Origin of the sequence: Tardibacter chloracetimidivorans (assembly GCF_001890385.1) — a bacterium.
Taxonomy (GTDB): Bacteria; Pseudomonadota; Alphaproteobacteria; order Sphingomonadales; family Sphingomonadaceae; genus Tardibacter; species Tardibacter chloracetimidivorans.
This window is the reverse complement of sequence record NZ_CP018221.1, coordinates 1,882,855-1,937,848: the sequence shown is the minus strand read 5'-3', so window position 1 is coordinate 1,937,848 and position 54,994 is coordinate 1,882,855. Positions and strand designations below refer to the sequence as shown.

Genomic DNA, 54,994 nt, shown 5'->3' with positions numbered 1-54,994 from the left:
GCTTCGGTGCGCCCGGCCGAGCGCAAATAGTCTAGCTCAGACCTCGTGCGCATACCCGCCGCTCGCTGCTGGCGTGGCGTAAATCCGGGAAGCATATCGCCAATCAAGTCATCAGCCATCATGCCGATGCCCGCGCGTATCTGCCGGAAACTCTCTACCGTGGATGTTGCCAGCCCACGGATATAGCTCCCGATGCCGGGCTCGGGCTGGCGCTGCGCGCGTATCGAGCCGAACTTACGTTCGAGCTCTGCCATATTGGCAACGTCGTCCTGCGCTATTGCTGCCTTACTGGCGCTGCCCATCAACCGGGTAGTTATGGGGCGCGTCCGCGCCATCTCATCCCAATCGGTGTTCGTCTCGCGCACCCGTTGCTCGAAGCCTTGCGGGTCGCGACGCGCGCTTTCGATGGGGATACCGAGAGATTGCGCCTTGCGCTGGAGGTCGGCGTCAGAGTCGGGGTTGATGCCGACAACTGCCATCGAGGCCGCCCGCGCATCCTGCGCCGGAGAACCGAACAGGAGATCGGCGGCTTGGTCAGCGGAACGGGCCAATTATTCCCCCATCGCGTAATACATGGAAAGGATGCTGTCGTCGGTGATCGGCACGCCGCGCGATTTGAGGGTGCCCTCGATCTGCGCGCGGGTGTCGTCGCTGATCTCGTCGACGCCGAGGCTCAACCGTGGGCGGGCCGGTTGGGCCGTGCCCCACAGCGAATTGCGCATCGGCACCGCACGGGTGAACTGCCGGTCGATGAATTGCTCGACTTCAACATCGTTCATCTGTTTGCCGGTGCGCTGCTGTTCCTCGGCAATTGCGTTGTTCACAAAGCGGCGAACCGCGCCCACGCGGGCCATCGCGGCTGTGTCATCGGTCTTCGGTAAAGGATCGATGCCAAGCGACGACAGCCGGGTGTCGACGGTGCGCTTGATCGCCGCGTTGTTGAGCGAGCCGGGTGCGTTTTTCGTGCCACCGCCGCGCAATTCGGCGCGCTGGTTGGCGAAATGCTTGAAGTCGCTCTGCGACAGCTTCGGGCGCAGCGAGAGGAACTGGCTATCGGAAAGCGAAGAAAGCAGCTCCGGTGACGAGGCAAGCGTTGCGTATGCCACTTCGTCAGTCTGGTCCCCGCTGGTTCGGATCGTGTTTGCGAAGCTGATCGCGCTATCGTATTTGTCGGCTGGGATAGCGGCGCGGACGCGCGCGGGCAGGGCCGCGATGTCGCCGCCGTTCTGGATAAGTGCCGTGTAAACACCTGTCATCGCCTTATCTTCGCGGTCGCGGTCGGAGGCTTCCTTCATCTGCCACCGCGCGGCGAGCTCCGAGCGGGCTGCTTTGATGAGATCGGTCGACGCATCTGCGGGAAGGCGGGCACGGGTTTGCGCCCAAGCGTCCTCCAGCGTCGCGGGCTTCGTTGTGGCGCTGCCAGGCGCGAGCGGATCGACCGCGCGGCCGTCCTTTTCCAGCTTGTAATGGAGGTGCGGCCCGGTCGAGCGGCCCGTATTGCCGGAGAGGGCGAAGACCTGCCCGGCCGCCACCTTGTCGCCGACCTTCACTTTCTGGTCGGACAGGTGTGCGAACCCGCCGACGGAGCCATCGGGGAAGCGGATGCGCACAGCTTTGCCGTTGCTGGCGTCCTCCCAAACCTTCACGACTTCGCCGCCCGCCGGTGCGCGCACCGGCGTGCCGACCGGCACCGCTATGTCGACGCCGTTGTGCACTTCGTTACCGCGCTTCTCACCGAAGCGCGAAGTCACGCGCCCACCGATAACCGGCATACCGTGGCCTTCCACGGCCTGCGCATCGCCCATCGCCGCGTCGACCGCGCCCATGACGACGCGGCCCTGCGTCTCCCGGCGGATGACCCCTTCGACCTTCACCCGGTCAGCTTCTTGCAAGTCGCTGCCATAGCGGTCGAACAGTGCCGACGCGGTGGTGATGTCCTCGCTATCGATGGCCGACGAAATCGCGCCGACAAGCGCGCGGGACTTGGCGACATTGGAGAGTGCGGTGATCTCGTTGCCCGAGAGCCCTTGCATCCGCCCGAGCTGATGGATGCTCGGTGCGAGCCGGTTGTTCAGCTCATCGTCGATCACATCGAAGTTGCGAGCATTACGCGCTATGGTCTCAACTGAGAGATCGGCGGTGCCCTTGACGACTGACTGCTGATAGCCCCGATATTCTGCCGCCTCATATTGCGTGGTCTGCGCAGCAAAGCTGGACCGCAGCCGCATCGCCTGCTGTTCGAACATCTGGCGCTGAGCGTCGTTTGAAAGGCCGCTGCCTATCTGATCGAAGCGTTCGCGCAGCTTGCCGTCGTATTCGTCGGCGAGCGGCTTTCCGCTGTCCCGGAACATGACATCGCGGCCCTTGGCCTGCGTATAGCCCTGCTGCGGATCGTAAGTCAGATCTAGAATTGCCTGGCGCGCTTCGTTTTCCGCTTCGAGCACACGGAGCTGGTTGGCCTCCCGCGCGGCGTCGATGGCGATATCGGCCATTGCACCACCGAGCTGTTCAGTTGCCTGTCCGAACTGCTGGAGCTGGCGCGCTGGCGCGTCCATTCCTGCGGTCGAGGGAGGATCGAACCGCGCGCCCGTAGGGCCGGACGGCGCGACCTGAAAATTATCTTGGGTGGGAACGCGCGCCATCAGCCGAATACCCGGTCGTCAGCGCCCGAGAAATTGTATCCGAGACGCTTGCTGCCGGGCTTTCGGTCGAATGCGCCTTCCTTATCGAGCGCGTACCACTCTTTTCCGATCTTGCCCGCCGAGCCAAGCAGTGAAGTTGCGCCGGAGAGAAAGGGGCTGATGCCGGAGCGCGCGCCGCGCGCCATGATGGCATCGCTGCGGTAGCCGCTAGCCCGGCTCCGGTAGCCAGCCGCCTCGCGCGCGGCGTTCTGGCGGATGGTGTTGGCGTCGACTTCGCCGAGATAATCGGTTGAGACCAGCCGGTCGAGCGGTGAGCCTTCGCTCATGTCGACACCGTTTGCGCCCATTGTGGCGCGCTGGCTTGATTTGAGCTGTGCGGTCTGGAGGCGCGAACGCTGTTCCTCGAACTCGCCGCGCTGGAGAACGGCGCGTGCGTCGTCCATCGCCATGCCAGCGTTGATATCAGCAAAGCGGGCTTGGAGGCCAAGTGCTGTGCGCTGGCTCGATGCACCGAAGATCGCGCCTGCTGCCGAGCTTACCGCACCCGCACCCTGCGTAACCAGCGATGCGGCACCGGCGTTGCACATGGCGTTTACACTCTCCGCATTTCAAATTTCCTGAACGGGAGACCTGCTGCGCCGTAGGGTTCGGGGTCGAAGAGGGTGAACCCGAGCCGCGACAGAAAGCGGATACTCGCCGTGTTCCGCACATCCACGTAGTTCTGGAGAACAGGATAGAAGCGCAGAGCATCCACAACATACTGACGGGCTGTGCGGGTAAGCGGGCGCGCATGGCGCGCGAGCTGCGGCGTGGCGAGAAGCCAGGGTGTGCCGACATCGCCAAGCAATGAGAGGGGGGCGACACCGTACAAGGCCATCAATTCGCCATCGCGGTCAACCGCCGTGGCGTAAGTCGAAAGTGCGAGCGAGCGCGCAATCGTGATGACGGGTGCTGCGCCCGCCGCCGCCACAATTTCGGCCTCATCGCTCGGCCGAAGATTCGCGGCAAGCGCGGCGGCGTCCTCCTTGCGCACCGGGCGAAAGACGAGATCAGCCACCGGCGGAGAGCCCCAAGGTCATCGATACCAGCGTGAAAGGCAGAGGATCGCTATGGCGCAGGCACACCTTGCCGTCGTTGCTCCACGTTGGTGTTATCGCGAGCCGGATTTCATCGGTGATAAAGTTCGGCGGGGCACCGTAAACCTCGGTGGTGCGTGGCTTGTGCTCGGTGAGCTTATCGAAGCTCGGTCCCGCGAATATGCCGCGCGACGCGAAGACGCGGAGCCAGACCTCGCTCACGTTCTTCGGGCGGCCCTGACCATATCCTTGCGCTTCGAAGGCGAGTGGCAGGGTCTCTATGTCGGCTTCGATCTCAAGCCCTACGTGGACAAGGCTCGCCGGAATATCCAGTGAGATCGCGCCCCCGACGACAGTGCGTTTCGGATGCACGGCCCCGTCCGTCAGGATGGCGACCGTCTTGCCCTCAAGCCAATCAAGGCCGCTGATCTCATCAACCGGCGCGCCCGAATAGGTCGCACCGAAATCGACGAAGAACCCAGTGGCGTCGTCCGTCGACTGGCGCGGAGCCATCCGCTCCACGAACCTTTCTGTCCCGAGCGAAGTCGTGCGGGCAACAACAGCATAGAGAACGTCGGCATCCCCTTCGGGCACAGCACATATACTCTCGAAAGCGCCGTCCGTGGTGTCATGCCGGTGCCAGGCCCCCACTTCCTGTTCGGGCACATAGGTGAGGCCGAGCAGCTTGCCGGTAGTAGAGACCGCCCACACCGTCGGGACGGGTGCCTTTGCATAAGCGAGTTCGAGGACTGCCGCGCCGTCGAACAGGTGGGGAGCGCGCAAACTTGTGTCGCCGGTGATATAGCCGCCCGCTTGCCAGTTGAACGCCAGTTCCCTGATGTGTCCACCGCGCGCGGCAGAGAACAAGAGGTTGTTGTTCACGATGACGGGCTGCGCCGCACCCGCCCCGATAAAGCTCTGCGCGCGCACCGACACGTCAGGGGTAAGCACCTCGCCGCTTGCCGGGGTCACCCGCCACTCCGCGCTTTCAGACAACAGGATGAGGTCGGCCATAGGAACTATGTGCCGGATCGCGCTGCGTTCACGCGCAGCGATGCGGAACCTTATGCTGTCGTCGTCGCGGGTCGGGATCGAATACGAGAGATTGCTCTCCGTGCCCGAACGTGTCGCCCAAAAATTGGCAGGTTGCATGTCGGAGTTTGCAAAACAGCGACGCTGCTCAAAATATCCCACAGTCGAAGGGTAGTTGTTGGCCGAGCCAAAGAACGTCTCTGAGATAGGCGGAGTACGTGACAGATCGGCCGCTATATTGTCGTCCGTGAACGAAAGGTTCTCAGTCTGGCCGATGAACCCATAGAGGCCATTCGAAAGCTTATAGACATTGTACCGCTTTGCGCCCGTAACGGCCGCCCATGAAATCGTATTATAGGCACCGGTATCGAACAGATTGTTAGAACACCGGGCCGCGCCCACCAGCGCCACGGTGCCGCCGCCAGAATACGTGCTGAAACTGGAGGTATTCAAAGGCGTCCCCGTGCTCACATCTTTGAGCGTCATCGACACAATGCCGGGCGTGGGGAACTCTCCACCACCGGGGGGCGTGAAACTGTAAGAGTTTATCAGGTAGTAATTGCCGTTGACCTCGCTCATCCCCCCGACGCCGGACACATAAACCTTGTCACCCACGGTAAAGCCGGGATCGGTAAAGGACGTGGCGCTGAACACGCCGGGGTTCGCCTTCGTGATGCCGGTCAACGTCACCGAGCCGGAGAGGCTGTTGGCCGCTGGCGCGCTCTCATCCTGCCCGGAAACTGCGGTGACCGTGTAAGATTGCAGGGTCGGCGTGCCGGGGGTTGTGGTGGCCGGGGTCGCGGTCGCCGCTACGCCGGTCGGAGGAGCAAGCGGAGAGGCAAAGGAGATCGTCGAATACGTCCAGTTCGTTGTGCCGAGGCGCTTCAATTCGGCCGGTGGGTGGTTCGGATGCACCAGCGTGACGACATCGTTCGACTGGACAAACTTAACGCCAGCGAGGTCACTCTCTGCATATGGGTTGGCGACCTCATAGGGAACACCGCCGGAGAGGATGGTGCCGCCCTGCGTATGGAACCGGAAGTAGCCCGCGCCGAGCTCGATCACGAGGCTTTGGTCCGTGGCGAAAACGAACGGGATGACCCGTGTCTTGACGGCCGGGTTCTTCACCTTGCGCACCATCATGAGCCCGCCCCGGTTGGTAGCTGGCCCGTGTGGCTTCACGATGAAGTTGCGGCAGGTTCGGAGCCCCGTCTGGTTCTTCACGTCGTCTATGCGGCCGAAGAACTCAGGCGTGACCTCTCCACCGGCGAAGGAGCGTGCATAGGTGCGCAGGTCCGTCATCAGCGCCCCACTACCCAAGGAGCTTTGGGGTCGAGCCGCGCGACGGCCTTGTTCGCATCGCTTTCAGTCGCGTCGGCCAGCCGTGCGAGGAAGGTCTGCCAGCAGGTCTTCGCGGCGTTGACACCGCTCTCTCCCTTCACCAGCGGGCCAGCGACCATTGATGCGAGCAGCCACGAAAGCGTCTCGACGAACAGCGGCGAGAACCGGCCGGGGTCGGAGATGCGCAGCACATGACGTAGGATTGCATCGGGTACATCGGTCAGCAGGATCGACGCCCCGTTGGTGTCTATCTCGATTTCGAACTCGGCCGACGGTTCGGTGAACCGGCCGCCAGGCTCGTAAACCTTGAGGGGGCGCAGGCACTTGTTGGGAAGCGCGTAAGCAAAGCCGTAGCCGTCGACGGTTACCGACAACGGTGCCAGCGGCGCGGTAGTGGTCGCGAAAGACCACGTGTGCAATTCAAGGAGACTGTCGCGGGCGATAGGATAGAAACGGGCGCAATGCCCGGCCTGCGGCGACCCTTCGGGCGGATCGATGCTCGCCACCGAGGCATCATCGCCGAGGTGCGCGAGCGCGAGGTTGGCAATATCAATCTCGGATGCCACGAGGCCGCTCCCTAAAAGGAAGGGGGCACGCGGCCCCCTTACCAATCATCTCCGAAGTCCGCCGGGGGTCAGGCCAGCGGTTCGGTCTTCGCTTTCGGTTCGGGCTTGGCCTTGGTCTCCTCGATGGCTTCGAGGTTCGAACCGGGCTGGCCGTTGAAGTCGACGATTGCGCCTTCCTCGACAATCGTGTTGCCGATGAAGGATTTCTTGAGAACGCGGTATTTCGCCACAGTTCAGGCTCCTTAGCTGCCGACGGTGTAGCCCGACGGGTAGAATTTCTTGCCGTCCTGCACGCCGTGGACGACGCCAGCGGAGAACTTGCCTGCGGTGAGCGGGCCGGTCGCGACGACGTAGTTGACGCCGAGATACCGCTCGCCCTTCGAGGCGAGCTGCGGGTTGATCCGCACGGCGATCTGCTTGCCGATGACCAGATCGGCTTTGCCGATAGGTCCGCTGGTGCCGACCACGATGGGCGAACCGAGCGCGCTGTCGTCGTCCACGACGACTTGGAAGTCGACCGTGGCGGCACCGGCGGCGGTGGCCGCCTCGGTGACCGTGAACAGCACGTAGAGGTTTTCACCTTCGCCAATGTCGCGCTTCTGCGACAGGTCGACCTTATCGGTGCCGACGGCCGTGGCGGTCACGGCCTGCGCAGTCGAGAAGGTCAGGAGTGCGTCAAAGATAGCCATTTGGGTTTCCTTTCCCTCCCGCGCCTTAGGAGACGAGGGCTTCGGTGTTGAGGATGCCGTCGGTCTTGCGGAGCGGCACGCCGTCGAACTCGGTCCACGTGGTCGAGTTGCCGAACTGGTTCAGACCCTTGACCGGGGCGAGGACGCTCGACGCCTTGGTCATCGCCTGGATGCGCAGCATCGAATGCACGGTGCGGTTCATGTAGAACGCAGCGCGGCCCATGTTCAGGTTCGGGATGCGGTCCAGCGCCTTCGCCATCAGCTTGATGACATCGGCCGCAGAGCTTTCGCCGACGAGGTTGGACACGTCGATGTTCGCGATGCGGACGACGTAGCGCCAGTCCTTCACGACCAGCCCGTTATCCCACTGGTAGAGGGTGCGGAGGGCCTGATAGAAGCCGCCGTTGCCGTCAGACACGCTCTCTTCGCCGAGGTCGCGATGCGAAAGACCGGCCTGCGACCCCTTCGGGAAGGGGCAGAAGACGGTGTTTTCGCCCCACACCACGAGATAGATCGAGGTGTTGTCCGAACCCGCGCCCTGTCCGTTGATGATGTTGTCGGCATTGCCAGCGGACAGCGAGCTGTAACGCGGCGCAAGGCCGAGGTACTGCTTCGGATCGGTGCCGGGGTTGCCGTAAAACAGCGTCGACGCCTGCGTCTGGTTCATCGCTTCGATGAACGCGACATCTTCCGACAGCCGGAAGGCGGCGGTGTTGCCGTTGAGCTGCGCCAACTTGCTGTCGATGTGCGAGCGGGCTTCAAGCATACCGCAGGCTTCATCGACCTGTGCCGTGGTCGACTTGCTCGGGGGCACGCCTTGGTTCAGTGCGCGCCAATAGACCGTCGGCAAGCCGGTGCGGATCGTGGTGCGGTGTCCCGTGGGCAGGTTGCCCTCGATGAACACGGCATCTTCAAGGATTTCGTTGGTCTGCGAGAGCAGCTCGCCGACCGCCGCAATGCTGCCATTCGGATCGAACCGCTTGGCGTGATCGGCGAGGGTGAGCTGTCCGGCGGAAAGAACGGCCATTGTCGTTACTCCTTAGCTGGCTGTTGCCGGGTAGAGGCGGGACGCAAGATCACGCGCCCCATGGGCCGCTCCGCCACCGGCGACGAAGCGATCTTCGGAAACTGTTGCGCCCGCTTTCACGAGCAAGCGGATGATCTCGGGGTGGTTGCCGAGGCCGGTCTCGTCGAGGAAGCTCGCGAGCTCCTTCGAGCCATAGGCTTCAAGTCCGCGTTTCGCGGTTGCCAGGCTGGTTTCGAGTTTGTCGCCGCCGAACTCCTTGTCGGTCTGGCTGGACTTGAGCCAGTCACCACGGATTTCGACGATGGCATCAGCCTGCGCTTGCGACCATTTTTCCTGTAGCTTGATGGCCGTATCGACGTACTTCTGCGCCTCGGCCTGCGGGAGATTGTGCTCCTTGGCGAAGGCTTTGAACTCGTCGAGCACTTCGGCGTCGAGCGTCACACCATCGGGCGCGGTAAAATCCTCATAGGCTTCGGGGGCACCAGCAGGTGCCTTTTCACCTTCACCCTCGCCGGGGGCTTTCTCGCCCTCACCGGCACCGGGTTCTTTTTCACCTTCGCCCGAGCCGGGCGCGCTTTCACCTTCGCCCGAGCCGGGGGCTTTCGGTTCGCCTGCGGTCTCAGCGCCCGTCAGGAGCGTGCTGTCCTCACCGGGCGCGGGAGCGCCTTCGGCCACGGTGTCAGCGGAGTTCACGGCGTCAGCCATTTTGATCCTTGCCAGTCAGCACATCGACCAGCCTTTCGGGCGCGTGCTCGGTGACGAGAGCCAGAAGCCTCAAACCGATGTTGCGCTCGCCTTCGCGGAAGGCGGTGCCGAGCGCCTCGCCATTGAACGAGGACCGGAACACGCCTGCCTGCTCAAGCAGCCGTCGCACCATGCGGCGGCCCCGAAGGTCGGCCATGAGCCATTTGACATCTCCGGCTTCGGTGGAGGCGAGGAGCTCGGCTCGGGCGGCGCGGGCCGCATCGTCCTGTTCCTGCCCCTGAATGTCGAAGGGGTCGAAATCACTCATTGCCGGGGACGATAAGCCACGACCGACAGGGGTATGCGGGCGGGGTCAGGCCGCGAGCATTTCCGGGGTGACAATGTTGGTCGCCACCTTGCCGAACAGCGTGTGGTAGGTGATCGACTGCGCCTGCCGTTCGCTTATCCAGCCACCGCGCGCCGCGTAGGCGTCGCGTGCCGCTAGCGTAGCGTGCTGCACCACGGTCATGCCCGCGTGCTCCTTCTCCTCAACATGGTGGCGGTGCCCGCAATGCGCGTATCGCTTGGTGGTCGTGCCCCACATTCTCGGAAACTGCGCAGCGAATAGCCCCGGAAGCGCAGCGTTTTTGCTGAGATGCCCGTGGTGGAACGCGAGCATCGTCTCGCCGTGCTGGTAGGCGTAGTAGGGCAGCTCGCTATCGTCGACAGTCAGACGCGGTTCATTCTCGTAGAGGGCCGCGAACATCTTTCGTAGCCACACCGAAGAGGCGAGATCGTGGTTGCCCTCGGCCATGATGAGATGGACGCGTTCATGTTGTGCAAGGGCCGCATCGACGACCCGGCGGAGCACGCGGATAGCTGTTTCGACCATCTTGCCGAAGCGGCCGTCAGCATCGAGCAGATGGCCGCTCGTCGGCGTGACCGCCGACAGTCCATCGAAATGCAGGAAATCACCGAGCTGGTTGACGATGGCCGTTTGCGCGCGCGGCGCACCGGCCATCATGGCTGTGAAACTATCCGCCAACAGCCGTTCAGCTATCCGCAAATCCCAATCAGCGCCGCCCTCGCGGTGCCAGGCCAACATGCCGACGTGGCAGTCTGTTAGCGTGTAAACGTTCAGCAAATCGGCATTGCCGGAGGCCGGTGCGGAGACAGGGGCAAGGCGCGGCAGCTCCTCGACAAGCGCGCCGAAGGCCGCGTCGAAGGCATCGTTATCCGGGTGCTGACGTTCCCACACGCGTTCAACGTCACCATGGGCATTGCGCTGGATAGTAACCTTGCCCATCCGGTAGCCAGGGGCGACGCCACTGTCGAAGTGGCCGGGGGCGTGACCGCGTGCTGCTGCAACCCTGAGTCGGTTTTGCAGCGCGCTTCGTGAAATGCCCAAGGCTGTAGCCGCCGCGCTGACAGTGCCGTGTTCCGCAACAGCGGCCAGCGCCTCCGCGCATTGCGCGTCGCTCAGAGCTTTTTGCGCCATGTTATTCGCCGTAAAGGGCCGTGGCTGCGTCGCTGCTTTTGGGCGGGGCAACCAGTTCCATGTGCGTGATCTGGAGCTGGAGGTAGATTTCCTTCCGCTCGGCCCCGGCGTGGTCGATTTCGGTCGAGACGCGGCGCACGACAGCGGCGGCGTTGATGCCGACCGGCGTGCCCACCTCAGGGGCGGACGTGATGCCAAGAGCCTTGGCCTGTTCGTCGTTGAGACTGATGCAGAGACCGTAGATGTCGGGCTCGCAGCAGGGACGGTTGTGGTCCGGCTGGACTTTGGTGAGATCGACGAGGGCCATTAGTAGGACTCCGCTGAGGGCGAGTTATAGCCCGAGAACATGTTCATGATGTCGGTGAGCGCGTTCGAGCCCCCGGCTTGGGTGGGGGCGTTGCCGAGTTTGTTCGCGGCTCCGGCCATCTGCTCCATCTGCGCCGCCTGTTCGGCACGCTGCTGCGCCTCGGCGCGTTGCTGGCGGATGAGTGCGACCTCCTTGTCAGCGACGATCAGATCGGGGTCGACCCCGAGGCTATCGCTATAGGCATCGACCCACTTGTCGCCGTTGAACTTGTCGAGCACGTCGGGCTTGAACTGCGCGACCACGCCGAGGTTCGAGACGAACCTGTCGACCGCTGCGGTGCCCACGGCACGCTGCGCCTGTGCCAGCATCGAGACGAACTCGACGCGGATCGGCTGCTTGTCCATCTCGGGCGGCGGCGGCGGCAAAGCTCCCGCTTCGAGCAGATCGGAGAAGGTAAGCGCGATCTGTGGTTCGAGCATCTCGTTGTGAAGCCGCTCCAGCACCGGGCCGAGCATGAGGAGCTTTTCCTCGTGGCGTTCGGCGATTTCGGTAGCAGTGCGGCCCGTCGTGTCGAGCTGCGAAATCATCATGAAGAGGTCGGCGAAGAAGGCCGAGTTAATGCGCCCACGCACGTCCTGAATATCTTGCAGCAGATAGTTCAGGTCGAGCCGGGCATCGAACAGCGAGCGAGCACCGCCAGGCACGCCGCCCGTGGTGTCGTAATAGCTGACGCCGCCCGGCATCATATTGACCTCTTGGCCCTTCGCCGAGGTCGGCAGGGCAATGGGCGGTTTGGTCTGGTAGTCGATGGCCTGCGCCTTGCGGAGCTGCTCGTGCTGGAGCTGCTTCACGTCGCCAAGGGCTTCCATCGCCGGTGATGCGCCATAGGTGTCGTTGGCGGTGACGTGCCAGCGCGGAGCTAGCACGCGGAACTCGCGCATTCCGCTTTCGCGCAAATACTTGTTCGGCGTGGAGCCCGCCTCGAAATAGCAGGAGCGGTACGCCATATTGAGCGCATCGCGGCGCGATGGATCGCGGTCTGATCGCGGCTCGATGGCGTGGTAGATCGTAATCCACTGGTCGAGCGACCCGCGCTGATAGAGGCCCTGCGTGCCGAGCGTGCAGTTCTCCAGTCCGAACTCTGCAACGAGCGGGGCGACCTGCATCTGAAACTCTCGGTAGAAGGTGTTTACACGGCCATCCCAATCGGTCGCGAGCGCGTATTGCCCGGCCGTCATCGGGTGGTGGTGCTGCACCGTCGCAAAGCTCGGCATGACGAGCGACGCGCCCGTGCCGAACAGGCCGAGCTCCTCGTACATCATCTGAAAAGCGCGGTAGGTGTTCGAGCGAGAGAACACTTCAAGGATCAGCTTGCCGACATCATCGAGCCAGGCACGCGCGGAGTGGTGCTTGGCCAGGTCGGGGTCAGCCGTCGTCATGCGCAGCCAAGGCCGCGCGGGACTGGTCGCGCCCGACAACATGCCCGCGCCGAGGATGCGATGCGCGCGGGTCGCGGTGCTGTCGTAGATATTGTTGTGGCGACGCTCGCCACGGTTGCGGTCAGTGACGAGAAAGCGCCCCATGCGCGGCTGGATATAGGTGGAAAGCTCCTGCCAATGCGAAAGCCATGAGGAACGCTCGGTCTTGAGCTGCTCCCATCGCGATAGCTGGAGATGCCGGGGGGTGGCGGCCATGGATTACTGGCCCAACAGCGTTGAGCGGCCGAGGAGCGAACTGTCCACGCTGGCACCCTGCGCACCGGTGAGCATGGTGGAGCCAATGCCGCTTGAGGCAGCACCGGAGCTGGACGCGAAAAGAGAACCGATATTCGGGCTTTTCTGGTTTGCGGCGTTTACTGCCCGGTCGTTCGCTGCCTTCGTTGCAGCGGCCTCGGCCTCGGCCCGCCGTGCGGCCTTCTTCTGCGCCTTCTGTGCCTGTGCTCCCTGATAGATCGCAGCACCAGTGCCGACGGTGGCGGCAGCGGCACCTACGACAAGGGCGGTAACGGGGTCACACAAGGCATGGTCTCCTAGCTCTAGGCGTAGGGATCGTAGTCTTTCGGTTTCGAGCTATGCGGGCGGAGCTCCTTGGGCAGCTTCGGCGTGCGGACAAGAGCAAGGATGTACGCCGATGCGCGATCCGGAGATCGGCCAATGCGTGCAATGATCTGCTCGCGGCTCTCCACCACAATCTTCGGCCCTTGCAGCGACCATTTTGGCGCGGTCAGCTCCGCCAGCAGTTCGGGTTCGTTGGGCAGCGCCGCGCCGGTGTTGTTGGCCGGGTCCAGCCACTCGCGGAACTTCCACCACAACTCGGATCGCATGTTGGGGAAAGAGAGGCGGCCGGACTTGTCGGTGCCGCGCGCGGTCTCGCTGACGTTCACGCCGATGACCTGCTGGTGCGCGCTGATGAGAAAGTCATATGGAGAGGCCCCGACGCCGATCACGTCGATGTGGATGGGTGCCTGATCGCGCATGGAAGCAATGACGAGCCCCGCCACCGCCGGGCCGTCGGGAGTCTGCGTGCCGGGATGGAGCAGCGTCTTGTCGAACCAGTTGCCGTGCAGCCGGGCGATGGTCGTGTTGTCCTTGCCGCCCCGCGCCACGTCAACGCCAAGGCTGTCCATCGGCGGCTTGACGGCGTGCTCTTTCCAGCGCGCCATCGCGGCCTCCACCCATGCGGTCGGGATGACCTGCCACGGGTCGTCTTCCATGCCAGCGGCGAAATCACCGTTGAGCATCTGGCTGCGCAACGGTTCGGGGAGTGCTTGGAGCGTCGACATATAGCCAGTCCCGAATAGGTGTGGGTTGTCGGTGATCCGCGACGGGATGAAGGTTCGCGATTTGGGTGTGATGATCTCGGTCGGCGCATAGTCGGCCGGGTCGAAATCGTAGCAGGGCTCGCCATCAACGAGCACGAACGGCTCGGGGCCGTCGACCCAAACGTCTTTCGACCCGCCCTGCGCGTCGGGCACCATCGCCGCGTAGCGCAGCTCGCCCGGCAGGGCCGGGTTCGGGAACTTCTTGTCGAGCCAAGGAGCAAAGAAACTGATGATCCAACGCCCCTCGGCCGAGGTCGGCGGGTTGAACGTGAGGAGAGCCTGGCACTTCTGCGTCGGGTCGACCGAGCGCAGCCAGCCGAGCAGGAAGCGGACCTGTATCTCAAGGAAATTGGCCGCTTCGTCGAAGATGAGCAGATCGTGCGGGCGGCCCTGAAACTTCTTCTCGTCGCCGAGGATCGGGACCGCGCCGAACTCGATCTGGAGCGGCTTGCCGTCGAAGCGGCGCGTGCGCCAGATATTGTCCTTGCCGTTGTAGCCGTCGCGGTTTCCGAACAGCTCGGTGAAGCGGTCGAGGATACCGGTCAGCTCGGTGCCGACGCGGCGCAGCGCCATGATCTTCTGGTGGTGCGTTATCGACTTGCCGCAGGCGAGATCGGTCTTGCCGCCGCCGGCCGCGCCCCCAAAGCCGATGATGTCGGCCTTGCTCTCATAGGCCATCGTCTGCGGCCCCTTGAGCGGATACCACGGACGTTCGAAGCGTGAGACGAGAGCGACGAGCTCGCGCCGCTGCGCTGGTGTCATCGCAGCCCACTGCTCGGGCGTGACCTGACGCATCACACGAACCGCGCGATAATTCGGGCCGAGAGTATCTGGAGCGCGCCAAGGATCGCGGGAGCCGAAGGGAGCGCAGACCATGTGGTCGTGGCGGCCCCGTCGCGCGTCACTGCGGCGATGGCGACGCTGGATAGTTCGCCTTTACGGGCGCGCTCCAACATCGTTTCAAGAACGACAACCGTATCGGCTGTGACCGGCTCGGCTGTGATGACGCGGAGCTCGGCCATCAGCAGAGGTCCGAGATATCGTCCTTGGGCGGCGCGATGTTGGAGAGGATCGCGTTTACACGATCAAGCGCCGCAGCGTCGTCAACCTCTATCGGCCCACCGTTGGGGCCGCTGTGCTCGGCCGCGACGCGATCCTTGTAAACATCGGGCTTTGCGCCTTTCAGCAGGAAGATGAGCAGCGTGTCGCTGTAACGCTGGATCGTGCCTGTCGCTTCACCCTGATAGAAGACCGGCTCTTCGGTGCCGTCATGCGCCCGGCGCACGGCTTCGTCTTCGAGAACATCCGCGCCGAGCTTTTTGGCTTCTTCCCACCGGCGGGCAAAGTCGGGGTCTTCGGCACGCCACGTGTAAACAGTGTTGCGGCTCTCGATGCCCGCAGCCTTGCACGCCTTGGCGACGCTGCACGTCGACGCGAGCGCGGCCAAAAAGGCGATCTCTTTTTCAGGTGTCCTTTTGACGGTCATGCACGCAAATTACTGCGTGCAGAGGGGGCCTATGCGGGCGGGCGAGCTATTTCGTCAGCGGCATCGCGCGGATCGCTGCCGCTATCCAACGAGCGGCCTCCTGATGACCTAGTAGGCGTGCTTCTGTCCCCGGCCGTAAAGATGACTTCCACTGCGCTGCGATATTAGCCGCGACTTCTCGAACCTCCTCCGCGCTCATCGCGCCCGGCTCCGCAGCGGCTTCGAGCACCACGTCAACCACATCGAGATAGCTCTCCCACATCGGCCTGCCCTCGAACATGATATTCTCGGGGTGCCCATCCTTGCGGCACAGCGCACGCGCGGCGCGTTCACGCGGAGACTTCGGGGTCGCCATTGTCGTTATCCTCCTCGGTGCTCACACATACCGGACCTATGAGCGCCCGGCCGTTCATCTTGATGCGGACGCGCCGCCAGCCCACCGGGTAGGCGGCGCGCCTGCGGAACGAGACTATATCCGACACCGCGCCCTTGCTGATACCGAACATTCGGGCGACCGCCCGCTGCGGAGTTCCCTGCTCGCATAGCTGCCTGATCTGCTCGACCGCATCGTCGGTGAGCTTGGCGCGGGGGTGCTCCTCGCCGACCGGGATACCGTGCTCGCTGACACCTATGAGCCGGGTGCCTTTGAGGTCGATGATATCATCGCTCATCGCGCTGCCTCCAACTGTGTCATGCGCGGATGTTCAGGTCGGCCTCACCGACCGCCTGCGCTTCCGCTATCCAACGACTTTCCGCGATGCGCATCGCCCCCGGATCGTCGATGCGCTCCAGCAGCCAAAGGCGGGGTTGATGCCCCGCGCCAAGCAGCGCGAACATCCAACGCTTGCGGGCCTGCGTGCCGCTGCCGACCTTGGCATTATCGCGGCATTTCAGGTGCGTTACGAAACGACGGCCGATGTCCGTTGCGCTGCCGATGTACCGCACTCTGCCGTCAGGGTCGGAGAGAGCGTAAACGCCACCAAAGACGTGCGCCTCGCGCCAACCGGCAGCAGGGCGGGTGCCCGTTGCGCCGTCGGAGAAACGCCGGAGGGTGCAGGGCAGCTCGCGCTCCGCCCTCAGTGCCGTGATTACAGATAGGACAGATATGACGGGTTTATCTCCCACTGCCTTATATGTGCGTGTATCTGTGTGCTCCTCCTTATGTGTAATTTTTTGCATGTTCATTTTCCTTATCTATATGCGCGGAATATGGCCTGTCCTATCTGTCCTATCTGTAGTCAAAGCATGAGCATTTGCTCGCGAACACGCTTTTTTATGCGTATTCCGCCCATGCCGCGTGCTTGGGCACCGTGTCCTGCCGCTGGTTTTACCCGTTTCAATTTCGGGAACGCCACGCCAAGCGCGCGGCTGAAACTGTTCGACGCGCCGGGATGGTGGCCGTTCGATGCGCACCATCCCCGCCACACCTCGTAGAGGTCCGCGACCAGTTCGACCGCTTCCGGGTCGATTTCGCAGCACTCTTTCACGAACACTGCCATTGGATTGCCGAGTTCATACATTTCCTCGGCGTCGTCGAGACCGCTGGCGGGCTGGACGAAATAACCGCGCGCCTTGAGCCTGTCCCGCCCATCGAGCGCCCATCTGAATATCGCTGGCAGCTCGGCGAGGAGGCGGGAGGTCAGGCCGAGGTCTTCTCGCCCGAAGAACGAATTGAACATGGACAGGGTTATGAAGCGCCCCGGAAGCGCCCCCGATGCGTCGCCTAGGCGGGGCACCTCGTTGGTCAGCATGACCACGCGGGCCGCGAGCTGCCCTGTCCACGCCGTCTGGTTCTTGCGGTCGACCGTGATGCTGTCCTCGCCCGAAAGCATCAGCAGCTTCTCGACGATGGCCTGTGTGTTCACGCCTCCGCCGACGCGCGCATCGGGTATCAGGGCGACGAGCTTGCCTATAAGCGGCTGGAACCCGAAGTTGGATGTCATCGACGCCAGCGTCGGCGAAGCGACGTTTTCGCGCCCTATAAGCGCATTTATGACCCGGCCTATGGTGCCCTTGCCCGACCGCTTGGGGCCGACGATGAGGAACATCTTCTGCTGGCTGGTGTCAGGGGTGAGCAGGTATCCGAACATCTCCTGCAACACGCCGATGGCCTCGGCATCGTCGGGCCAGAGGGCGTGCAGGAATTTCAGCCACTCAACCGGCTCGCGGTCGCCGTCCCCCCATGCGAAGGGTAGCGTGTTGACACAGAAATAGCCCGGCGTGTGCGGCGTTAGTTTGCGTGTCGGGATGTGCAGCAGCCCGTCGGCAAGGGATACGATTTCCTTTGGGTCTGGCCCGTTCGCACCGGGGAGCCACGACGGCGCTTCTACGCCGCGCGCTTCGGCAACAGCGCGCAGCGCGTCCATTGTGCCGCTGATCTGCGCCTGCGTTGGCATGAACGGTTCTATGGAGGTGCGCCGCTTCTTCCGTTTCTTGCCGCCTTCGTCCTCGTCCTCCGAAACGTGCGTGACCTCTTTCTTGGCAGCGTCGAGGAAGCGCCAGATATCGGCCCTTATCTCTTCTTCCCCACGCTCCACATAGCAGGGGCCGTTGTGTTCGTACCAAAGCCCCCCGCTGCGCGCGAGCGTGTGACGGTCATCCTTGCGGAACATTCCGCGCATGGCGGCGCGCCCGAGGCCCATAAGGTCTTTGGGGTCCAGCACGCGCACCCCGGTCGACTCCTTGCCGTCTTCGCCCACCGGCGGCCCGAGCACCTCGATCTCGCTCTGCCAATAGCCGAGCGCATTGTCGAAGTCGGCATCGGTGCGGCCGTGGCAGGAAGCGTGCAGGCACTTGTAATGGCCCTGCTGATAGCCTTTGCCGCCAGCAGGGAAATAGGCCGTCTCAGTCTCGCCGCTGTCCATGCTGTGCCCGTCCTTCCACGGGCATTGGATAAAGAGCTGGCCGTCGCGCCCTTGGTCGAGCACGAGGCTCTTTTCCGCGAGCCATTTGGCGCGTTCATCTGGCAGGTCGAGGTCTTCGCCGCGCCGCCGGAGCGCGCCGCCCTGAACCTCGCCCGTGCCGAACTGTTCCGCGATCCGCGCCTTGAGGGCCGTGTAAACGTCTTCGCCTATGGTCGGGTAGAGCGCGGGCACGCTGCCCGCACTGCTCCATTCATAAGGCACGCCGCTGCTGTGCGTGCCGACTGCGATGAACTGCTGACCGTTGCCGAGGAACTCGACCATGCCGCCGTCGATGTGGACGACCGACTTGGCGATTTCGCCATCGACGAACACGGCCAGCAGCCGCTTGCCGCTGTTCGCGCGGGACCGGCAGGGCAGAGCCATGCCGAGCTCGGCTGTGATGAAATCTTCGATCTCCTGCGCCCGCTCCGGGTCCGGCACATCGATATCGATGCCGCGCAGGCGGCGGGTCTGGATGCAGATGCCGAGGCGGGCGTCTTTCGACCAGCGCGCGACCTGTGCCGCTGTCGTCCTGACCTCGGTCCATTTAGGGAGGCCCGCGATCTTGCCCGAGCCATTGACGATGCTCGGGGTCTTGCCCGCATCCTTCATCTTCGAATGTTCGGAGATCGGCACCGTCGGGTCGGACACCACGGGCAGCAGGTCTTCGAGCAGACCGGGGCCGCACAGATCGTCAGCGAGAATGGCCCAATCGGCGGGCGATGCGCCGTAACTCATGCGGCCAACCTCTCCGTGTTTATGATGTGGTGGCCCCACTGGTCGGCCATTGCCGCAGCGATACCGGGGAAGAACCGCGAGCGTTCGCGCCAGCGGGTGACAGCGGCCTTTCCCCAACCCGTCGCGCGATGGACGCGGGCTGTGCGTCCCTCAACGATATTGGTGGGGCTGAGCACCGGCAGGTTCCGCAACCAGAGGCAGGTGCGTTTCGTCTCGCCATGCCCGAACTGCCAAGGCTGCACGCTTTGCGAGGGCTCGCGATAGTCCACGATCCGGGCCTTGGCGTGCTTGTGCATGACCGGGTTTTCGACAGCGACGTGCGGAACGGGCGCGTTCCATAGCGCAGAGAAGAGCGCAGCGCCTTCATCCAGCTCGGCCCACATCTCCTCTACCGTGCGGCCGGGCGGTGGAACCGATAGCCAGCGAACGCCGCTGTTGCAGAGTCGGGTGCAGGGCGGATGCGCCACGATAAGCAGATGCCAGCCATGACCGAGCATGTTGCGGACATCACCGCGCATGTGGCGGTTGCTGCCCTTATCGTCGGGCAGCAGATCGCACGACCAGGCATCGAAACCACGCTCCAGAAAGGCATCGCGAACCGTACCGCTGAACTCGCACGCAACGAGGACGCGCGTGTTCTCGGCCCCTTCGATGAGCATTATGCGGCCTCCAGTACGCGCCGTATGTCGCGCGAGAGCATTTTGATGGTTTGGTCGGCATCCTTCGGACTACCGGCGAAGGGCACCTTGGCGACGAGCGCCCCGGCCCTAGTGATGACGACCTTCGGGTGCTTGCCGACGAGCTCCAGCTCCGCCGCGCAACCCCGCGTCGAGGCGATGCCGCGAGCGCGGGCAAGCACATCGCGGTGGAGCTTGCCGCTACTGGTCGCCACCGACCGACACCTCTTCGAAGCCTTCGAGCTGTTCCGCCGCGAGGATCGCGGCGTCGATCTGCGGCCAGCGCCAAGAGGGGATGCCATTCTTTTGCCAGCCCGCAACGGTCGACACGGGCACGCGCAGTGCCCGCGCGGCTGGCCGAATGCCACCGAAGTAGATAACAGGGTCGCGCATAGCGCCTCTCCGAATGAATGAAGTTCGATTATCGAACTGTTATCATTCGAATTAGGAACTTGTCAATTAATGTTCGATTATCGAACATGCCCATATGGAACCGACAGAAATTATCGCGCGCTTAAAGGCGCTTGGCGTACCCGCTAAACGTGTTGCCGAAGCTATCGGACGCTCTCCTCCGGTAGCGTCTAAATTGCTCGGGGCGACCGGTGAAGGGCGAGCCTTGAAGGCGCATGAGATTGCGCCACTCATCAAGCTTATTCGGGAATACGAGGCGGATACCGCCGCGCCAGCAGCACTGAGCGAATATGTGATGGTCGATGTATTGCCGACTTACGCGGGCATGGGCGGCGGAGGTAGTGCCGACGAAGAACACGAGCAGGCGCTCGTGCCGAGGCGCTTGGTCGAGGAACAACTGCGCGGCCGGGCGCAGGATTTCGTTCTGGTGAATGCCCGAGGCGATAGCATGGCTCCCGATTTCGAACACGAGGATCAAGTTCTGGTGGATAAGAGGGACCGCCTCCCGACGCAGCCAGGCCCTTTCGTTCTGTGGGATGGCGACGGTTATGTTATAAAGAACTTGAGCCGCTCGGTCGGTCGGATGGATGTTATTAGAGTGGCGTCGTCGAACTCCAAATACCCGGCCGATGAATTGCCTGCTGATAGCGTTCATATTCTCGGTAGGCCGGTCTGGTATGGGAGGCGTCTTTGAATCTGCGGAGCCGCAGAGGGTGGGGTCGCCTTTGGCTTGTCGCCTCTGTGGTGTGGGTGACCGGAGCCGTAATCGTGCTCGCACCCGGTTTATGGGACAACATTGTCCATTACCGGTGGGAGGCGACTAGTGAACCATGCACGTCGAGTGAACGAGAGCTAGAAAATGCGTTTAAACGATTATGGCCGGATCACGCGCCTTGCGTGCACAAGGAATGGCGCGCCGCGACGCCAGGCGAAGCCCTGCGGCTGGTGGCCGAGCCAGTTGCCATAGTCGCAGCCTTGCCGTTTGCGGTCGCCGCATCCATTGCCGCCGCGCTGGCTGTTCTGCTGCGGGGCGTTCTACCCGTGGCGAAGTGGGTTTACAGAGGCTTTTTGGAGTAGGACGATGATTCCTAAGATGTATCTAATGCTGGTTTTGGCGGCGCAACCCTTCGCTTGGGGCGCTGCTACACCGGCGGCAACAGCGCAGACTACGACACGCTGCTCTTCGATAGGGGCGACGCTGGATTGCACGACCACCCCGCCACCCATCGATTACGATGGCATGACAGATTCTATAATCGCGGGTGCCCGCGCAGAGCGCGCTAACCGTGAACGCGCAGCAGCGGCAGACAAGAGCCAGGCTCAGACCTACGCGGAGGTGTCCACTTTGGTTCGCTATGGCGAATGCAAGGACGCGGAGTTGGCCGCCATACGAGGCGGCGATTTGAGTTTGGCGGACGCGGTTAGAGTGAGTTGCAAGCCTGCGGAACAAGGTGCATCGCAACCCGCAAAATAGCTCTCGAAACAATAGTGTTCGATTTTCGATTGACATACGTTCGATAATCGAATTAAAGGTGTCCCCACAAGGAGGCACCTATGGCAACCCGCAAACCCAAGTCACCTGACAATCAAGTCACCGAAGCCGTAAAAGGTTTCGACAAGAACCTTGCTTGTCGCGGCTATCAATATGAAATTGGCAAGACCTTCGAGCACAAGGGCTCTGTTGTCCGTTGTGCAGAAGGTGGCTTTCACTCCGTCGAGGGCAACCCGCTCGATGCTTTCACTTACTATGGCCCGGCCGATAGCCGCTATGCGCTGGTAAAAGCGAGCGGCTCTATTTCTCGCGGTAGCGCGGGCGAAGACAGCAAGATCGCCTCTGCGGTTCTGCACATCGAAACCGAGCTGCGCATTCCCGAGCTTCTCAGCCGCGCTGTGAAATGGGTTCTCTCTTCAGCTAAAGAGAACGTGACGACCGGCAACCGCTCGCACGCCGCATCGACCGGCGACGGCTCGCACGCCGCATCGACCGGCAACCGCTCGCACGCCGCATCGACCGGCTACGGCTCGCACGCCGCATCGACCGGCTACGGCTCGCACGCCGCATCGACCGGCAACCGCTCGCACGCCGCATCGACCGGCTACGGCTCGCACGCCGCATCGACCGGCTACGGCTCGCACGCCGCATCGACCGGCAACCGCTCGCACGCCGCATCGACCGGCAACCGCTCGCACGCCGCATCGACCGGCAACCGCTCGCACGCCGCATCGACCGGCTACGGCTCGCACGCCGCATCGACCGGCTACGGCTCGCACGCCGCATCGACCGGCTACGGCTCGCACGCCGCATCGACCGGCTACGGCTCGCACGCCGCATCGACCGGCAACCGCTCGCACGCCGCATCGACCGGCTACGGCTCGCACGCCGCATCGACCGGCTACGGCTCGCACGCCGCATCGACCGGCGACGGCTCGCACGCCGCATCGACCGGCAACCGCTCGCACGCCGCATCGACCGGCTACGGCTCGCACGCCGCATCGACCGGCTACGGCTCGCACGCCGCATCGACCGGCTACGGCTCGCACGCCGCATCGACCGGCAACCGCTCGCACGCCGCATCGACCGGCGACGGCTCGCACGCCGCATCGACCGGCTACGGCTCGCACGCCGAGGTCAAGGGGAGCAGCTCCATCGCAGCTTCGCTCGGCATGCACGGCACCGCCAAAGCCGGTGAAAGCGGCGCGATCATGCTCGCATATTACGAAGGCGAGGCTTGGGCTCCTGTACTCAAGCGCGTGGCCGCTTTCATGGTCGGCGAAGAGGGCATCGAGCCTGGCAAGACCTACCGCCTCGGCGCGGACGGCAAGCCGGTGGAGGTGGCATAATGTCCGCCCTCCAGCAGCAAGCCGTCCGGCCCGATCACAATGCGTTGTTCGAGGCTTGGGATGCAGCAGACGCCGCATGGGGTCGCGAGCTTCACCGTCTCTACGGTGAGCGCGGAGATGACGCCCGGTACGGCTCTGCTGGAATGGCGACCTCGCGCCTGAAAGAACTGCGCGACGACTTCATGCGCACCGGCGATGCGTGGCGCGCGGCATATGACGCCCGCTTCGACAGCCAAAGCGAAGACCTTATCGCGGTGGAGTTGCGGGCATGACCGCGCACGTGAACCGCGAGGCGTGGCTCAATGCCTTTGCGCGGGAAGCCCGCCCGGCCTTTGATGAGGCTGGCTATCCGCTCCCCGAGAACGTGCGCATCGCGATTGGCTTCCCGTCGTCGGGCAAGCGGTCGAAGGTGATCGGTGAGTGCTGGACGGATGCCGCCAGCGCCGACGGCCACTTCGAGATTTTCCTCCGTCCTTCCCTCGAAAGCGACGCCCGGATCGCCGACGTGCTCACGCACGAACTGGTGCACGCCGCCGTCGGCATCGAGGCAAGGCACGGGGGGCCTTTCGCCCGGTGCGCTCGCGCACTCGGGTTGGAAGGTAAACTCACCGCGACCACCGCAGGCGAAGCCTGGCGCGAATGGGCGCTGCCGATCTTGGAAAAGCTTGGGCCGCTGCCTCACGCACCGCTGACCTCTGCGAACCTCTCTTCGGCCAAGCCGAAGCAGGGCACGCGGATGCTCAAGCTGACCTGCAACAAGTGCGGCTTCACGTGCCGCACCACCCAAAAACACATCGACGCCGCTGGCGACGGGCTCATTTGCCCGATCCCGATCTGCGACGGCGATCTTGAGAGGGACTGAGCGTGTCGTTCCGTATCCATAAAAGCGAGGACGGCCCGTCTTGGGGCGAAGTCATCTGCGATGCCTGCGGGCGGGGCTCCCCGCCAGCCGCCGAAATCATAGCCGGACATGGACTGAACAACATGGGGTGGCGCTGCTCCGGCGGCACGCACTTCTGCCCCGATTGCACGCCGAAGGAGAACGATCAGTGACGCATATTACCCTCAACCTCGTGGCTGATAGCGCCGCCGATCTGCGGCAGACGATCAGCGAGCTCGCTGGCATCATCGCCAACACGACCAGCGTAGCTGAGGCCATCAACGCGGCGCAGGCCGAGAAGCCCGCCGAACTCAAGAAGGAGCGGGCGAAGGCCGAGCCAAAAAAGCCGGAGCCGAAAGCTGCGCCCACTGCGACGGAAGCGGCTGGTTCTACGGAGACCGAGACCTCGGCCCCTGCGGATGCCAGTACCGACCCTGCGCCATCTGCGGAGCCGCAACCCGATACCTCGTCTGCGGAAACCACTTCGGCTGATACTGCGGCAGTCACTTATGCCGATGTGCAGGCGGCGGTAACGCGGCTCGCCAGCGCGACCGGCAAGGGCCGCGACGCGGTGCTCGCGGTTTTCGAGCAGTTTGGCGTCGATCACGGTTCCAAGCTCTCCGAGGAGCAGTGGCCCGAAGCCATCGCGCTGCTCGACCAGGCACGGGAGGGCTGAGCCATGTACCTGCCAGCCTATCTCATGGCGGTGTACGGCGTTGCCTATGCTGGTCTCTTCGGAGCCTTCATCTGGCGGCACCAGACAGCCAAGCGCCACGTCGCTGATCTCGAAAAGCTGAACGGCACGCTCGACGCCGTGGCGCGTTGCTGGCGGGCACAGGCCCGCAAGCTCTCCACGCAGCGGGACAGTGCGCTCGATGCCGTCGAGGAACTCAAGCACCTCAACAGCAGGCAGCGCGTCGAGCTCGACAGCCTGCGCACGTCCGCCCACCGCCGCGACCCGAAGACGGGCCGCATCCTGCCGAGGGGTGCGTGATGACCGCGAAACAAATAATCGATGCCGCCTGCATCGTCTTTTCGCTCGGGCTCTCCGCTTACGCCCTGAAATGCGCCGGAGAGTGCCAGTACGACAAGGCCGCGTTCTTCATGGCCTTTGCCGCGTGGATGCTCGTATGACCGCGCACGCACGGCTCTCCGCCTCGGGGGCGCACCGCTGGATGGCGTGCCCTGCGAGCCTCACCCTTGAGGCCCGCTACCCGGAAAGCTCATCGGCCTACGCCGATGAGGGGACCGCCGCCCACGAGCTTGCCAGCATGGCGCTCGAAGCCAATCTCGACGCCGACGCCTACATCGGCCGGGTCATACCGGTCGGCGACCGGCAGTTCACCGTCGACGAAGATATGGCCGGGCACGTCCAGACCTATCTCGACGCGGTGCGCGCTTACGGCGACGGGCACACGCTGCTGGTCGAGCAGCGCGTCAGCTACGCCAGTTATCTCGGTGTCGAGATCGGCGAAGACGGCTTCGGCACGTCCGATGCCATCGTCATCACCGCCGACGGCCGCGAGCTGCAAGTCCATGACTTGAAATACGGCCGTGGCGTGCGGGTCGATGCCGAGCACAACGAGCAGCTCCAGCTCTACGCGTTGGGCGCGTTCGATCAATACGGCCTGGCTTATGCCTTCGAGCGGGTACGCATGGTGATCCACCAGCCGCGCCTCGGTGCGATCTCCGAATGGGATTGTACTGTTGAGGAGCTGCTCGCCTTCGCCGACAGCGCGAAGGTGGCGGCAGAGCTCGCGATGCGCCGCGATGCGTACAACCCGCAGACGGGCGAGGGGCTAAGGCTCCAGCCGACCGAGAAGGGTTGCCGCTTCTGCAAGGCCAAGGCCGACTGCCCGGCGCTCGCCAAAGAGGTCGCCAACACCGTCACCGGTAAGCCGGGCATCGACGACATCGAGGATTTGACACAGGCCACCGCCGATCTTGCGATGACCTACAGCGATGCCCTCGGCCGCAAGATGCAGATGGTCGATCTTGTCGAGCAATGGTGCAAAGCCGTCCGCGCCCGCGTCGAGGCCGAGCTGTTCGCTGGCCGCGATGTCGATGGGTTCAAGCTCGTCGAGGGCCGCCGGGGGCACCGTGCCTGGCGCGACAAGGCCGAGGCCGAGGCACTGCTCAAGTCTATGCGCTTGAAGCAGGAGGAGATGTACGACTTCTCCCTCATCTCGCCGACGACTGCCGAGAAGCGGCTCAAGGATAGCCCGCGTCGGTGGGTCAAAGTCCAGCAGCTCATCACCCAACCGGAGGGCAAACCCTCGGTCGCGCCCGCGTCCGACAAGCGCCCTGCGCTCAACCCGGCGGCCGACCTCGAAGACCTTACCGCCGCAACCCCTGTCGCCGCCGGGGTGCACCCGTTCCGCGACCAGTACCAAGGAGCACTCGCATGAAGATCAAGTTGAAAGATGTCCGTCTCGCCTTCCCGCAGTTGTTCGAGGCGAAGTCCGTGAACGGAGGAGCCGAGGCGTTCTCGGCGAGCTTCATCATGGGGCCGAACCACCCCTCCATCGCCGAGGTCAACGCTGCCATTGAGCAGGTCGCCAAGGATAAGTGGGGCGCAAAGTCCGCCGATATCCTCAAGGGCCTGCGGGCGCAGGACCGTGTGTGCCTGCACAACGGCGACACGAAGACGCAATACGAGGGCTTCGAAGGCAACTTCTTCGTCTCGACCAGCTCAAAAATCCGCCCGCTGGTTGCCGACAAGGATGGCTCGGCGCTCTCCCCGTCGGACGGCAAGCCATATTCGGGCTGCTACGTCTACGCGACCATCGAGCTGTGGGCGCAGGACAACAGCTTCGGCAAGCGCGTCAATGCCGAGGTGAAGACGGTCCAGTTCTTCCGCGATGGCGATGCCTTCACCGGCGGAAGCCGCCCGGCCGACCCGGATGACATCGAAGACCTCACCGCAGGGGCCGACGCAGGCGCGTTGGCCTGAACGAGATAGCCGGTCGGGGTTTCCCCTTTCCCTGACCGGCCGGAGCCGTCGCCCTTGGTGCCTCTTGAGGCGGCGGCTCCACTCCCTTCCGGCGAGGGACGGATAGCGAAAGCGGGCTTGAAGCAAGCGCGAGGCCCGTGGCGTCCAGACGCCCTGCATAAGCATCCGCCCCTCACCTGAAAGGAGATCACTGATGGCGAACAGCCGCGCGAGAATAACAATCCCCGGAGAGCCCGCCCACCTCGGTATCGAGCTGTCGACGGTGCCCTTTAGCGGGGAAATGCTGGTCGCAATCCGCCAGGGTGAAGCGGCACGGCCCGATTGCGTCGTTCTCAGCAGCGAGCAAGCCCGCGCGCTGCGCAACGCGCTGACCGAGGTGCTTGGCGCGTGATCCTCTATCTCGACCTCGAAACCTACAGCGAAACGCCGATAAAGCACGGCGTCGCGAAGTATTCAGAGCAATCCGAAATCCTGCTTGTGGCATGGGCTCAGGATGATTTCCCGCCCATCGTGAGCGAGGGCTGGCATCCGATCTTCAATGAGGCTGTCCGCGAAGCCGAGAAGATCGTCATCCATAACTCATTCTTCGACCGCACGATGCTCGCCGCGCACGGCGTAGATATCCCGCTGGAGAAGACGCACGACACGATGGCGCAGGCGTTAGCGCACGGCTTGCCTGGCGGGCTTGGCGCGCTCTGCGAAATCCTCGGCGTGCCAAGCGATGACGCCAAAGACAAGGAGGGCCGCCAGCTCATCAATCTGTTCTGCAAACCCCGGCCGAAGGCCAGCGAGCTGCGCCGCGCGACGAAAGAAACGCACCCGGATGAGTGGGCGAAGTTCGTTTCTTACGCGGGTTCCGACATCACAGCGATGCGCGAAGTGTTTAAACGCTTGCCTGCGTGGAACTATCAGGGTGCCGAGCTCGCGCTATGGCAGCTCGACCAGACGATCAACCGGCGCGGCTTTGCCGTTGATGTCCCGTTTGCTGCCGCAGCGGTCACCGCCGTTGAGCGCGAGCAGAAGCGGCTCGCCGCCCGCGTAAACGAAATGACCGAGGGTGAGGTCGAAGCAGCTACGCAGCGCGACAAGCTCCTCTCGCATCTTCTGGAAATGTACGGGGTCCGCTTGCCCGATATGACGAAGGGCACGCTAGAGCGTCGCCTCGGTGATCCAGAATTGCCCGACCCGGTGCGCGAGCTCATCGCTATCCGGCTTGAGGCATCGACCACCAGCACTGCCAAATACAATGCGCTGCTCGGTGCCGCATCGAGCGACGGCCGTCTGAGGGGCGGGCTCCAGTTCTGCGGCGCGGCACGCACCGGCCGGTGGTCTGGACGTTTGTTTCAGCCGCAGAACCTCCCCCGGCCGAAGCACAGCTCCGAGGAGATCGAAGCGAGCATCGATGCGATTACCGGTGGCTGCGCTGATCTCCTGTTTTCCGATGTCATCGCCCGCGCTTCGTCCGCGATCCGTGGCGCGATCATCGCGCCGGAAGGCAAGAAGCTGGTCGCCGCTGATCTTTCGAACATCGAAGGCCGGATGCTGGCCTGGCTGGCAGGCGAGGAATGGAAGCTCCAAGCGTTCCGCGATTTCGACGCGGGCACCGGCCCCGATCTCTACAAGCTGGCCTATTCGCGCTCTTTCAATATCACGCCGGGCGACGTGACGAAGGACCAGCGCCAGCTCGGCAAGGTGCAGGAGCTTGCGCTCGGCTATCAGGGCGCGGTCGGTGCCTTTGCGTCGATGGCGGCGCTCTACGGGATGGAGCTGCCCGACGAGCAGGTGCTCGCGCTGGTCAAGGCGTGGCGCAGGGCGAACCCGAAAATCGTCAAGTTCTGGTACGGGCTGGAGGAGACCGCTGTGCAAGCGGTGTTGACGCCCGGCACGACCCTTTATTTCGGCCAGCTTAAACTCCGTCGCGATGGCGCGTGGCTGCGCATCGAACTGCCATCCGGCCGGGCGCTTTGCTACCCGTCGCCTAAGCTGGTCGCGGGAACGCGGCCATGCAGCGAGTGCGGCGGTTTGGGTGTTGATAAGAGCACCGAAGGGCTCGAACGGTGCCCCGCCTGCCACGGCAAGGGGCGCGTCTATTCCGGCCGCGATGTGCTCTCCTACATGGGCACCAACCAATACACCCGGAAATGGGAACGCATCATGACCTACGGCGGCAAGCTCGCCGAGAACGTGACGCAGGCCGCCAGCCGGGATGTGATCGCGCACGCGATGCCAATAGCCGAAGCGGCTGGCTTCGAAGTGGTGCTCACCGTTCACGACGAAATCGTCACCGAGACCCCCGACGACCCCAAATGGAGCAAGGAAGGTCTCGCCGAAATCATGGCGACAAACCCGGCATGGGCTCGCGGCCTGCCGCTGGCCGCCGAAGGGCTCGAAGCAAAAAGGTATGGGAAATAACAATGGGTTGGGAATCTCTCGACTATTACCCCGGCAAGCGCGCGAAGAAAGAACCGTTGCCGGACGGCATACGGGTCGGCATCACCGGCAACCGCAAGACCTCGCACGGCGTCATCCAGATGACTATCGGCGCAAACCTTGCGCGCAAGCTCGGCCTGCGCGCGGATCGGGAGAGCGTCGCGCTTCTCGTCGGCGACGGTGCCGAGGCCGGGATGCTCGCAATCGCATGGTCTCCGCACGGCACCGGCCCGTTCGCAGCGAGCGGAAAAGGCCAAGGCGGACGGTTCGTGCTGCGGCTCAACCACGCCAGCGTGGGCGAGATTTTCTCGTTCGACTTCCAACCGTTCGCAGTCACGCGGGTCGAGGTGCTGGAGGGCCGCGACGGCCAGCCGAGACGCATCGTGTTCAAGCCCGACACCGTGATCTGGCGGCGCGACGATCTGGAGCTGGCGGCATGATCGAAGCGGCTGTCGAGCAGCACCTCGTCGACCGCGTGAAAGAGGTCGGCGGAGAAGTACGCAAGCTGTCGTGGCCGGGCCGCCGTGGTGCGCCGGATCGCGCCGTCATGCTCCGCCAATGGGGCGTGATCCTCGTCGAGTTGAAGCGCCCCGGCGGAAAGCCGGAACCGCATCAGGTCCGCGAGCACGACCGGCTCCGTGCCCTCGGCGTACCGGTCGAGGTGCTCACGACCAAGCAGGATGTCGACGATTTCATCGAGAGGCGGACGGCGTGATCTACACTCCCCGGCCCTATCAGAAGTTGATCTCGGCGCACGAGCTGGAGCTGCCCCGCGCTGGCGTTTGGGCCGGAATGGGCATGGGCAAGACGGCTTCGACGCTCTCGTCGCTGGACACGCTCTCGCTCACCGAAAACCGCCCCGCGCTGGTGCTAGCACCGTTGCGCGTCGCGCGGTCGACGTGGCCGGATGAGGTGGCGAAGTGGTCGAACCTGTCGCACATGGAAGTGCGCCCGATCATCGGTTCCGCTGATGAGCGCAAGGCTGCGGTGCGTGACCGCAACGCCGGTGTGTTCACGACCAACTATGAGAACTTGCCGTGGCTGGTCGACCATCTCGGCGACCGCTGGCCGTTCGGCACGGTCGTTTCCGACGAAAGCACCCGCATGAAATCGTTCCGCCTCGGCGGATCGGGTGGGCGGCGGGCGCGAAGCATCGCGAAAATCGCGCATACGAAGATCAGCCGGTGGATCAATCTTACCGGCACTCCGAGCCCGAACGGGTTGCAAGACCTGTGGGGGCAGACGTGGTTCTTAGACGCCGGAGAACGGCTCGGGCGAACCTATACGGCGTTCGAACAGCGGTGGTTCCGCAAGGGCTATAACGGCTTCGGCTTGGAGCTTCTGCCATCGGCGCAGGAGCAGATCGAAGACCGGCTGCGCGACCTGCACATCACGCTCGACCCGAAAGACTGGTTCGATCTCAAAGAGCCGAACGTCGTGCCGGTGCCCGTCGAGCTGCCCGTCAAGGCGCGCGCGCAGTACCGGGCGATGGAACGCGAGATGTTCATGTCGATTGGCGAGCATGAAATCGAAGCGTTCAACGCGGCAAGCCGCACGATCAAGTGTCTCCAGATCGCCAACGGCGCGGCCTATGTCGGTGGCACCGATAGCGAAATTGCCAGCGACGTAGCACCGTGGGTCGAAGTCCATGACGCCAAGCTCCGGGCGCTGGAGAGCGTCATCGAAGAGCTGAACGGCGCGCCGCTGCTGGTCGCCTACCATTTCAAATCCGACTTGGCCCGGCTCCAGAAGGCGTTCGGCTACGGCCGGGTGCTCGACAACGACCCGCAGACCATCCGCGACTGGAACGCTGGCAAAATCCGTCTGCTGTTCGCGCACCCTGAGAGCTGCGGCCACGGCCTCAATCTCCAAGACGGCGGGCACAACATCGCCATCTTCGGCCACTGGTGGGCGCTGGAGGCATATCTCCAAATCCTCGAACGTCTCGGCCCGGTGCGTCAGCTCCAGTCCGGCTACGACCGGGTGGTCAACATCTTCAACATCTACGCCGTCGATACCGTCGACGAGCTCGTCATCGCTCGCCGCGCCGGAAAACGGTCGGTGCAGGAACTCATCATGGAAGCAATGAAGCGGAGGGAAATATGAACACCGTGTATCTTGCCGGGCCTATATCCGGCCTGAATTATCAGGGCGCGACCGACTGGCGCGATTATGCGCGCGAGGTGCTCGCCGCCAACGGCATCAAGGGCCTCTCACCGATGCGCGGCAAGTCGGCGCTCGCCGGTCTGGATAAGCTCGGGCACAAGCCAGAGGATTGCGGTCATCTCGCGCACCTCACGCCGCTCGCGACGCAGCGGGGCGTCATGACCCGCGACCGGTTCGACGCGACGCGCTGCGACGTGCTGCTGGTCAATTTCCTCGGCGCGACGGCGGTGTCGATGGGTACGGTCATGGAGATCGCTTGGGCCGACAACTGCCGCATCCCTATCGTCTGCGCTATGGAGCTAGGCAACGTCCATGAGCACATCATGCTCTGCGAGGCCATCGGCTACCGTGTCGACACGCTGGAGAGCGCGCTCGACATCGTTGTGAGTATCCTCGGATGACGGCCTTCCGCAGCCTGCACGCGGCGAATATTGCGCGGCAGCAGGAATGGGCTGGCGGCAACAATCTGTCGCTCGCCTACGCGGGGAACGAGCTCGCGGGCGAGGTGGGCGAAGCCTGCAACGTCATTAAGAAGCTGGAGCGAGAGCGGCTCGGGCTGCGCGGATCGCGAGATACGCTGGAGCATCTGGCCGAGGAGTTGGCCGATGTCGTCATCTGCGCATACCTCGTGGCGCTGCAAGCAGGCATCGACCTCGATACCGCGATCCCTCTCAAGTTCAACGCCACATCCGAAAAGGTCGGACTGGCAACACGCATGGAGGTTCCCGATGTCAGATAGCAAACCGACGAACCCGAAAGACGCCATCGCGTCGGGCAAGCTGCCCCTGCATCTGGTGCCCGATGCGCTCAAGGCTTATTGCGCCCTCGCGCTCGCCGAAGGCGCGATGAAGTACGGCACGGCGAACTGGCGGGCCGCCGGGGTGCGAACGTCCATTTATATCGCGGCGCTCGGCCGCCACCTCGGCAAGTGGTGGAACGGAGAGGAATGCGATCCGGTGACGAAGGTGCCGCACCTTGCGAACGCCGTGGCGTGCCTGGCTATTATCATTGACGCCAAGCATTCCGGCAAATTGACGGACGACCGGCCGCCAGCACAGCCCGATTTGTCGGCGCTGATCGATGGTTTCGCCGCCAACGTCGAGCACCTCCAGCAGCTATTCGCGGACAAGCACCCGAAGCACTGGTCAATCAACGACAATATCCCCGAGGAGGCGCTGGCCTGAGTGCTGGCGTTTAAACGCAATGAACAACAAGGATCACCCGCAAGTCGTTGAAAACAGGCCGGTGATCCCTCGAAGTATCTATCGAGGGATGACGGGATTATGCTTGGCTCGCGATATGTGCGCGTGAAGAAGTTCGCGGACCTGACTGGCTACACCGAGAAGGCCGTCTATCGAAAGATTGAGGACGGGGTGTGGCTTGATGGCCGGGAATATCGCCGCGCGCCGGATGGCAATATCTGCATTGATTTGGAGGGTTATCAAAAGTGGGTAGAGGGCGGCCGGGAACCGGCGTTGAGCCGCTAAAATCGTGTATCCGGGTAGGCTTCACCTACCAAGGAAAGCGGTGCCGGGAGACACTCGCGCTCCAGCCGACCCCGGCGAACATCAAAGCGACCGAGCGCCTGATGGCGAAGGTCCAGCGCGAGATCGAGCTCGGTGTTTTCGATTACGCGCGCACATTCCCTTCGTCGGGCAGCGCGGTGACGAATGGCTTTTCAACCTATGCCGACGGCTGGCTCGCCGGTTTGACGGTCGAGAAGTCGACCCGGAGCGACTACGAGGGCGCACTGCGCAACGTCTGGAAACCGGCGTTCGGCGAGAGGGACATCACCTCCATCAAGCATTCCGAGATCAAGAAGGCCGTGGCGGACCTCGCCGAGCGCGTGACGGCCAAATCGGTCAACAACCAGCTCATCCCGCTCCGCCAGATTTTTGCGACCGCTGTGGACGACGAGATCATGGAGCGGTCGCCCGTGCTCAATATCAAAAACCTCAAAGTTCAGAAGCCGGTGCCCGATCCGTTTGAGCGTGAGGAGATGGAGGCCATCGTTGCTTTCATCGCTGACCGGTACGACGAGCATATTCTTAACTGGTACGAGTTCGCCTTCGGCACCGGTCTCCGGCCGAGCGAGCAGATCGCCGTTCGGTGGGGCGATGTCGACTGGCGGCGCAAGACGATCCGGGTCGAGCGTGCGCGGGTCCGCGCCGTGCTCAAGGGCACCAAGACATCGAGCATCCGCGACGTTGATCTCACCGACCGCATGATCGCTGTTCTCAAGCGCCAGAAGGCGCACAGCTTCATGAAGGGGATGGATGCCCCGATCTTCCTCAACCCCGTGACCGGCAACGCCTGGCCGGACGTGCAGGACCAGCGAAAGCTCTATTTCCATCCGGCGCTGCGCGCCCTCGGCATCCGCAGTCGCGACGCCTACCAGACCCGACACACCTATGCGACGCTCGCTCTCATGGGCGGCGTGAACCCGGCGTACATCGCACGGCAGATGGGCCACACCAACACGGCGATGCTGTTCAAGCACTATTCGAAATGGATAGATGGGGCCGACGCCGGGCGCGAAGCGGGCAAGCTCAACACGCTATTTGCCCACAATTTCCCCACGGATGAGAAAATATCCAGCAATTTCAATTTGAAATTGGTGACCCCTACGGGACTCGAACCCGTGTTTTCGCCGTGAGAGGGCGACGTCCTGGACCGCTAGACGAAGGGGCCGCTTGCGGGAGGCCGGTGACTTAGGTTCCGGCCTCCGCCAAGTCAAGCAAAGTCAGGCGGCGGCCTTGGCGCGTTCAGCCATTTCCTGATTCAGCATTTCGGCAAGCAGAAAGGCAAGCTCGATCGACTGGCCGGCGTTCAGGCGCGGGTCGCAGTGCGTGTGATAGCGGTCGGCCAGCCCTTCGTCGGTGATCGCCACCGCGCCGCCGGTGCACTCGGTGACGTTCTGGCCCGTCATCTCGGCATGAATACCGCCGCCGTGCGTGCCTTCCGCCCGGTGGACGGCGAAGAAGCCGCGCACTTCGGCAAGGATCCGCTCGAACGGGCGGGTCTTGTAGCCGCTTGCCGATTTGATGACGTTGCCGTGCATCGGATCGCACGACCACACGACTTCCCGCCCTTCGCGCTTCACGGCGCGGACGAGCTTCGGCAGATGCGCCTCGATTTTGTCATGGCCATAGCGGGTGATGAGCGTCAGCCGCCCCGGCTCGTTCGCCGGATTGAGGATGTCGATCATGCGCAGCAATGCGTCCGGCTCCAGGCTCGGCCCGCATTTCATGCCGATGGGATTGCCGATGCCGCGCATGAACTCGACATGGGCGGAACCCTCGAAACGGGTACGGTCGCCTATCCAGAGGAAATGCGCCGATGTGTCGTACCAGTCCCCGGTCAGCGAGTCCTCGCGGGTCAGCGCCTGCTCATAGCCGAGCAGCAACGCTTCATGGCTGGTGTAGAATGCGGTGCCCTTCAGTTGCGGAACGGTTTCGGGGTTGATCCCGCAGGCCGCCATGAAGTCCAGCGCCTCGCCGATGCGGTCGGCAAGGTTCTGATACTGCTCGAACACGGGGGAGCGACCCATGAAATCCAGCGTCCAGGCGTGGACCTGGTGCAGATTGGCATAGCCGCCCTGGGCGAAGGCGCGCAGCAGGTTGAGCGTCGCCGCAGACTGCGAATAGGCCCGGATCTGGCGTTGCGGATCGGGCTCGCGGCCTTTCGCCTCGAACCCGATGTCGTTGACGATGTCGCCGCGATAGCTCGGCAGCGAAACGCCGTCCACATCCTCGAAATCCGCCGACCTCGGCTTGGCGAACTGGCCCGCCATGCGGCCCAGCTTCACCACCGGCAGCTTGGAAGCGAAGGTCAGCACCACCGCCATCTGCAGCAGGACGCGAAAGGTGTCGCGAATGTTATTGGGGTGAAATTCGGCAAAGCTTTCCGCGCAATCGCCGCCCTGCAGCAGAAACGCCTTTCCGGCCGCCACCTGCGCAAGCTGGCTCTTCAGTTCGCGCGCCTCGCCCGCAAAGACCAGCGGCGGATAGCCCTGAAGTTCCGATTCAACGCGCGCCAAAGCTGCGGCGTCCGCATATCGCGGCATCTGCCGGGCTTCATGCTGGCGCCAGCTTCCGGGCGCCCAGTTCTGAACGGTTTTCGTCATGACGGGCTCCAATGAACCCCCCCGCCACAGGATGCAAGACGTCCCTTGCGCGCTGCGTCCCCGCTCTCCCCGGTTCCGCGATTCATCCGCTTCGGATCGGATGGGAATGCCACGCCACGCGCATTTCATCCGAAATGGATTCAAGTCTCACTGGAAACAGGACAATTTTGCCCGTTTAAGCATTGTCGACGCGGATGTTTGGGATGGAGTGCCGCCATGATTGGTACTGAAACGGAGGTAAATAGTGTCGGGCGCTACGGCGACGCACCATCCGTATTGGTGGCAAGTGACAACATCAGCGGCGGCCGGATCATCGAATCGGCGCTGGCTGCCATAGACGCGCGGATCGTCGACAGTCTGCCGCTCGCTGGACTCGAAGACCGGCTGGACCGGATGGTGAGCATCTCTGCGGTGGTCGTCCATGCCGACATCGGCACGCCCGCGCATCAGCTTGAACGGATCGGGGCGCGACTGAACATGATGGCTACCGAGGGGGCCGGGCGCGGCGTGCTGATCGTGCCGGCGTCGCTGATCGATACGGCCTTTGGTGCGGCCGGCCATTCGGATGTCCAGATACTCTGCCAGCCGGGTCCGGCGGAAGTCATCGCAGCGGTTGCGATGGCCTGCACCACGCGGACGTCGCGCCTCAACGACGTCGCGGGCCTGGCGGACGGCCGCAGGCTGGTGCAGCTCTCCGAGGAGATCGGCCGAATCGCCAGGACACTGGCGACGCTCGCGGAAAGCCCGCCGACGCCGTCGATGCCAGAGCGCGTCCGGTTCGCGCCGCCGCCGCCGATGACCGCAGACGTCGCGGCGGCCGCCGGGGCGCAGGTGCGAGCGTTGATCCGGGCGCGGCGGACCCGCGACCAGTTCTTCCGGAACGAATTGTTCGCCGATCCGGCCTGGGACATGCTGCTCGACCTGATGGCGGCGCGGCTGGAGCATAAGCGGGTGTCGGTCTCCAGCCTGTGCATCGCGGCGGCCGTCCCCGCCACCACCGCGCTCCGGTGGATCAAGAGCATGACCGACGAAGGGCTGTTCGTCCGCCGGGCGGACAATAACGACGGGCGGCGGATCTTCATCGAGCTGAGCGACGAGGCGTCGGGTGCGATGAGCGCCTATCTCGATTGGCTGAAGGTGAATCCGGCCGCCATGGTGTGACCGCGAGGCTCAGCCGGTTACGCCGAGCGCAAGCGCTGCGCCCACCAGAAGCATCAATCCGGCGACGATCAACCGAACCGTGCCGATCGTCGCTTTCTTCATGTGGCGCGCGCCGATCCATGCCCCTGCAAAGGCGGACAGGGTGGCAAGCGCGATCAGCAGTGTCTGCCGTCCCCCAAGCGGCAGATGGTCGCCGGAAAAGGCGGCGAAATAGCCCGGCAGGCGGCTGAGATCGACCATGATGGCGAGGATCACGCCGGTTGCGATGAAATGACGCGCGTCGAGCCCCGATTTCAGCAGGAACATGGAGCGGAACGCCCCCTGCTGCCCGGTCAGCCCGCCCATGAAGCCCATGATGGCCCCACCCAGCGGCATCATCCTGGGCGGCGCGGCGAGGCGCTGGAACCAGGGTTGAAGCTCCAGCAGCGCAAACAGGATCATCGAAACGCCGATGGCGAGCCCCGCGCCGGACGGAGCGAAGCTTCGCCCGCCCGGCTGCCAGGTGAACGCCGCTTCGGTCTGTCCGAGCCAGCCGAGAACGACCGCACCGGCGATCGCCGCCGGAATCGCTGGCAGGCCGAAACGCAGGATCGTGGGCCAGTGTGCCGATTTCCCGACCAGCACGCCCTTGAACAGATTGTTGAGCAGGTGGACCACCGCCACCGCCGCCAGGGCCGCTTCGGCTGGAAAGAAGATCGCGAAGACCGGAAGCAGCACGGTACCGAGGCCAAAGCCCGAATAGAGCGTCAGCCCTGACGCCAGAAACGCCGCGACCACGACAATTGCGATATCCACCGGCTGCCCTTCTTCGTTGCGGGACCGATAGAAAGGCGATGTGACGGTATCGCGTCAACATGCATGGGGGGCAGAAATATCGTTACAGCGCCGCTCGTGATGGGTTAATCGGCGGCGATGGACGCCGCGCAGCCGATATTGTTTTTCGATTCCGGGGTCGGGGGACTGTCGGTGCTCGCGCCCACGCGCCGCCTGCTGCCCGCCGCACCCCTTGTCTATGTCGCGGACAATGGCGGCTTTCCCTATGGCACCAAGACCGAGGCGGAAATCGCCGCCCGCGTTCCGGCGCTGCTCGGGCGTCTCGTTGAACGCTATCGTCCCCGGCTGGTGGTGATCGCATGCAACACCGCCTCCACCATCGCGCTTGCGGCGGTCCGGAGCGCGCTGGACCTGCCGATCGTCGGAACGGTGCCGGCGATCAAGCCTGCGGCGGCGATGTCGAAGACGCGGGTCATCGGCGTGCTCGGCACCGATGCGACCGTGCGCCAGCCCTATGTCGACCGGCTGAGCGCGGAGTTTGCCTCGGATTGCCTCGTGCTGCGCCACGGGTCCGCGCGACTTGTCGAACTGGCCGAGGCCAAGCTCAGGGGCGTCGCGGCGGACCCGGCCGAATATCGCGCCGCCCTAGAGGGCCTGATCAGCCAGCCCGGTGGCGATCGCATGGACACCGTCGTCCTTGCCTGCACGCATTTTCCGCTGGTGGAGGATGAACTGCGCGCCGCCTCGCCGCAGGGCCTGCACTTCATGCACGGCGGAGATGGAATCGCCCGACGGGTCCAGTTCCTGACGGAAGGACAGCCATGGCCGGCGGTCGCGCAGCCCGGGATCATTGTCTTCACCCGCAGGATCGACATACCGCCCGCGCTGAAGCAGGGGCTTGGGGGTTACGGGCTCGATCAAATCGACTATCTTTGACGTAGCAGCCAGGTGCGGAGCGCCTGCTTGGGGCGGGCGGCTGTTGCGAGCCGTTCGCGCTGGAATATGGGCCGGAATGGCATTAAACGCGCGGAAAGCGCGAGAGGATGTTCGCCAGTGGACTACGCAAGGGTTTTCGATGACGCGATCCGCCGCCTTCATGCCGAAGGCCGCTACCGGGTGTTCATCGACATACTTCGCAACAAGGGCGCATATCCCAATGCGCGCTGCTTTGCCGGCCACAATGGCTCGCGACCGATCACCGTCTGGTGCTCCAACGATTATCTCACCATGGGACAGCATCCCAAGGTGATCGCCGCGATGGAAGAGGCGCTGCACGATGTCGGCGCCGGATCGGGCGGCACCCGCAATATCGGCGGCAACACCCATTATCATGTCGAGCTGGAGACGGAGCTTGCCGATCTCCATGGCAAGCAGGCCGCGCTGCTGTTCACCAGCGGCTATGTGTCGAACGAAGCGACATTGTCGACGCTGGCGAAGCTGCTGCCGGGCTGCATCATCTTTTCGGACGAACTGAACCACGCCTCGATGATCGCGGGCATCCGCAACGCGGGCTGCGAAAAGAAGGTGTGGCGGCACAATGACCTCGCCCACCTGGAAGAACTGCTGAAGGCCGCGCCGGCGGATGCGCCAAAGCTGATCGCCTTTGAAAGCGTCTATTCGATGGACGGCGACGTCGCGCCGATCCATGCGATCTGCGATCTTGCCGACAAGTACAACGCGCTCACCTATCTGGACGAGGTGCATGCGGTGGGCATGTACGGCGCGCGGGGCGGCGGCATATCGGATCGTGACGACGCGGCGTGCCGCCTTACCATCATCGAAGGGACGCTCGGCAAGGCGTTCGGCGTGATGGGCGGCTATATCGCGGCCGATCGCAACATCGTCGACGTGATCCGTTCCTATGCGCCGGGCTTCATCTTCACCACCTCGCTTTCGCCAGTGCTGGTCGCAGGTGCGCTCGCCAGCGTCCGGCATTTGAAGGGCTCGTCGGTCGAGCGCGACAGCCAGCAGGCCGCCGCCGCAAAACTGAAGGCGCTGTTCGCCGACGCGGGGCTCCCGGTCATGCCTTCGGTCACGCACATCGTGCCGCTGCTGGTGGGCGATCCGGTGAAGGCAAAGCGCATCAGCGACATATTGCTGCTGGAATACGGCATCTACGTTCAGCCCATCAATTATCCCACCGTGCCAAGGGGGACCGAGCGGCTGCGGTTCACACCCGGTCCGGCCCATGACGAAGCGATGATGCACGATCTCACCAAGGCGCTGGTGGAGATATGGGACCGTCTGGATATGAGGCTGGCCGCCTGATTGCCGATCGTTTCGCACCCGTTGTCGCCTTTCTGTAACATCGGGCCTGTAACTGCCCCCTGATCAGCAGGCGATTCGCGGCGTAACGCCGCATGTTTTCCGGTGACACCGTAACGCTGCCCCATGCCGAGGGACCGCTAACTTTTGAGTTACCACTTGTACCGCAGGATGGCGGCCGGTCTAATTAGGGTGGCCAGCCTGTGTCGTTCGTTGTCCGTGGTGTCTCTTTATCGGAACTGTTGCGAACGGCGGTCGCTCCCAGCGGCTTGACGCCGGTCGCAGGCGCGCGACGAACGGCGACGATCATCGCCGTGCTTACGATCGTGATCTCGCTCATCCTGCTGATCGTCGTCGCATCGGCCGGCCTGTCGATGAATCGGGCCGCGCAAATAATGGAGGAGCGGACGATCGAGCGCGAGATCGACCGTCTCGTCACGCGCACGCTGAACGAGCAGAAGAGCGTGGCCCTTTGGGACGAAGCGGTTCAGCGCATCCGGAGCGGCGACCAAGAATGGCTCGACAATGAAGTCGGCGCCTATCTGACGGGCAGCTATGGCCATGACAGGGTCTTCCTGCTCGATGGAAACGAGCGTCCCGTCTACGCCTATCCGCGCGAGAACGGCGGCCTGCGGGCGCGCGGCGACGAGGAAATCCATCCGCTCGCCGATCGGCTGTTGCGCCAGATTCGCACCGGTAAAGTCGATCCCGGATTGAAACAGCGGGGCGGGGACTTCACATCGGTCCATGACGTGCCTGAGGAAATCGAGGGCGCAAGGGCACTGCGCTGGTCCGCGCACCTGCTGCGGGATAAAAAGCATCCTGTGATTGTCAGCGCGATGACGGTGGTTCCCACGTCCGCCGGACGGGCAGGGCCGGGCCGGCCGCCGGTGATCATCTCGATCATCAGGCTGGACGCTGAAAGGCTTGCCGCGCTGGGCAAGGCCGGCGAAATCGCCGGCTTGCACCGCGGTATCCCGAACGAAGAAACCGAGGCGAGCATCCCTCTGGTCGCAGACGATGGAACAGTCCTGGGCATGCTTGCATGGACGCCGAGCCATCCCGGCAAGAGCCTGCTCTACATGATCCTGCCGTTGCTTGCGCTTGGCACGGCCTGGGGGGCCTATGCCAGCGTCGCCCTCTTGCAGCGCATGCTTTCGATGTCGCGCGGCATGGAGCAGAGCGAACGCGAGGCGGTGCGACTTGCCAGCATCGACACGCTTTCCGGCCTGCCGAACCGCCGCATGTTCATCGAGTGTCTCACCCAAGCGCTTGCGCGTTGGGAGGAAGGCCGGGAGGACAAGCCGCTGGTCGCCTATCTGGACCTCGACCGCTTCAAGGAGGTGAACGACACGCTGGGTCATGACGCCGGGGATGCGCTGGTCCGCTCCGCCGGGGAAAGGCTGAGCGGCGCCGTGCCTGAAGGGGCGCTGCTCGCCCGGCTTGGAGGCGACGAGTTCGGCGTGATCGTGCCCGCCGCCGATCCGCTGGCGGGGTGGAAGCTTGGGCGCGCCCTGTGCAACGCGTTTACCACGCCCGTGCCGGCCGGGGTCCAGGACGTATCGATTTCCGCCTCCGTCGGAATCGCGATCCCTTCCTCGCCCTATACCAGCGCGGCGGGGCTGATGCGGGACGCGGACATCGCGCTGTACCGGGCCAAGGAGGCGGGCCGCTCGCGCGCGGTGATCTTCCGTCCTGAAATGGCCGAGGCGATGGAGCGCCGCCGCGACACCGAACTGAACCTGAAGCGGGCGATCTCCGGCGGACAGCTCAAGATGGTCTATCAGCCCGTGCTGACGATCGACGGAGCGCCGAAGTTCAACAGCGTTGAAGCGTTGCTGCGCTGGGAACATCCGGAACACGGCCCGATTTCCCCCGAAGAGTTCATTCCGATCGCCGAAACATCCGGCCAGATGACCGCGCTTGGCGACTGGGTCATCGCGCAGGTGCTGAAGGACATCAGCCGCTGGCCCGGCCTTCAGGTCGCGATCAATCTTTCGCCCGTGCAGCTCAAGGCGGACGGCTTCGTCCGGCGGGTCATCCGCATGGTCGCTGCAGCCCATGTCAGGCCCTCGCAGATCATCTTCGAAGTCACCGAAAATGTGATGATGGACGCGACCGGCTATGCGGGCCAGGCGTTGAAGGACCTGCGCGAGCATGGCTTCCGCATCGCGCTCGACGATTTCGGCACGGGCTATTCCTCGCTGTCCTATCTGCGGCGCTTCCAGTTCGACCGGCTGAAGATCGACCGGTCCTTCATCGAGGGGGTGGAGGAAAACAGCGACGCCGTCGCCGTCATCGAGGCTGTCGTCACGCTGGGCCGCAGGCTGGGGCTGGAGATTGTCGCCGAGGGGATCGAGAACGAAGCACAGGCCAAGCTGATGAAGGAGGTGGGATGCACCCACCTGCAAGGCTGGTTCGTCGCCCGACCGCTTGAAAGCAGCGGCGTCGGCCAGATGCTCGACACTTCGCCCCGGGTCGAGCCGATCGTCCGGATGCTGAGGGGCTCCGCTGCCTGACCCCGCTCCCGGCGCGTACGGCTTCGGTCGCGTTCGGCGGGGGTAGTGCAACACTGCGTTGCGCTTGCTCCCCACCGGCCCTAGAGAGGCGGCGATCAACCGACTCGCACCTCGCAGGGACAATCACATGGCCGACAGGGTCGCCATCGCATCCGATCACGCCGCTATCGAGATGAAGGCCGCGCTTGGCGCGTGGCTCACCGAAAACGGCTTTGAAGTGGCCGATCTTGGCCCGGCGACGGCGGACTCCGTGGACTACCCCGACTATGGCTACCGGCTGGCGGCCAGCATCGCATCGGGCGAGGCGCGCTGGGGCGTGGCGCTGTGCGGATCGGGCATCGGCATTTCAATCGCGGTCAACCGCAATCCGGCCGCGCGCTGCGCGCTCGTATCAGACAATCTGTCGGCGCGGCTTGCCCGTCAGCACAATGACGCCAATGTCATCGCAATGGGCGCGCGGCTGATCGGCATTGAAACCGCCAGGGATTGTCTGGCGGCCTTTCTTTCAACCGAGTTCGGCGGCGACAGGCATCAGCGTCGTGTCGAAAAGCTGTCCAATCCGCAAATCTAGGCTATCTTGAGCAAGTCCGAGGAGGCTCCGTCCATGAGCAGCGCAACCGCATCCAGCAACCCGGTGCAACCGGACGGCTTCTTCACCCGCAGCCTCGGCGACGCCGACCCGGCGATCGCGGCGGGCGTGGCGCATGAGCTTCAGCGCCAACAGGACCAGATTGAACTGATCGCCAGCGAGAACATCGTCAGCCAGGCGGTGCTTGAGGCGCAGGGATCGATCTTCACCAACAAATATGCCGAGGGCTATCCCGGCAAGCGCTATTATCAGGGCTGCGGCCCGTCGGACGAGGTCGAAAGCCTTGCGATCGAGCGCGCACGGCAGCTTTTCGACTGCCCCTTCGCCAATGTGCAGCCCCATTCGGGCGCGCAGGCCAATGGCGCGGTGATGCTGGCGCTGCTCCAGCCCGGCGACACCTTCCTCGGCATGTCGCTGGATGCGGGCGGGCACCTGACGCATGGCGCAAGGCCCGCGCTGTCGGGCAAATGGTTCAACGCCGTGCAATATGGCGTCGACAAGGACAGCCACCTCATAGACTATGACGCGCTTGAGGCGATGGCGCTGGAGCACAAGCCCAGGATGATCATCGCGGGCGGCTCGGCCTATCCACGCTTCATCGATTTCGAGCGGTTCCGCGCCATCTGCGACAAGGTGGGCGCGTATCTGTTCGTCGACATGGCGCACTTTGCGGGGCTGGTGGCGGGCGGCGTCCACCCCAGCCCGCTGCCCCATGCCGATGTCGTCACCACCACCACGCACAAGACCTTGCGCGGCCCCCGGGGCGGCATGATCCTGAGCCGGGACGAGGCGATCGGCAAGAAGATCAACTCCGCGGTGTTCCCGGGCCTTCAGGGCGGGCCGCTGATGCACGTGATCGCGGCCAAGGCGGTGGCGTTTGGCGAGGCGCTGCAGCCCGACTTCAAGCTCTATGCAAAGGCGGTGGTGGAAAACGCCAAGGCGCTGTCCAGCCGCCTCAAGGAGCGCGGGGCCGATCTGGTGGCGGGCGGCACCGACACGCATCTGGCGCTTGTCGACTTGCGCCCGCTGGGCCTCACCGGCAAGGCAGCCGACGAGGCGCTGGAGCATGCGGGCATCACCTGCAACAAGAACGGCATCCCCTTCGATCCGCTGCCGCCCACCCAGACGAGCGGCATCCGCGTCGGCTCGCCCGCAGGCACCACACGCGGCTTCGGCGTGGCGGAGTTCCGCGAGATCGGCGACCTGATCGCCGATGTGCTCGATGGGCTGAAGGCCAGTGGCGCGGAAGGCGGCAATCGCCAGGTGGAGCTTGCCGTGCGCGAGCGGGTAAAGGCGCTGACCGCGCGCTTCCCGATCTACACGGGGCGGTAGGACTTGCGCTGCCCCTTCTGCGCCCATGACGACAGTCAGGTGAAGGACAGCCGTCCGACCGAGGACGGCGCTTCCATTCGCAGGCGCAGGCAGTGCGAAGGCTGCGGCGCGCGCTTCACCACCTTCGAGCGGGTGCAGCTTCGCGAACTGATGGTGGTGAAGAAGGGCGGGAAGCGCGAGGCCTTCGACCGCGAAAAGCTGGAGCGCTCCGTCAGGATCGCCTGCCGCAAGCGCCCTGTGGAGGCCGTGCGCATGGAACGGCTGGTGTCCGGCATCCAGCGCCAGCTGGAAACCCAGGGCGAGACGGACGTCGAGGCGGATTCCATCGGCCAGATGGTCATGGACGGTCTGAAGGCGCTGGACCCGGTCGCCTATATCCGCTTCGCCAGCGTCTACAAGGAATTCACCGAGGCCAAGGACTTCGAGGATTTCGCCGGCTCGGTCAGCGAGGCGGGGAAAGGGTGAGCGGCCCTTCGCCGCAACCGCCCGCCATCGTCCTCGTCCGCCCGCAACTGGGCGAAAACATCGGCAAGGCGGCGCGGGCGATGCTAAATTTCGGGCTTGTCGATATGCGGCTGGTCGCTCCGCGCGACGGCTGGCCAAATCCCGATGCAGGTCCGGCCGCGAGCGGCGCCGACGTGGTGCTCGCCAATGCGCGGGTGTTCGACACGGTGCAGGAGGCGATCGCCGATTGCCATTATGTCTATGCCACCACCGTCCGCAAGCGGGGGCTGACCAAGCCCGTGGTGATGCCGGAAATGGCGGCGGGCGAAATGCGCGCCCGGCCGGAACGCTCCGCCCTGCTGTTCGGGCCGGAACGGTCGGGCCTTGAAACCGATGACGTGGCGCTGGCGCAGGCGATCCTGACGGTGCCGGTCAATCCCGATTTCGGATCGCTCAATCTCGCGCAGGCGGTGATCCTCGCCGCCTATGAATGGTCGAAGCAGGCCGGCCAGCCTGAAATGGTGATCGACAATTACGAAGGCCCGGCGTCGCAGGCGTCGATCGACGGGCTGGTCGGCCAGGTGGACGATGCGCTGGAGGCGGCGGGTTATTATCACGTCCCGGCGCGGGTTGCGTCATCGAAGCGCACGCTCAGGAACCTGCTGACCCGGCCCGGCTGGAGCGAGAAGGAAGTCCGCACGCTGCGCGGCATCGTCCATGCGCTGGTGGAAGGGCGTCGGGGCGTCCGTCCGAGGGGGTAGGCGGCCGCCATCTTCATCCCGGTTGTTTTTGTGCGATGCAGCAGTAAATTGGGTCATGGCCGATGCCCAACCTGATCGCCGCTACAGCCGCGCCGGCCGCCTGACGGAGACCGAGCCGCTCCCCCTGCCGGAATGCTGTGCGCTGGTGCTTCAGGGTGGCGGCGCGCTCGGTTCCTATCAAGCGGGTGTCTATGAGTCGCTCGATGACTGGGATGTCCCGATCAACTGGGTTGCGGGCATTTCCATCGGTGCCATCAATGCGGCGCTGATCGCAGGCAATCCGCCCGAGCACCGGCTGGAACGGCTGCGACGGTTCTGGGATATCGTGTCATCCTCGCTGCCGGATTTTCCGCTATGGCACGGCGAACGCCTTCGCGAACTGGTGGACGAATGGAGCGCCGCCTGGGTGGCGATGGCGGGCGTTCCCGGTTTTTTCCGGCCGCGCATGATGCCACCGCTCCTCGCCATGCCCGGCACTTCGGAGGCGCTCAGCCTTTATGATACCGGGCCGCTGCGCCAGACGCTGACGAGCCTCGTCGACTTCGACCTGCTGAACGAAGGGCCGGTCAGATACAGCGCCGGCGCCGTTAATGTCCGCACTGGCAATTTCGTCTATTTCGACAGCAGTGAGCGGCGGATCACCGTCGATCATGTCATGGCGTCTGGCGCGCTTCCACCCGGATTGCCGCCTGTCGAAATCGATGGCGAACATTACTGGGACGGCGGCCTTGTTTCCAACACGCCGCTCCAGCACATTCTGGATCATCAATACGCCCCGACGCTTGTCTTTCAGGTCGATCTGTTTCCGGCGGAAGGCGCAACGCCAACCACCTGGTTCGAGGCGGCCGCGCGGGAAAAGGACATCCGCTATTCAAGCCGCACCCGCATGACTACCGACATGCTGATGCAACGGCGCAAGCTGCAGACCGCGCTTGCCACGCTGCTCGACAGGCTTCCCCCGGACATGCAGGACGCCGAGGATGTGAAGATGCTGTGCGACGCGGCGCGAGAAATGCCGGTCTCGGTCGTCCATCTGATCCACCGGTCACGCCGGTGGCAAAGCAACAGCAAGGACTATGAATTTTCGCGCCGGTCCATGCTGGAGCATTGGGCCGCGGGCAGCGCGGCGGTCCGCAAGACGATGCACAAGAGCGGAGTGATCGCGCACAATCTGGTGGACGGGAAAACCGCCGCCTTCGATCTCACCAAGGACTGACCGAGGAGTTTCCCGATGTTTCTGAAGGGCAAGAGCGCGCTTGTGACCGGATCGACCAGCGGCATCGGGCTTGCCACGGCCCGCGCGTTTGCGGCCGAGGGCGCGAACGTCACGATCAACGGCTTTGGCGAGGCGGCCGCCATCGAAAAGGAGCGCGCCGCTCTGGAATCGGAGTTCGGCGTGACCGCCCGCTATTCGCCCGCCGACATGACCAGGCCCGACCAGATCGCCGAAATGGTGACCCAGCATGAGGCGGCGTTCGGCACGCTCGACATATTGGTGAACAATGCTGGCATCCAGCATGTTTCGCCGATCGAGGAGTTTCCGATCGACAAGTGGGATGCGATCATCGCCATCAACCTGTCCTCCGCCTTTCACACCATCCGCGCCGCCATACCGGGCATGAAAGTGCGCACATGGGGGCGGATCATCAACACGGCATCGGCCCATTCGCTGGCCGCATCGCCTTTCAAGGCGGCCTATGTGGCGGCCAAGCACGGGCTTGCGGGCCTGACGAAGACGGCGGCGCTGGAGCTTGCGACCTTCGGGGTCACGGTCAACTGCATCAGTCCCGGCTATGTCTGGACACCGCTGGTGGAAAAGCAGATTCCCGACACGATGAAAGCGCGTGGCATGACGCGCGAGCAGGTTATGAACGATGTGCTTCTGGCGGGCCAGCCGACCAAGCAGTTCGTCACCGTGGATCAGGTAGCCGCGCTGGCCCTGTTCCTGTGCAAGGAAGAGGCCGCCTCCATGACCGGGGCCAATCTTTCCATGGATGGGGGCTGGACTGCAGCATAAAGCGGTTGCCACAAGGCCCTTCTCGGCTAGGTTCATGGCATGGGGTGGGCAACATCACGCTGGATATTCATTGCGCTGGCGGGGCTTTCCCTGTCCGGCTGCCAGATGTTCCAGGGGATTTTCGGAGGCGGCAGGCCTGACACACAGCCTCCGGCGGCGGACGAAAGCGGCGAATGGAGACAGATCGCCACCAGCGCCGACCGGGATCGGTTGCGCCGCCTGCGCGCAGCGTGGACCCATGCGCTTCAGCAGGCGCGGGCGGCCGGCCATGGGCCTGAGCTGGATGCGCTTGGACCGCTTGCGGACCCCGATGTGGCGTTGCCCGACCCGTTGCCGTCACCCGGAAGCTATGCCTGCCGCACGATCAAGATCGGCGCGAAATCCCCCGGCATGCTGGATTACATCGCCTATCCGCCCTTCCATTGCGCGGTGACGGCCGAGCCGGGCGGGAGGCTGGGCCTCGCCAAGCTGACCGGATCGCAAAGGCAAAAAGGCATGATGTGGGCGGATGCGCCGCGCCGGGGCGTGTTTCTCGGCACGATTGAGCTTGGCGATGAAGGCAGGCCCATGGCCTATGGGGCCGATGTGGACCGCGACGTCGCGGGTGTCGTGGAGCGGGTGGGAGAGGCGCGGTGGCGGCTGGCGATGCCCTGGCCGCGCTGGGAATCCAATCTCGACATCATCGAGTTGACGCCCGCCGGTTGAAGACGAATGCTGGGGGTGGAAATGAGGGTTGTTCGCAATGTCATTCTGGCGGCGGCAATGACGAGCATGGCCATGCCTGCGGCGGCTGACCCGCTGGCCGATGCGGTTCGGGCCGACATGCCCGCGCTTCTCGCCCTCTATCGGGATTTCCACCGCAATCCGGAACTGTCCTTTCAGGAAAAACAGACAGCTGCCCGGCTGGCGGCCGAGATCCGCAAGTCGGGCTTTCAGGTGACCGAGGGAGTCGGCGGCACCGGCGTGGTCGCGGTGATGAAGAACGGCCCCGGCCCGGTGCTGATGATCCGTGCCGACATGGATGCGCTGCCGGTGCACGAGCAGACCGGGCTCGCTTATGCAAGCTCGGCGAAGGCGCTGACTCCGGATGGGCTCGAGACCCCGGTGATGCACGCTTGCGGTCATGACATCCACATGACCGCATGGATCGGCACGGCCCGGCGGCTTGTGGCGATGAAGGACCGCTGGTCGGGCACGCTGGTGATGATCGGCCAGCCGGCCGAGGAACTGGGCCTTGGCGCAAAGAGGATGCTGGACGACGGCCTGTTCACCCGCTTTCCCAAACCCGGCCATGTGCTGGCGCTCCATGATTCGGCGAGTCTTCCCGCTGGGACCATCGGCTATTCGCCCGGCTATGCGCTGGCCAATGTCGATTCGGTGGATGTGACGGTGAAAGGCCTGGGCGGCCATGGATCGGCCCCGCACACGACGCGCGACCCGATCGTGCTCGCATCGCGCATCGTCAGCGCCCTCCAGACACTGGTCGCCCGCGAGATCGATCCGCAAAAGCCGGGGGTGGTGACCGTCGGCAGCTTTCACGCCGGGGCCAAGCACAACATCATCCCCGATGAAGCGCGGCTGCAATTGACGGTGCGCAGCTATGACGAGGAGACGCGGAAGACCCTGCTCGACGGCATAGCCCGAATCGTGCGGGGAGAGGCGATGGCGGCGGGCATAGCCGACGATCGTCTGCCCGAAGTGAAGCTGGAGGAAACGCCGACTCCATCCACCTTCAACACCGAGCCGCTGACCGGACAGGTCGCCGCCGCCTTTGCCGAAAGGTTCGGGAAGGATCGGGTGAAACAGATTCCCCCGACCATGGCGGGCGAGGATTTCGGGCGGTTCTACCTGGCCGACCGCACGATCCAGAGCATGATCTTCTGGGTCGGCGGGGTGCCGCAGGACAAATGGGACGCAGCCGGCGGCGATGCACGCAAGCTGCCTTCGCTCCACAGCCCGTACTGGGCGCCCCATCCCGAACCGACCATCGCAACGGGAGTCGAAGCGATGGTCACGGCTGCGCTGACGGTGCTGGCGAAGGATTAGGTCGCTTCGTCCCCTCCGGTCTGCGGCGGGGGAGCCAAAGTCCCGACGCCGCGCATCGCCTCGCCCGCCCGCCTGATCGCCCGCCTGATGCGGGGATAGCCGCCGCAACGGCACAGGTTGGTGATCGCGGCATCGATCTCATCGTCGCTGGGGTTGCTGTTGCTTTCGAGCAGTGCAGCGGCGGCCATCAGCATGCCCGGCGTGCAGAAGCCGCACTGTACCGCATTTTCAGCGAGGAAGGCCTGTTGCAGCGGATGGTTGCGGGCCGACGACAGCGCCTCAATGGTTGTGATGAAGCGGCCTTCCATCGCAGTGATCGAGACGGTGCAGGCGCGCACCGCCTCGCCATCGGCAATGACCGTGCATGCGCCGCAGCTTGCATCGTCGCAGCCATATTTCGCGCCGGTAAGGTGCGATGCGTCGCGCAGCGCCCACAGCAGCGGGGTGCCCGGATCGAGCAGATATTCGACTGGATTTCCATTGACTGTGAAGCGCGTCATGCGCGTCAGCCATAGCGCCAGGAGGCGGGCTTTGGAATTGCGAACGATTCTCAAGCCTAGAATGCTTGTGGCCGGGAGGAGGCTTTCCTATAAGGCCCGCGATTCCGGCTGGCCGCGCTCTATCCGGGCGCGGCTTCTGTCATGTCTACCGGGGGTAGAATGGGACGTACAAAGACCTTGGCGCTGGGTCTGGCGCTGATGATGTTACCCGCTGCTGCGTTTGCGCAGGAGGCGGCTCCGACTGTGCCTGCGCCTGCGGAGGTTGTGGCGGCCGATGCGGGAGCGTCCGCTCCGGCTCCGGCCGTAGTGGAGTTGAAGCCGACGGAAGGCATCGGAATGCCGGTGCCGGAGGCGATTGAGCTTCAGGAACAGTTCACCGATGTCGGCAACTATGGCCGGTGGATGCACGACACCGTGCTGATGCCGATCATCACGATCATCTGCCTGTTCGTGCTCGCGCTTTTGCTGTGGGTCGTGGTGCGCTATCGCGCCAGCGCGAACCCGACGCCGTCCAGGACGTCGCACAACACGGCGATCGAGGTGGCGTGGACGCTGATCCCGGTGCTGGTCCTGATCGGCATCGCCGTTCCTTCGATCCGTCTGCTCGCCAAGCAATATGATCCGCCCAAGGCCGATCTGACGGTGAAGGTTGTGGGGCACCAGTGGTACTGGACCTATGAATATCCGGACGCGGGCGAACTTTCCTTCGACTCCGTCATGCTGTCGGACGAAGATGCGGCGAAGCGGGGCGACCCGCGCCTGTTGGGCGTCGACAACCGCATGGTCGTTCCGGCCGGAAAGGTCGTGAAGCTGCTCGTCACGGCCGACGATGTGATTCACAGCTGGGCGATGCCCAGCTTCTGGGTGAAGATGGACGCCGTGCCCGGCCGCATCAACGAGACATGGTTCAAGGTGGACCGTCCGGGCGTGTATTACGGCCAGTGTTCCGAACTTTGCGGCACCAAGCACGGCTTCATGCCGATCGCGGTCGAAGTGCTGCCCGAGGCGGAATATCAGGCATGGCTTGCGGCCAAGCAGGCGGCGGCGGGCATCACGCCCGAAGCAGCCGTTCCCGCCGCACCGGAGGCCGCCGCTGCACCCGCAGCCGCGCCTGCCCAGATTTGAGTTCGGAGCGTAAGCAATGACGGATGTAACCGCCGACGCATTCACTGGCCCGCACGGCCACGACCATGCGCATGACGCCGATCACAAGCCCGCGTTCTTCGCGCGCTGGTTCATGTCCACCAACCACAAGGACATCGGCACGCTCTATCTGATCTTCGCGCTAATCGCCGGTATCATCGGCGGTGTGATCTCGGGCCTGATGCGGCTGGAACTCGCCGCGCCGGGCATGCAGTATCTGCCGGAATGGGCGGGCAGCCTGGACGGCGCCTATCATCTGTGGAACGTGTTCATCACCGCCCACGGCCTGATCATGGTGTTCTTCATGGTCATGCCCGCGATGATCGGCGGCTTCGGCAACTGGTTCGTGCCGCTGATGATCGGCGCGCCGGACATGGCCTTTCCGCGCATGAACAACGTCAGCTTCTGGCTGCTGGTGCCTTCGTTCATCCTGCTGCTCGGCTCGATGTTCGTCGGCGGCCCCGCCGGGTTCAACGGCGCGGGCACGGGCTGGACGGTCTATGCGCCGCTTTCCACCGCCGGGCACAATGGCGGCGCTGCGGTGGACATGGCGATCCTGTCGCTCCACTTGTCGGGCGCATCGTCGATCCTCGGCGCGATCAACTTCATCACCACCATCCTCAACATGCGCGCGCCGGGCATGACGCTGCACAAGATGCCGCTGTTCGTCTGGTCGGTGCTGGTGACCGCCTTCCTGCTGCTGCTGGCGCTGCCGGTGCTTGCGGGCGCGATCACCATGCTGCTGACCGACCGCAATTTCGGCACGACCTTCTTTGACGCGTCGGGAGGCGGCGACCCGGTCCTCTATCAGCATCTGTTCTGGTTCTTCGGTCATCCCGAAGTCTACATCATGATCCTGCCGGGCTTCGGCATGGTCAGCCACATCGTCGCCACCTTCAGCCGCAAGCCCGTGTTCGGCTATCTCGGCATGGCCTATGCGATGGTCGCGATCGGCGTGATCGGCTTCATCGTGTGGGCGCACCACATGTTCACCGTGGGGCTCGACGTGAATGTGAAGATGTACTTCACGGCAGCGACCATGGTGATCGCGGTGCCGACGGGCATCAAGATCTTCTCGTGGATCGCGACCATGTGGGGCGGATCGCTCCGGTTCGACACGCCGATGCTGTGGGCGATCGGGTTCATCTTCATGTTCACCGTCGGCGGCGTGACCGGCGTGGTGCTCGCCAATGGCGGCATCGATACCGTCATGCACGACACCTATTATGTGGTGGCGCACTTCCACTATGTGCTTTCGCTGGGTGCCGTGTTCGCGCTGTTCGCTGGCTGGTACTACTGGTTCCCGAAGATTTCGGGCCGGATGATGAACGAGTTTCTCGGCAAGGTTCACTTCTGGCTGTTCTTCGTGGGCGTGAACCTGCTGTTCTTCCCCATGCACTTCCTGGGGCTGGACGGCATGCCGCGGCGCATCCCGGATTATCCCGATGCCTATGCCTATTGGAACCACATCGCGACCATGGGCTATGGCGTGATGGGGCTGGGCGTGATCGCCTTCTTCATCAACCTGTTCGTCTCGCTGGCCGCAGGCCGCAAGGCGGGCGACAATCCCTGGGGCGAAGGCGCGACCACTCTGGAGTGGACATTGTCCAGCCCGCCGCCGTATCACCAGTTCGAAACGCTGCCGCGTATCAGCTAGTGTAATGGCGAGTCTGGCAGACATCACAGGCAGAGAAGGCGCGGCGGACCAATCCGGCGCGCTTTCCCGCCAGAGGAGGGGGGAGGCCGCATTGCCGGCTGACTGGCGCGATTTTGTCGCCCTTGCCAAGCCGCGTGTGATGTCGCTTGTCGTCTTCACGGGCCTCGCCGGCCTTGTCGCTGCGCCCGATTCCATCCATCCGCTGCTGGGCTTTGTCGCCGTGCTGTGCATCGCCCTCGCGGCGGGCGCGGCGGGTGCGCTCAATCAATGGTGGGAGGCCGATACTGACGCGCTGATGAAGCGCACCGCCAACCGCCCGCTGCCCTCCGGCCGGATGGAGCCGGGCGCGGCGCTTGCCTTCGGCGTGTCGGTCGGCACCGGGTCGGTGCTTCTGATGGGTCTGGCGGTCAACTGGCTGTCGGCCGCGATCCTGGCGGTTTCCATCCTCTATTATGTGTTCGTCTACACCATCTGGCTGAAGCCCCGCACGCCGCAGAACATCGTGATCGGTGGCGCGGCCGGCGCCTTTCCCCCGCTGATAGGCTGGGCGGCCGTCACGGGCGATATCACGGCCCTGCCGGTGCTGCTGTTCGCGCTGATCTTTCTGTGGACACCGCCCCATTTCTGGTCGCTCGCGCTCTTCATCAACTCGGACTATGCCAAGGCCGGCATTCCGATGCTGCCGGTGGTCGCGGGACGCAGGACGACGCGGCGGCAGGTCTTCATCTATAGCCTGCCGATGGCGGCCAGCGCCGTTGCGCCATGGCTGCTCGGGCTGACGGGGCCGGTCTATGGCGCAACCGCCGTGGCCCTGACCGGAGCATTCCTGCTGCTGGCGGCGCGCGTCGCGATGAGCCACGAGACCGAGCCGGCGAAGATGGCGGCCGAAAGGCAGATGTTCGCCTTTTCGGTGCTGTACCTGTTCATCCTATTCGGTGCGTTGATGGCCGACAGGATGCTGCTGTCATGACGCCCGAGGAACTCGCGCTTTACCGCAAGCGTCAGCGGGGCCGCGCCGTGGCGATGGGCGTCGTGCTTGGCGCGCTGGCGATATTGTTCTTCGCCATCACCATCGCGAAGATGAGTTGATCTGATGGCGGCGACCTCCGTTTCCAATGCGCGGGCCAACCGCAGGGTCGGGCTGATCGCGGCGCTTGCAGCGATCGCGATGATCGGCGTCGCCTATGCAAGCGTGCCGCTGTACCGGCTGTTCTGCCAGGTGACGGGCTGGGGCGGCACCACGCAGCGCGCCGTCGAGGCTCCACCGCCGGTTCCGGGCAAGAGCATTTCGGTTCGGTTCGATTCCAACACCAGCGGCGGCCTGCCCTGGCTGTTCCGTCCCGAAAAGACGGCCGTCACCGTGCCGATCGGCGGAAAGCAGCTCGCCTTTTACAAGGCTGTGAACCAGTCGGCCGCCAGCGTCACGGGCACTGCCGTGTTCAATGTCTCGCCCGACGAGGCGGGCAAATATTTCATGAAGATCGAGTGCTTCTGCTTTACCGAGCAGACGCTGAAGCCCGGTGAATCGGTTGACATGCCGGTCACCTTTTATATCGATCCCGCGATCCTCGATGATCCGGTGGCGCGCCGGATCAGCGAAATAACCTTGAGCTACACCTTCTATCCCGTGGACCGCAGCGCAGACAGCGGCCGGGACGCCAAGACAAGTACAAAGGGATAAGTGCGATGGCCGGTGCCAAGAACCACGACTTTCATATTCTGCCGCCCAGCCCCTGGCCGCTGATCGGCGCATTCACCGCGCTGGCGATGGCGGCGGGCGGCATCGGCTGGATGCACGACGAGACCTGGGGCAAATGGGTGTTCTTCCTTGGCCTGGCGGGTGTGCTCTACACCTTCTACGCCTGGTGGTCGGACGTCGTGCGGGAAGCCAACAGCGGCGATCATACGCCCGTGGTGCAGCTTCATCACCGCTATGGGATGATCCTGTTCATCGCCTCGGAAGTGATGTTCTTCGTCGCATGGTTCTGGGCCTATTTCGATGCGTCGCTGTTTCCGTCCAGCGCCGAGGTCATCGGTGGCGCATGGCCGCCGGTCGGGTTGGAGGTGATCGACCCCTTCGGCCTGCCGCTGCTCAACACGCTGATCCTGCTCTGCTCGGGCACGACGATCACCTGGGCGCATCACGCGCTGATCCATGGCGACCGCGAGGGCGCGAAGAAGGGCCTATGGTGCACCATCGGGCTTGGCGTGGTGTTCAGCGCCATTCAGGCGTTTGAATATTATCACGCGCCGTTCGGCTTCAAGGGCAGCATCTATGGTGCCACCTTCTTCATGGCGACCGGCTTCCACGGCTTTCACGTGGTGGTGGGCACCATCTTCCTCGCCGTCTGCCTGAAGCGGCTCTACAATGGCGATTTCACGCCAAAGCAGCACTTCGGCTTCGAGGCGGCTGCCTGGTACTGGCATTTCGTCGACGTGGTGTGGCTGTTCCTGTTCATCTCCATCTATGTATGGGGTTCGGACTTCGGAGC

At 64.0% G+C, this 54,994-nt stretch carries 66 protein-coding genes and 1 tRNA gene (2 of these 67 running past the window's edge); 38 read left to right on the top strand and 29 right to left on the bottom strand.

Annotated features, from left to right (window positions below):
• From BSL82_RS10195 to BSL82_RS10080, 25 genes are all read right to left on the bottom strand, one after another.
• Positions 1-551, bottom strand: partial view of an LPD22 domain-containing protein gene (locus BSL82_RS10195; RefSeq protein ID WP_072597361.1) — the 5' end (the start) only. It extends 5,803 nt beyond the left edge of the window; only the first 551 of its 6,354 coding nucleotides appear in the window; its start codon is at positions 549-551; the stop codon falls past the left edge of the window.
• The gene (locus BSL82_RS10190; RefSeq protein WP_072597359.1) at positions 552-2,642 is read right to left on the bottom strand and encodes a peptidoglycan DD-metalloendopeptidase family protein; all 2,091 of its coding nucleotides are present in this window, start codon (positions 2,640-2,642) and stop codon (positions 552-554) included.
• Positions 2,642-3,229: a virion core protein, T7 gp14 family gene (locus BSL82_RS10185; RefSeq protein WP_072597357.1), complete on the bottom strand. Its 588-nt coding sequence runs from the start codon at positions 3,227-3,229 to the stop codon at positions 2,642-2,644. Before BSL82_RS10185 ends, BSL82_RS10190 begins: the two co-directional genes overlap by 1 nt.
• 5 nt (positions 3,230-3,234) lie before the next feature.
• The gene (locus tag BSL82_RS10180) at positions 3,235-3,699 is read right to left on the bottom strand and encodes a hypothetical protein (RefSeq protein ID WP_072597355.1); all 465 of its coding nucleotides are present in this window, start codon (positions 3,697-3,699) and stop codon (positions 3,235-3,237) included.
• Positions 3,692-6,052, bottom strand: a complete 2,361-nt coding sequence (locus BSL82_RS10175; RefSeq protein WP_072597353.1) for a phage tail protein — start codon at positions 6,050-6,052, stop codon at positions 3,692-3,694. The genes BSL82_RS10180 and BSL82_RS10175 overlap by 8 nt, the downstream gene beginning before the upstream one ends.
• Positions 6,052-6,657 (bottom strand): phage connector family protein, encoded by a 606-nt coding sequence (locus BSL82_RS10170; RefSeq protein ID WP_072597351.1) that lies wholly within the window; start codon positions 6,655-6,657, stop codon positions 6,052-6,054. The genes BSL82_RS10175 and BSL82_RS10170 overlap by 1 nt, the downstream gene beginning before the upstream one ends.
• A 68-nt stretch (positions 6,658-6,725) precedes the next feature.
• A complete protein-coding gene (locus tag BSL82_RS20500; protein ID WP_158010817.1) occupies positions 6,726-6,887 on the bottom strand; it encodes a hypothetical protein in 162 nt (53 codons plus the stop codon).
• A gap of 12 nt (positions 6,888-6,899) precedes the next feature.
• Positions 6,900-7,346 (bottom strand): Bbp16 family capsid cement protein, encoded by a 447-nt coding sequence (locus tag BSL82_RS10165; protein ID WP_072597350.1) that lies wholly within the window; start codon positions 7,344-7,346, stop codon positions 6,900-6,902.
• A 25-nt stretch (positions 7,347-7,371) separates the two neighbouring features.
• The gene (locus BSL82_RS10160) at positions 7,372-8,373 is read right to left on the bottom strand and encodes a major capsid protein (RefSeq protein WP_072597348.1); all 1,002 of its coding nucleotides are present in this window, start codon (positions 8,371-8,373) and stop codon (positions 7,372-7,374) included.
• Positions 8,374-8,385: 12 nt separating this feature from the next.
• A complete protein-coding gene (locus BSL82_RS10155; protein ID WP_072597335.1) occupies positions 8,386-9,078 on the bottom strand; it encodes a hypothetical protein in 693 nt (230 codons plus the stop codon).
• On the bottom strand, positions 9,071-9,385 hold the full coding sequence (locus BSL82_RS10150; protein ID WP_072597333.1) for a Bbp19 family protein: 315 nt from the start codon (positions 9,383-9,385) through the stop codon (positions 9,071-9,073). Before BSL82_RS10150 ends, BSL82_RS10155 begins: the two co-directional genes overlap by 8 nt.
• Before the next feature lie 45 nt (positions 9,386-9,430).
• On the bottom strand, positions 9,431-10,555 hold the full coding sequence (locus BSL82_RS10145) for a hypothetical protein (RefSeq protein WP_072597331.1): 1,125 nt from the start codon (positions 10,553-10,555) through the stop codon (positions 9,431-9,433).
• A 1-nt stretch (position 10,556) separates the two neighbouring features.
• The gene (gene gp10, locus BSL82_RS10140) at positions 10,557-10,862 is read right to left on the bottom strand and encodes a capsid staple protein (RefSeq protein ID WP_072597329.1); all 306 of its coding nucleotides are present in this window, start codon (positions 10,860-10,862) and stop codon (positions 10,557-10,559) included.
• Entirely contained in the window at positions 10,862-12,556 is a 1,695-nt protein-coding gene (locus BSL82_RS10135; protein WP_072597327.1) for a portal protein, read from the bottom strand. Before BSL82_RS10135 ends, gp10 begins: the two co-directional genes overlap by 1 nt.
• 3 nt (positions 12,557-12,559) lie before the next feature.
• Positions 12,560-12,880 (bottom strand): hypothetical protein, encoded by a 321-nt coding sequence (locus BSL82_RS10130; protein WP_083579136.1) that lies wholly within the window; start codon positions 12,878-12,880, stop codon positions 12,560-12,562.
• Between the two features lie 17 nt (positions 12,881-12,897).
• Entirely contained in the window at positions 12,898-14,481 is a 1,584-nt protein-coding gene (locus BSL82_RS10125) for a terminase (RefSeq protein ID WP_226998423.1), read from the bottom strand.
• The gene (locus BSL82_RS10120) at positions 14,478-14,705 is read right to left on the bottom strand and encodes a hypothetical protein (protein WP_072597325.1); all 228 of its coding nucleotides are present in this window, start codon (positions 14,703-14,705) and stop codon (positions 14,478-14,480) included. The genes BSL82_RS10125 and BSL82_RS10120 overlap by 4 nt, the downstream gene beginning before the upstream one ends.
• Positions 14,705-15,169, bottom strand: a complete 465-nt coding sequence (locus BSL82_RS10115) for a terminase small subunit-like protein (protein WP_072597324.1) — start codon at positions 15,167-15,169, stop codon at positions 14,705-14,707. Before BSL82_RS10115 ends, BSL82_RS10120 begins: the two co-directional genes overlap by 1 nt.
• 46 nt (positions 15,170-15,215) lie before the next feature.
• Positions 15,216-15,524 carry a hypothetical protein gene (locus tag BSL82_RS10110; protein ID WP_072597322.1) on the bottom strand — a complete coding sequence of 103 codons (309 nt, stop codon included), beginning with the start codon at positions 15,522-15,524 and terminating at the stop codon, positions 15,216-15,218.
• A complete protein-coding gene (locus BSL82_RS10105; RefSeq protein ID WP_072597320.1) occupies positions 15,499-15,840 on the bottom strand; it encodes a hypothetical protein in 342 nt (113 codons plus the stop codon). The genes BSL82_RS10110 and BSL82_RS10105 overlap by 26 nt, the downstream gene beginning before the upstream one ends.
• A gap of 19 nt (positions 15,841-15,859) precedes the next feature.
• A complete protein-coding gene (locus BSL82_RS10100; protein ID WP_226998422.1) occupies positions 15,860-16,294 on the bottom strand; it encodes a GIY-YIG nuclease family protein in 435 nt (144 codons plus the stop codon).
• A gap of 113 nt (positions 16,295-16,407) precedes the next feature.
• Positions 16,408-18,810 carry a phage/plasmid primase, P4 family gene (locus tag BSL82_RS10095; RefSeq protein ID WP_072597316.1) on the bottom strand — a complete coding sequence of 801 codons (2,403 nt, stop codon included), beginning with the start codon at positions 18,808-18,810 and terminating at the stop codon, positions 16,408-16,410.
• Entirely contained in the window at positions 18,807-19,469 is a 663-nt protein-coding gene (locus BSL82_RS10090; protein ID WP_072597314.1) for a hypothetical protein, read from the bottom strand. The genes BSL82_RS10095 and BSL82_RS10090 overlap by 4 nt, the downstream gene beginning before the upstream one ends.
• A complete protein-coding gene (locus BSL82_RS10085; protein ID WP_072597312.1) occupies positions 19,469-19,702 on the bottom strand; it encodes a hypothetical protein in 234 nt (77 codons plus the stop codon). Before BSL82_RS10085 ends, BSL82_RS10090 begins: the two co-directional genes overlap by 1 nt.
• A complete protein-coding gene (locus BSL82_RS10080; protein ID WP_072597310.1) occupies positions 19,689-19,880 on the bottom strand; it encodes a carph-isopro domain-containing protein in 192 nt (63 codons plus the stop codon). Before BSL82_RS10080 ends, BSL82_RS10085 begins: the two co-directional genes overlap by 14 nt.
• Before the next feature lie 94 nt (positions 19,881-19,974).
• Here BSL82_RS10080 and BSL82_RS10075 point away from each other — a divergent pair, with 94 nt between their 5' ends.
• The 20 genes from BSL82_RS10075 to BSL82_RS21765 all read left to right on the top strand — a co-directional run bounded on the left by BSL82_RS10075 (position 19,975) and on the right by BSL82_RS21765 (position 33,824).
• On the top strand, positions 19,975-20,592 hold the full coding sequence (locus BSL82_RS10075) for a S24 family peptidase (protein WP_072597308.1): 618 nt from the start codon (positions 19,975-19,977) through the stop codon (positions 20,590-20,592).
• A gap of 203 nt (positions 20,593-20,795) precedes the next feature.
• Positions 20,796-20,975, top strand: coding sequence for a hypothetical protein (locus BSL82_RS21015; protein ID WP_072597306.1), 180 nt, complete (start codon positions 20,796-20,798; stop codon positions 20,973-20,975).
• 477 nt (positions 20,976-21,452) lie between these two features.
• Entirely contained in the window at positions 21,453-22,739 is a 1,287-nt protein-coding gene (locus BSL82_RS10060) for a DUF7666 domain-containing protein (protein WP_072597302.1), read from the top strand.
• Positions 22,739-23,011 carry a hypothetical protein gene (locus tag BSL82_RS10055; protein WP_072597289.1) on the top strand — a complete coding sequence of 91 codons (273 nt, stop codon included), beginning with the start codon at positions 22,739-22,741 and terminating at the stop codon, positions 23,009-23,011. The genes BSL82_RS10060 and BSL82_RS10055 overlap by 1 nt, the downstream gene beginning before the upstream one ends.
• On the top strand, positions 23,008-23,601 hold the full coding sequence (locus BSL82_RS10050) for a SprT-like domain-containing protein (RefSeq protein ID WP_072597287.1): 594 nt from the start codon (positions 23,008-23,010) through the stop codon (positions 23,599-23,601). The genes BSL82_RS10055 and BSL82_RS10050 overlap by 4 nt, the downstream gene beginning before the upstream one ends.
• Positions 23,602-23,788: 187 nt before the next feature.
• Positions 23,789-24,295 carry a hypothetical protein gene (locus tag BSL82_RS10040; RefSeq protein WP_072597283.1) on the top strand — a complete coding sequence of 169 codons (507 nt, stop codon included), beginning with the start codon at positions 23,789-23,791 and terminating at the stop codon, positions 24,293-24,295.
• Positions 24,296-24,298: 3 nt separating this feature from the next.
• Positions 24,299-24,613, top strand: a complete 315-nt coding sequence (locus BSL82_RS10035; protein ID WP_072597281.1) for a hypothetical protein — start codon at positions 24,299-24,301, stop codon at positions 24,611-24,613.
• Positions 24,613-24,753, top strand: coding sequence for a hypothetical protein (locus BSL82_RS20495; protein ID WP_158010815.1), 141 nt, complete (start codon positions 24,613-24,615; stop codon positions 24,751-24,753). The genes BSL82_RS10035 and BSL82_RS20495 overlap by 1 nt, the downstream gene beginning before the upstream one ends.
• Positions 24,750-26,027, top strand: coding sequence for a DUF2800 domain-containing protein (locus tag BSL82_RS10030; protein ID WP_072597279.1), 1,278 nt, complete (start codon positions 24,750-24,752; stop codon positions 26,025-26,027). The genes BSL82_RS20495 and BSL82_RS10030 overlap by 4 nt, the downstream gene beginning before the upstream one ends.
• Positions 26,024-26,572, top strand: a complete 549-nt coding sequence (locus tag BSL82_RS10025; RefSeq protein WP_072597277.1) for a DUF2815 family protein — start codon at positions 26,024-26,026, stop codon at positions 26,570-26,572. Before BSL82_RS10030 ends, BSL82_RS10025 begins: the two co-directional genes overlap by 4 nt.
• Before the next feature lie 193 nt (positions 26,573-26,765).
• Entirely contained in the window at positions 26,766-26,963 is a 198-nt protein-coding gene (locus tag BSL82_RS10020; protein ID WP_072597276.1) for a hypothetical protein, read from the top strand.
• Positions 26,964-27,082: 119 nt separating this feature from the next.
• Positions 27,083-28,984, top strand: coding sequence for a DNA polymerase (locus BSL82_RS10015; protein WP_226998421.1), 1,902 nt, complete (start codon positions 27,083-27,085; stop codon positions 28,982-28,984).
• A gap of 2 nt (positions 28,985-28,986) precedes the next feature.
• Positions 28,987-29,442, top strand: coding sequence for a hypothetical protein (locus BSL82_RS10010; RefSeq protein ID WP_072597274.1), 456 nt, complete (start codon positions 28,987-28,989; stop codon positions 29,440-29,442).
• Complete coding sequence (locus tag BSL82_RS10005) at positions 29,439-29,717, top strand: PDDEXK family nuclease (protein WP_072597273.1); 279 nt, start codon at positions 29,439-29,441, stop codon at positions 29,715-29,717. The genes BSL82_RS10010 and BSL82_RS10005 overlap by 4 nt, the downstream gene beginning before the upstream one ends.
• Positions 29,714-31,108: an SNF2-related protein gene (locus tag BSL82_RS10000; protein WP_072597272.1), complete on the top strand. Its 1,395-nt coding sequence runs from the start codon at positions 29,714-29,716 to the stop codon at positions 31,106-31,108. The genes BSL82_RS10005 and BSL82_RS10000 overlap by 4 nt, the downstream gene beginning before the upstream one ends.
• Positions 31,105-31,569: a nucleoside 2-deoxyribosyltransferase gene (locus BSL82_RS09995; RefSeq protein WP_072597271.1), complete on the top strand. Its 465-nt coding sequence runs from the start codon at positions 31,105-31,107 to the stop codon at positions 31,567-31,569. The genes BSL82_RS10000 and BSL82_RS09995 overlap by 4 nt, the downstream gene beginning before the upstream one ends.
• Positions 31,566-31,907: a MazG-like family protein gene (locus BSL82_RS09990; RefSeq protein WP_072597270.1), complete on the top strand. Its 342-nt coding sequence runs from the start codon at positions 31,566-31,568 to the stop codon at positions 31,905-31,907. The genes BSL82_RS09995 and BSL82_RS09990 overlap by 4 nt, the downstream gene beginning before the upstream one ends.
• Positions 31,897-32,352, top strand: a complete 456-nt coding sequence (locus BSL82_RS09985) for a dATP/dGTP diphosphohydrolase domain-containing protein (RefSeq protein WP_072597269.1) — start codon at positions 31,897-31,899, stop codon at positions 32,350-32,352. The genes BSL82_RS09990 and BSL82_RS09985 overlap by 11 nt, the downstream gene beginning before the upstream one ends.
• A 99-nt stretch (positions 32,353-32,451) precedes the next feature.
• Positions 32,452-32,655, top strand: coding sequence for an excisionase family protein (xisR, locus tag BSL82_RS09980; RefSeq protein WP_072597268.1), 204 nt, complete (start codon positions 32,452-32,454; stop codon positions 32,653-32,655).
• Positions 32,616-33,824: a site-specific integrase gene (locus BSL82_RS21765; protein WP_226998695.1), complete on the top strand. Its 1,209-nt coding sequence runs from the start codon at positions 32,616-32,618 to the stop codon at positions 33,822-33,824. The genes xisR and BSL82_RS21765 overlap by 40 nt, the downstream gene beginning before the upstream one ends.
• Here the strand turns inward: BSL82_RS21765 and BSL82_RS09965 are convergent.
• Positions 33,784-33,859 (bottom strand) — tRNA-Glu (locus BSL82_RS09965). The genes BSL82_RS21765 and BSL82_RS09965 overlap by 41 nt on opposite strands.
• Positions 33,860-33,911: 52 nt before the next feature.
• A complete protein-coding gene (locus tag BSL82_RS09960; protein ID WP_072597266.1) occupies positions 33,912-35,294 on the bottom strand; it encodes a class II 3-deoxy-7-phosphoheptulonate synthase in 1,383 nt (460 codons plus the stop codon).
• Positions 35,295-35,510: 216 nt separating this feature from the next.
• On the opposite strand from BSL82_RS09960, the gene BSL82_RS09955 reads away from it, so the two are divergent.
• Positions 35,511-36,455 carry a helix-turn-helix domain-containing protein gene (locus BSL82_RS09955; RefSeq protein ID WP_158010811.1) on the top strand — a complete coding sequence of 315 codons (945 nt, stop codon included), beginning with the start codon at positions 35,511-35,513 and terminating at the stop codon, positions 36,453-36,455.
• A 9-nt stretch (positions 36,456-36,464) separates the two neighbouring features.
• Here BSL82_RS09955 and BSL82_RS09950 read toward each other — a convergent pair whose 3' ends face one another.
• Complete coding sequence (locus BSL82_RS09950) at positions 36,465-37,250, bottom strand: TSUP family transporter (protein WP_072597263.1); 786 nt, start codon at positions 37,248-37,250, stop codon at positions 36,465-36,467.
• Positions 37,251-37,367: 117 nt separating this feature from the next.
• Between BSL82_RS09950 and murI the strand changes: the two genes are divergently transcribed.
• From murI to BSL82_RS09895, 11 genes are all read left to right on the top strand, one after another.
• Positions 37,368-38,165, top strand: coding sequence for a glutamate racemase (gene murI, locus BSL82_RS09945; protein ID WP_072597261.1), 798 nt, complete (start codon positions 37,368-37,370; stop codon positions 38,163-38,165).
• Between the two features lie 117 nt (positions 38,166-38,282).
• Positions 38,283-39,497: a 5-aminolevulinate synthase gene (gene hemA, locus BSL82_RS09940; RefSeq protein WP_072597259.1), complete on the top strand. Its 1,215-nt coding sequence runs from the start codon at positions 38,283-38,285 to the stop codon at positions 39,495-39,497.
• A 266-nt stretch (positions 39,498-39,763) separates the two neighbouring features.
• Entirely contained in the window at positions 39,764-42,013 is a 2,250-nt protein-coding gene (locus BSL82_RS09935; protein WP_072597257.1) for a putative bifunctional diguanylate cyclase/phosphodiesterase, read from the top strand.
• Between the two features lie 127 nt (positions 42,014-42,140).
• Entirely contained in the window at positions 42,141-42,584 is a 444-nt protein-coding gene (rpiB, locus tag BSL82_RS09930; RefSeq protein ID WP_072597255.1) for a ribose 5-phosphate isomerase B, read from the top strand.
• 33 nt (positions 42,585-42,617) lie between these two features.
• A complete protein-coding gene (gene glyA / locus BSL82_RS09925; protein ID WP_072597253.1) occupies positions 42,618-43,934 on the top strand; it encodes a serine hydroxymethyltransferase in 1,317 nt (438 codons plus the stop codon).
• Between the two features lie 3 nt (positions 43,935-43,937).
• Positions 43,938-44,399, top strand: coding sequence for a transcriptional regulator NrdR (gene nrdR, locus BSL82_RS09920; protein WP_072597252.1), 462 nt, complete (start codon positions 43,938-43,940; stop codon positions 44,397-44,399).
• On the top strand, positions 44,396-45,139 hold the full coding sequence (locus BSL82_RS09915) for an RNA methyltransferase (protein ID WP_072597250.1): 744 nt from the start codon (positions 44,396-44,398) through the stop codon (positions 45,137-45,139). Before nrdR ends, BSL82_RS09915 begins: the two co-directional genes overlap by 4 nt.
• A 55-nt stretch (positions 45,140-45,194) precedes the next feature.
• A complete protein-coding gene (locus BSL82_RS09910; protein ID WP_072597248.1) occupies positions 45,195-46,355 on the top strand; it encodes a patatin-like phospholipase family protein in 1,161 nt (386 codons plus the stop codon).
• Between the two features lie 15 nt (positions 46,356-46,370).
• Positions 46,371-47,156 (top strand): 3-hydroxybutyrate dehydrogenase, encoded by a 786-nt coding sequence (locus BSL82_RS09905; RefSeq protein WP_072597246.1) that lies wholly within the window; start codon positions 46,371-46,373, stop codon positions 47,154-47,156.
• 39 nt (positions 47,157-47,195) lie between these two features.
• Positions 47,196-47,861: a DUF4893 domain-containing protein gene (locus tag BSL82_RS09900; RefSeq protein WP_072597244.1), complete on the top strand. Its 666-nt coding sequence runs from the start codon at positions 47,196-47,198 to the stop codon at positions 47,859-47,861.
• A 21-nt stretch (positions 47,862-47,882) separates the two neighbouring features.
• Complete coding sequence (locus tag BSL82_RS09895; RefSeq protein WP_072598717.1) at positions 47,883-49,202, top strand: amidohydrolase; 1,320 nt, start codon at positions 47,883-47,885, stop codon at positions 49,200-49,202.
• On the opposite strand, the gene BSL82_RS09890 is transcribed toward BSL82_RS09895, so the two are convergent.
• Complete coding sequence (locus BSL82_RS09890; RefSeq protein WP_072598718.1) at positions 49,199-49,702, bottom strand: (2Fe-2S)-binding protein; 504 nt, start codon at positions 49,700-49,702, stop codon at positions 49,199-49,201. The two genes, BSL82_RS09895 and BSL82_RS09890, sit on opposite strands and share 4 nt — an antisense overlap.
• A gap of 159 nt (positions 49,703-49,861) precedes the next feature.
• Here BSL82_RS09890 and coxB point away from each other — a divergent pair, with 159 nt between their 5' ends.
• The 6 genes in view from coxB to BSL82_RS09865 are tightly spaced (at most 16 nt apart) and all read left to right on the top strand, a layout consistent with a single transcriptional unit that may run on beyond the window.
• Complete coding sequence (gene coxB, locus BSL82_RS09885; RefSeq protein WP_072597242.1) at positions 49,862-50,827, top strand: cytochrome c oxidase subunit II; 966 nt, start codon at positions 49,862-49,864, stop codon at positions 50,825-50,827.
• A gap of 16 nt (positions 50,828-50,843) precedes the next feature.
• The gene (gene ctaD / locus BSL82_RS09880) at positions 50,844-52,502 is read left to right on the top strand and encodes a cytochrome c oxidase subunit I (RefSeq protein WP_072597240.1); all 1,659 of its coding nucleotides are present in this window, start codon (positions 50,844-50,846) and stop codon (positions 52,500-52,502) included.
• A gap of 4 nt (positions 52,503-52,506) precedes the next feature.
• A complete protein-coding gene (locus BSL82_RS09875) occupies positions 52,507-53,472 on the top strand; it encodes a heme o synthase (RefSeq protein ID WP_083579132.1) in 966 nt (321 codons plus the stop codon).
• Entirely contained in the window at positions 53,469-53,591 is a 123-nt protein-coding gene (locus BSL82_RS21555; RefSeq protein WP_257786769.1) for a cytochrome c oxidase system small membrane protein, read from the top strand. Before BSL82_RS09875 ends, BSL82_RS21555 begins: the two co-directional genes overlap by 4 nt.
• 4 nt (positions 53,592-53,595) lie before the next feature.
• Complete coding sequence (locus BSL82_RS09870; protein WP_072597236.1) at positions 53,596-54,183, top strand: cytochrome c oxidase assembly protein; 588 nt, start codon at positions 53,596-53,598, stop codon at positions 54,181-54,183.
• 5 nt (positions 54,184-54,188) lie between these two features.
• Positions 54,189-54,994: the 5' portion of a cytochrome c oxidase subunit 3 gene (locus tag BSL82_RS09865; RefSeq protein WP_072597234.1), read on the top strand. The gene runs 22 nt beyond the window's last position; 806 of the gene's 828 nt are visible here — the first part of the coding sequence; its start codon is at positions 54,189-54,191; its stop codon lies off the right edge, out of view.

What these genes read in the sequence shown, in the direction of transcription:
- BSL82_RS10190 (WP_072597359.1), bottom strand. Translation starts at nt 2,642, where the DNA reads ATGGCGCGCGTTCCCACCCAAGATAATTTTCAGGTCGCGCCGTCCGGC.
- BSL82_RS10185 (WP_072597357.1), bottom strand. Translation starts at nt 3,229, where the DNA reads ATGTGCAACGCCGGTGCCGCATCGCTGGTTACGCAGGGTGCGGGTGCG.
- BSL82_RS10175 (WP_072597353.1), bottom strand. Translation starts at nt 6,052, where the DNA reads ATGACGGACCTGCGCACCTATGCACGCTCCTTCGCCGGTGGAGAGGTC.
- BSL82_RS10165 (WP_072597350.1), bottom strand. Translation starts at nt 7,346, where the DNA reads ATGGCTATCTTTGACGCACTCCTGACCTTCTCGACTGCGCAGGCCGTG.
- BSL82_RS10160 (WP_072597348.1), bottom strand. Translation starts at nt 8,373, where the DNA reads ATGGCCGTTCTTTCCGCCGGACAGCTCACCCTCGCCGATCACGCCAAG.
- BSL82_RS10155 (WP_072597335.1), bottom strand. Translation starts at nt 9,078, where the DNA reads ATGGCTGACGCCGTGAACTCCGCTGACACCGTGGCCGAAGGCGCTCCC.
- BSL82_RS10150 (WP_072597333.1), bottom strand. Translation starts at nt 9,385, where the DNA reads ATGAGTGATTTCGACCCCTTCGACATTCAGGGGCAGGAACAGGACGAT.
- BSL82_RS10145 (WP_072597331.1), bottom strand. Translation starts at nt 10,555, where the DNA reads ATGGCGCAAAAAGCTCTGAGCGACGCGCAATGCGCGGAGGCGCTGGCC.
- gp10 (WP_072597329.1), bottom strand. Translation starts at nt 10,862, where the DNA reads ATGGCCCTCGTCGATCTCACCAAAGTCCAGCCGGACCACAACCGTCCC.
- BSL82_RS10135 (WP_072597327.1), bottom strand. Translation starts at nt 12,556, where the DNA reads ATGGCCGCCACCCCCCGGCATCTCCAGCTATCGCGATGGGAGCAGCTC.
- BSL82_RS10120 (WP_072597325.1), bottom strand. Translation starts at nt 14,705, where the DNA reads ATGGCCGAGCTCCGCGTCATCACAGCCGAGCCGGTCACAGCCGATACG.
- BSL82_RS10115 (WP_072597324.1), bottom strand. Translation starts at nt 15,169, where the DNA reads ATGACCGTCAAAAGGACACCTGAAAAAGAGATCGCCTTTTTGGCCGCG.
- BSL82_RS10110 (WP_072597322.1), bottom strand. Translation starts at nt 15,524, where the DNA reads ATGGCGACCCCGAAGTCTCCGCGTGAACGCGCCGCGCGTGCGCTGTGC.
- BSL82_RS10105 (WP_072597320.1), bottom strand. Translation starts at nt 15,840, where the DNA reads ATGAGCGATGATATCATCGACCTCAAAGGCACCCGGCTCATAGGTGTC.
- BSL82_RS10095 (WP_072597316.1), bottom strand. Translation starts at nt 18,810, where the DNA reads ATGAGTTACGGCGCATCGCCCGCCGATTGGGCCATTCTCGCTGACGAT.
- BSL82_RS10090 (WP_072597314.1), bottom strand. Translation starts at nt 19,469, where the DNA reads ATGCTCATCGAAGGGGCCGAGAACACGCGCGTCCTCGTTGCGTGCGAG.
- BSL82_RS10080 (WP_072597310.1), bottom strand. Translation starts at nt 19,880, where the DNA reads ATGCGCGACCCTGTTATCTACTTCGGTGGCATTCGGCCAGCCGCGCGG.
- BSL82_RS10075 (WP_072597308.1), top strand. Translation starts at nt 19,975, where the DNA reads ATGGAACCGACAGAAATTATCGCGCGCTTAAAGGCGCTTGGCGTACCC.
- BSL82_RS10060 (WP_072597302.1), top strand. Translation starts at nt 21,453, where the DNA reads ATGGCAACCCGCAAACCCAAGTCACCTGACAATCAAGTCACCGAAGCC.
- BSL82_RS10055 (WP_072597289.1), top strand. Translation starts at nt 22,739, where the DNA reads ATGTCCGCCCTCCAGCAGCAAGCCGTCCGGCCCGATCACAATGCGTTG.
- BSL82_RS10050 (WP_072597287.1), top strand. Translation starts at nt 23,008, where the DNA reads ATGACCGCGCACGTGAACCGCGAGGCGTGGCTCAATGCCTTTGCGCGG.
- BSL82_RS10035 (WP_072597281.1), top strand. Translation starts at nt 24,299, where the DNA reads ATGTACCTGCCAGCCTATCTCATGGCGGTGTACGGCGTTGCCTATGCT.
- BSL82_RS20495 (WP_158010815.1), top strand. Translation starts at nt 24,613, where the DNA reads ATGACCGCGAAACAAATAATCGATGCCGCCTGCATCGTCTTTTCGCTC.
- BSL82_RS10030 (WP_072597279.1), top strand. Translation starts at nt 24,750, where the DNA reads ATGACCGCGCACGCACGGCTCTCCGCCTCGGGGGCGCACCGCTGGATG.
- BSL82_RS10025 (WP_072597277.1), top strand. Translation starts at nt 26,024, where the DNA reads ATGAAGATCAAGTTGAAAGATGTCCGTCTCGCCTTCCCGCAGTTGTTC.
- BSL82_RS10020 (WP_072597276.1), top strand. Translation starts at nt 26,766, where the DNA reads ATGGCGAACAGCCGCGCGAGAATAACAATCCCCGGAGAGCCCGCCCAC.
- BSL82_RS10010 (WP_072597274.1), top strand. Translation starts at nt 28,987, where the DNA reads ATGGGTTGGGAATCTCTCGACTATTACCCCGGCAAGCGCGCGAAGAAA.
- BSL82_RS10005 (WP_072597273.1), top strand. Translation starts at nt 29,439, where the DNA reads ATGATCGAAGCGGCTGTCGAGCAGCACCTCGTCGACCGCGTGAAAGAG.
- BSL82_RS09995 (WP_072597271.1), top strand. Translation starts at nt 31,105, where the DNA reads ATGAACACCGTGTATCTTGCCGGGCCTATATCCGGCCTGAATTATCAG.
- BSL82_RS09990 (WP_072597270.1), top strand. Translation starts at nt 31,566, where the DNA reads ATGACGGCCTTCCGCAGCCTGCACGCGGCGAATATTGCGCGGCAGCAG.
- BSL82_RS09985 (WP_072597269.1), top strand. Translation starts at nt 31,897, where the DNA reads ATGTCAGATAGCAAACCGACGAACCCGAAAGACGCCATCGCGTCGGGC.
- xisR (WP_072597268.1), top strand. Translation starts at nt 32,452, where the DNA reads ATGCTTGGCTCGCGATATGTGCGCGTGAAGAAGTTCGCGGACCTGACT.
- BSL82_RS09960 (WP_072597266.1), bottom strand. Translation starts at nt 35,294, where the DNA reads ATGACGAAAACCGTTCAGAACTGGGCGCCCGGAAGCTGGCGCCAGCAT.
- BSL82_RS09955 (WP_158010811.1), top strand. Translation starts at nt 35,511, where the DNA reads ATGATTGGTACTGAAACGGAGGTAAATAGTGTCGGGCGCTACGGCGAC.
- murI (WP_072597261.1), top strand. Translation starts at nt 37,368, where the DNA reads ATGGACGCCGCGCAGCCGATATTGTTTTTCGATTCCGGGGTCGGGGGA.
- rpiB (WP_072597255.1), top strand. Translation starts at nt 42,141, where the DNA reads ATGGCCGACAGGGTCGCCATCGCATCCGATCACGCCGCTATCGAGATG.
- glyA (WP_072597253.1), top strand. Translation starts at nt 42,618, where the DNA reads ATGAGCAGCGCAACCGCATCCAGCAACCCGGTGCAACCGGACGGCTTC.
- BSL82_RS09910 (WP_072597248.1), top strand. Translation starts at nt 45,195, where the DNA reads ATGGCCGATGCCCAACCTGATCGCCGCTACAGCCGCGCCGGCCGCCTG.
- BSL82_RS09905 (WP_072597246.1), top strand. Translation starts at nt 46,371, where the DNA reads ATGTTTCTGAAGGGCAAGAGCGCGCTTGTGACCGGATCGACCAGCGGC.
- BSL82_RS09900 (WP_072597244.1), top strand. Translation starts at nt 47,196, where the DNA reads ATGGGGTGGGCAACATCACGCTGGATATTCATTGCGCTGGCGGGGCTT.
- BSL82_RS09895 (WP_072598717.1), top strand. Translation starts at nt 47,883, where the DNA reads ATGAGGGTTGTTCGCAATGTCATTCTGGCGGCGGCAATGACGAGCATG.
- BSL82_RS09890 (WP_072598718.1), bottom strand. Translation starts at nt 49,702, where the DNA reads ATGACGCGCTTCACAGTCAATGGAAATCCAGTCGAATATCTGCTCGAT.
- coxB (WP_072597242.1), top strand. Translation starts at nt 49,862, where the DNA reads ATGGGACGTACAAAGACCTTGGCGCTGGGTCTGGCGCTGATGATGTTA.
- ctaD (WP_072597240.1), top strand. Translation starts at nt 50,844, where the DNA reads ATGACGGATGTAACCGCCGACGCATTCACTGGCCCGCACGGCCACGAC.
- BSL82_RS09875 (WP_083579132.1), top strand. Translation starts at nt 52,507, where the DNA reads ATGGCGAGTCTGGCAGACATCACAGGCAGAGAAGGCGCGGCGGACCAA.
- BSL82_RS21555 (WP_257786769.1), top strand. Translation starts at nt 53,469, where the DNA reads ATGACGCCCGAGGAACTCGCGCTTTACCGCAAGCGTCAGCGGGGCCGC.
- BSL82_RS09870 (WP_072597236.1), top strand. Translation starts at nt 53,596, where the DNA reads ATGGCGGCGACCTCCGTTTCCAATGCGCGGGCCAACCGCAGGGTCGGG.